This window comes from Halorussus lipolyticus (genome assembly GCF_029338375.1).
GTDB lineage: Archaea > Halobacteriota > Halobacteria > Halobacteriales > Haladaptataceae > Halorussus > Halorussus lipolyticus.
The window spans coordinates 53,633-109,692 of sequence record NZ_CP119804.1 but is presented as its reverse complement, the minus strand read 5'-3'; the positions used below and the strand labels follow the sequence as shown (position 1 = coordinate 109,692).

54 protein-coding genes (2 of these 54 running past the window's edge) are annotated in these 56,060 nt (G+C 64.5%); 29 read left to right on the top strand and 25 right to left on the bottom strand.

What is annotated here, in order from left to right; translation table 11 throughout:
* From P2T57_RS00580 to P2T57_RS00560, 5 genes are all read right to left on the bottom strand, one after another.
* Nucleotides 1-827 carry the 5' portion of an acetamidase/formamidase family protein gene (locus P2T57_RS00580; RefSeq protein ID WP_276300531.1) on the bottom strand. 136 nt of this gene lie to the left of the window's left edge, so 827 of the gene's 963 nt are visible here — the first part of the coding sequence; it begins with the start codon at nt 825-827; the stop codon falls past the left edge of the window.
* 48 nt (nt 828-875) lie between these two features.
* Nucleotides 876-1,628, bottom strand: coding sequence for a DUF8127 domain-containing protein (locus P2T57_RS00575; protein WP_276300530.1), 753 nt, complete (start codon nt 1,626-1,628; stop codon nt 876-878).
* Between the two features lie 181 nt (nt 1,629-1,809).
* Entirely contained in the window at nt 1,810-3,048 is a 1,239-nt protein-coding gene (locus P2T57_RS00570) for a mandelate racemase/muconate lactonizing enzyme family protein (RefSeq protein ID WP_276300529.1), read from the bottom strand.
* 47 nt (nt 3,049-3,095) lie between these two features.
* A complete protein-coding gene (locus P2T57_RS00565) occupies nt 3,096-3,251 on the bottom strand; it encodes a hypothetical protein (RefSeq protein WP_276300528.1) in 156 nt (51 codons plus the stop codon).
* Nucleotides 3,252-3,455: 204 nt separating this feature from the next.
* Nucleotides 3,456-4,376: a dihydrodipicolinate synthase family protein gene (locus P2T57_RS00560; RefSeq protein WP_276302133.1), complete on the bottom strand. Its 921-nt coding sequence runs from the start codon at nt 4,374-4,376 to the stop codon at nt 3,456-3,458.
* 100 nt (nt 4,377-4,476) lie between these two features.
* Between P2T57_RS00560 and P2T57_RS00555 the strand changes: the two genes are divergently transcribed.
* Both P2T57_RS00555 and P2T57_RS00550 read left to right on the top strand, forming a co-directional pair.
* Nucleotides 4,477-4,749: a MoaD/ThiS family protein gene (locus P2T57_RS00555; protein WP_276300527.1), complete on the top strand. Its 273-nt coding sequence runs from the start codon at nt 4,477-4,479 to the stop codon at nt 4,747-4,749.
* A gap of 153 nt (nt 4,750-4,902) precedes the next feature.
* Entirely contained in the window at nt 4,903-5,529 is a 627-nt protein-coding gene (locus P2T57_RS00550; RefSeq protein WP_276300526.1) for a DUF8127 domain-containing protein, read from the top strand.
* A 173-nt stretch (nt 5,530-5,702) separates the two neighbouring features.
* Here P2T57_RS00550 and P2T57_RS00545 read toward each other — a convergent pair whose 3' ends face one another.
* On the bottom strand, nt 5,703-6,950 hold the full coding sequence (locus P2T57_RS00545; protein ID WP_276300525.1) for an HAD family hydrolase: 1,248 nt from the start codon (nt 6,948-6,950) through the stop codon (nt 5,703-5,705).
* Between the two features lie 107 nt (nt 6,951-7,057).
* Here P2T57_RS00545 and P2T57_RS00540 point away from each other — a divergent pair, with 107 nt between their 5' ends.
* Together P2T57_RS00540 and P2T57_RS00535 are read left to right on the top strand one after the other, a co-directional pair.
* A complete protein-coding gene (locus P2T57_RS00540) occupies nt 7,058-7,717 on the top strand; it encodes an HAD family hydrolase (protein WP_276300524.1) in 660 nt (219 codons plus the stop codon).
* Nucleotides 7,718-7,895: 178 nt separating this feature from the next.
* Complete coding sequence (locus P2T57_RS00535; protein ID WP_276300523.1) at nt 7,896-8,867, top strand: AIR synthase family protein; 972 nt, start codon at nt 7,896-7,898, stop codon at nt 8,865-8,867.
* 243 nt (nt 8,868-9,110) lie between these two features.
* Here the strand turns inward: P2T57_RS00535 and P2T57_RS00530 are convergent, their stop codons facing one another.
* Complete coding sequence (locus tag P2T57_RS00530; protein ID WP_276300522.1) at nt 9,111-9,416, bottom strand: hypothetical protein; 306 nt, start codon at nt 9,414-9,416, stop codon at nt 9,111-9,113.
* A gap of 60 nt (nt 9,417-9,476) precedes the next feature.
* Here P2T57_RS00530 and P2T57_RS00525 point away from each other — a divergent pair, with 60 nt between their 5' ends.
* The 5 genes from P2T57_RS00525 (at nt 9,477) to P2T57_RS00505 (ending at nt 13,618) form a co-directional block, all read left to right on the top strand.
* On the top strand, nt 9,477-10,547 hold the full coding sequence (locus P2T57_RS00525; RefSeq protein WP_276300521.1) for a glucose 1-dehydrogenase: 1,071 nt from the start codon (nt 9,477-9,479) through the stop codon (nt 10,545-10,547).
* Nucleotides 10,544-11,188 carry a transcriptional regulator GfcR gene (gene gfcR / locus P2T57_RS00520; protein WP_276300520.1) on the top strand — a complete coding sequence of 215 codons (645 nt, stop codon included), beginning with the start codon at nt 10,544-10,546 and terminating at the stop codon, nt 11,186-11,188. The genes P2T57_RS00525 and gfcR overlap by 4 nt, the downstream gene beginning before the upstream one ends.
* A gap of 37 nt (nt 11,189-11,225) precedes the next feature.
* A complete protein-coding gene (locus tag P2T57_RS00515; protein WP_276300519.1) occupies nt 11,226-11,567 on the top strand; it encodes a glutaredoxin family protein in 342 nt (113 codons plus the stop codon).
* Between the two features lie 112 nt (nt 11,568-11,679).
* Nucleotides 11,680-12,267 (top strand): DUF7110 family protein, encoded by a 588-nt coding sequence (locus P2T57_RS00510; RefSeq protein ID WP_276300518.1) that lies wholly within the window; start codon nt 11,680-11,682, stop codon nt 12,265-12,267.
* A 379-nt stretch (nt 12,268-12,646) separates the two neighbouring features.
* A complete protein-coding gene (locus P2T57_RS00505) occupies nt 12,647-13,618 on the top strand; it encodes a phosphoadenosine phosphosulfate reductase family protein (RefSeq protein ID WP_276300517.1) in 972 nt (323 codons plus the stop codon).
* Nucleotides 13,619-13,839: 221 nt separating this feature from the next.
* On the opposite strand, the gene P2T57_RS00500 is transcribed toward P2T57_RS00505, so the two are convergent.
* From P2T57_RS00500 to P2T57_RS00480, 5 genes are all read right to left on the bottom strand, one after another.
* Nucleotides 13,840-14,067, bottom strand: a complete 228-nt coding sequence (locus P2T57_RS00500; RefSeq protein ID WP_276300516.1) for a hypothetical protein — start codon at nt 14,065-14,067, stop codon at nt 13,840-13,842.
* Nucleotides 14,068-14,112: 45 nt separating this feature from the next.
* Nucleotides 14,113-14,304: a DUF7333 family protein gene (locus P2T57_RS00495; RefSeq protein ID WP_276300515.1), complete on the bottom strand. Its 192-nt coding sequence runs from the start codon at nt 14,302-14,304 to the stop codon at nt 14,113-14,115.
* Between the two features lie 152 nt (nt 14,305-14,456).
* Nucleotides 14,457-15,200, bottom strand: coding sequence for a hypothetical protein (locus P2T57_RS00490; RefSeq protein WP_276300514.1), 744 nt, complete (start codon nt 15,198-15,200; stop codon nt 14,457-14,459).
* A gap of 77 nt (nt 15,201-15,277) precedes the next feature.
* Nucleotides 15,278-15,784 carry an SHOCT domain-containing protein gene (locus tag P2T57_RS00485; protein ID WP_276300513.1) on the bottom strand — a complete coding sequence of 169 codons (507 nt, stop codon included), beginning with the start codon at nt 15,782-15,784 and terminating at the stop codon, nt 15,278-15,280.
* A gap of 71 nt (nt 15,785-15,855) precedes the next feature.
* Complete coding sequence (locus P2T57_RS00480; RefSeq protein ID WP_420028505.1) at nt 15,856-16,689, bottom strand: aldo/keto reductase; 834 nt, start codon at nt 16,687-16,689, stop codon at nt 15,856-15,858.
* Between the two features lie 148 nt (nt 16,690-16,837).
* Here P2T57_RS00480 and P2T57_RS00475 point away from each other — a divergent pair, with 148 nt between their 5' ends.
* The 3 genes from P2T57_RS00475 (at nt 16,838) to P2T57_RS00465 (ending at nt 19,324) form a co-directional block, all read left to right on the top strand.
* Nucleotides 16,838-17,539: a helix-turn-helix domain-containing protein gene (locus tag P2T57_RS00475; protein WP_276302131.1), complete on the top strand. Its 702-nt coding sequence runs from the start codon at nt 16,838-16,840 to the stop codon at nt 17,537-17,539.
* Nucleotides 17,540-17,942: 403 nt separating this feature from the next.
* Nucleotides 17,943-19,115, top strand: coding sequence for an MFS transporter (locus tag P2T57_RS00470; protein WP_276300512.1), 1,173 nt, complete (start codon nt 17,943-17,945; stop codon nt 19,113-19,115).
* Nucleotides 19,116-19,165: 50 nt separating this feature from the next.
* Nucleotides 19,166-19,324, top strand: coding sequence for a hypothetical protein (locus tag P2T57_RS00465; protein WP_276300511.1), 159 nt, complete (start codon nt 19,166-19,168; stop codon nt 19,322-19,324).
* Here the strand turns inward: P2T57_RS00465 and P2T57_RS00460 are convergent, their stop codons facing one another.
* The gene (locus P2T57_RS00460; protein WP_276300510.1) at nt 19,325-20,200 is read right to left on the bottom strand and encodes an SDR family NAD(P)-dependent oxidoreductase; all 876 of its coding nucleotides are present in this window, start codon (nt 20,198-20,200) and stop codon (nt 19,325-19,327) included. It abuts the gene before it with no gap.
* A 270-nt stretch (nt 20,201-20,470) separates the two neighbouring features.
* Between P2T57_RS00460 and P2T57_RS00455 the strand changes: the two genes are divergently transcribed.
* From P2T57_RS00455 to P2T57_RS00425, 7 genes are all read left to right on the top strand, one after another.
* On the top strand, nt 20,471-21,760 hold the full coding sequence (locus P2T57_RS00455) for an ABC transporter substrate-binding protein (protein ID WP_420028548.1): 1,290 nt from the start codon (nt 20,471-20,473) through the stop codon (nt 21,758-21,760).
* 3 nt (nt 21,761-21,763) lie between these two features.
* Nucleotides 21,764-22,591, top strand: coding sequence for an ABC transporter ATP-binding protein (locus P2T57_RS00450; protein ID WP_276300508.1), 828 nt, complete (start codon nt 21,764-21,766; stop codon nt 22,589-22,591).
* Nucleotides 22,592-22,835: 244 nt separating this feature from the next.
* The gene (locus P2T57_RS00445) at nt 22,836-23,534 is read left to right on the top strand and encodes an ABC transporter ATP-binding protein (protein WP_276300507.1); all 699 of its coding nucleotides are present in this window, start codon (nt 22,836-22,838) and stop codon (nt 23,532-23,534) included.
* Entirely contained in the window at nt 23,534-24,565 is a 1,032-nt protein-coding gene (locus P2T57_RS00440) for a branched-chain amino acid ABC transporter permease (RefSeq protein ID WP_420028547.1), read from the top strand. Before P2T57_RS00445 ends, P2T57_RS00440 begins: the two co-directional genes overlap by 1 nt.
* 172 nt (nt 24,566-24,737) lie before the next feature.
* Nucleotides 24,738-25,865: a branched-chain amino acid ABC transporter permease gene (locus P2T57_RS00435; RefSeq protein ID WP_276302129.1), complete on the top strand. Its 1,128-nt coding sequence runs from the start codon at nt 24,738-24,740 to the stop codon at nt 25,863-25,865.
* Nucleotides 25,862-26,890: a 3-oxoacyl-ACP synthase gene (locus P2T57_RS00430; RefSeq protein WP_276300506.1), complete on the top strand. Its 1,029-nt coding sequence runs from the start codon at nt 25,862-25,864 to the stop codon at nt 26,888-26,890. The genes P2T57_RS00435 and P2T57_RS00430 overlap by 4 nt, the downstream gene beginning before the upstream one ends.
* Before the next feature lie 580 nt (nt 26,891-27,470).
* Complete coding sequence (locus P2T57_RS00425) at nt 27,471-28,727, top strand: MFS transporter (protein ID WP_276300505.1); 1,257 nt, start codon at nt 27,471-27,473, stop codon at nt 28,725-28,727.
* A 21-nt stretch (nt 28,728-28,748) separates the two neighbouring features.
* Here P2T57_RS00425 and P2T57_RS00420 read toward each other — a convergent pair whose 3' ends face one another.
* On the bottom strand, nt 28,749-29,126 hold the full coding sequence (locus tag P2T57_RS00420) for a hypothetical protein (RefSeq protein WP_276300504.1): 378 nt from the start codon (nt 29,124-29,126) through the stop codon (nt 28,749-28,751).
* Between the two features lie 181 nt (nt 29,127-29,307).
* Here P2T57_RS00420 and P2T57_RS00415 point away from each other — a divergent pair, with 181 nt between their 5' ends.
* The 3 genes from P2T57_RS00415 (at nt 29,308) to gltB (ending at nt 39,306) form a co-directional block, all read left to right on the top strand.
* On the top strand, nt 29,308-33,609 hold the full coding sequence (locus P2T57_RS00415) for a beta strand repeat-containing protein (RefSeq protein WP_276300503.1): 4,302 nt from the start codon (nt 29,308-29,310) through the stop codon (nt 33,607-33,609).
* Nucleotide 33,610: 1 nt separating this feature from the next.
* On the top strand, nt 33,611-34,432 hold the full coding sequence (locus P2T57_RS00410; RefSeq protein WP_276300502.1) for a carboxypeptidase-like regulatory domain-containing protein: 822 nt from the start codon (nt 33,611-33,613) through the stop codon (nt 34,430-34,432).
* A 248-nt stretch (nt 34,433-34,680) separates the two neighbouring features.
* Nucleotides 34,681-39,306: a glutamate synthase large subunit gene (gltB, locus tag P2T57_RS00405; RefSeq protein WP_276300501.1), complete on the top strand. Its 4,626-nt coding sequence runs from the start codon at nt 34,681-34,683 to the stop codon at nt 39,304-39,306.
* A gap of 87 nt (nt 39,307-39,393) precedes the next feature.
* Here gltB and P2T57_RS00400 read toward each other — a convergent pair whose 3' ends face one another.
* Nucleotides 39,394-40,221 (bottom strand): twin-arginine translocation signal domain-containing protein, encoded by an 828-nt coding sequence (locus tag P2T57_RS00400; RefSeq protein WP_276300500.1) that lies wholly within the window; start codon nt 40,219-40,221, stop codon nt 39,394-39,396.
* A 121-nt stretch (nt 40,222-40,342) separates the two neighbouring features.
* On the opposite strand from P2T57_RS00400, the gene P2T57_RS00395 reads away from it, so the two are divergent.
* The gene (locus P2T57_RS00395) at nt 40,343-40,591 is read left to right on the top strand and encodes a hypothetical protein (protein ID WP_276300499.1); all 249 of its coding nucleotides are present in this window, start codon (nt 40,343-40,345) and stop codon (nt 40,589-40,591) included.
* Between the two features lie 426 nt (nt 40,592-41,017).
* Here the strand turns inward: P2T57_RS00395 and P2T57_RS00390 are convergent, their stop codons facing one another.
* From P2T57_RS00390 to P2T57_RS00375, 4 genes are all read right to left on the bottom strand, one after another.
* Nucleotides 41,018-42,016, bottom strand: coding sequence for a metal ABC transporter permease (locus tag P2T57_RS00390; RefSeq protein ID WP_276300498.1), 999 nt, complete (start codon nt 42,014-42,016; stop codon nt 41,018-41,020).
* Nucleotides 42,013-42,789, bottom strand: coding sequence for a metal ABC transporter ATP-binding protein (locus tag P2T57_RS00385; protein ID WP_276300497.1), 777 nt, complete (start codon nt 42,787-42,789; stop codon nt 42,013-42,015). Before P2T57_RS00385 ends, P2T57_RS00390 begins: the two co-directional genes overlap by 4 nt.
* Nucleotides 42,786-43,859 (bottom strand): metal ABC transporter substrate-binding protein, encoded by a 1,074-nt coding sequence (locus P2T57_RS00380; protein WP_276300496.1) that lies wholly within the window; start codon nt 43,857-43,859, stop codon nt 42,786-42,788. The genes P2T57_RS00385 and P2T57_RS00380 overlap by 4 nt, the downstream gene beginning before the upstream one ends.
* Nucleotides 43,860-44,164: 305 nt before the next feature.
* Nucleotides 44,165-44,929 carry a GNAT family N-acetyltransferase gene (locus tag P2T57_RS00375; RefSeq protein ID WP_276300495.1) on the bottom strand — a complete coding sequence of 255 codons (765 nt, stop codon included), beginning with the start codon at nt 44,927-44,929 and terminating at the stop codon, nt 44,165-44,167.
* Nucleotides 44,930-45,135: 206 nt separating this feature from the next.
* Between P2T57_RS00375 and P2T57_RS00370 the strand changes: the two genes are divergently transcribed.
* The 3 genes from P2T57_RS00370 to P2T57_RS00360 all read left to right on the top strand — a co-directional run bounded on the left by P2T57_RS00370 (nt 45,136) and on the right by P2T57_RS00360 (nt 48,456).
* Nucleotides 45,136-46,125 carry an NAD-dependent epimerase/dehydratase family protein gene (locus tag P2T57_RS00370; protein ID WP_276300494.1) on the top strand — a complete coding sequence of 330 codons (990 nt, stop codon included), beginning with the start codon at nt 45,136-45,138 and terminating at the stop codon, nt 46,123-46,125.
* 224 nt (nt 46,126-46,349) lie between these two features.
* Nucleotides 46,350-47,021 (top strand): hypothetical protein, encoded by a 672-nt coding sequence (locus P2T57_RS00365; RefSeq protein WP_276300493.1) that lies wholly within the window; start codon nt 46,350-46,352, stop codon nt 47,019-47,021.
* A gap of 385 nt (nt 47,022-47,406) precedes the next feature.
* Entirely contained in the window at nt 47,407-48,456 is a 1,050-nt protein-coding gene (locus tag P2T57_RS00360) for an NAD(P)-dependent glycerol-1-phosphate dehydrogenase (RefSeq protein ID WP_276300492.1), read from the top strand.
* Between the two features lie 16 nt (nt 48,457-48,472).
* Here P2T57_RS00360 and P2T57_RS00355 read toward each other — a convergent pair whose 3' ends face one another.
* The 5 genes from P2T57_RS00355 to P2T57_RS00335 all read right to left on the bottom strand — a co-directional run bounded on the left by P2T57_RS00355 (nt 48,473) and on the right by P2T57_RS00335 (nt 51,570).
* Entirely contained in the window at nt 48,473-48,937 is a 465-nt protein-coding gene (locus tag P2T57_RS00355) for a DoxX family protein (protein ID WP_337250808.1), read from the bottom strand.
* A 61-nt stretch (nt 48,938-48,998) separates the two neighbouring features.
* Complete coding sequence (locus tag P2T57_RS00350) at nt 48,999-49,421, bottom strand: PIN domain-containing protein (RefSeq protein ID WP_276300491.1); 423 nt, start codon at nt 49,419-49,421, stop codon at nt 48,999-49,001.
* Nucleotides 49,418-49,675: an AbrB/MazE/SpoVT family DNA-binding domain-containing protein gene (locus P2T57_RS00345; RefSeq protein ID WP_276300490.1), complete on the bottom strand. Its 258-nt coding sequence runs from the start codon at nt 49,673-49,675 to the stop codon at nt 49,418-49,420. Before P2T57_RS00345 ends, P2T57_RS00350 begins: the two co-directional genes overlap by 4 nt.
* Nucleotides 49,676-49,765: 90 nt before the next feature.
* Nucleotides 49,766-50,599 (bottom strand): ABC transporter permease subunit, encoded by an 834-nt coding sequence (locus tag P2T57_RS00340; protein ID WP_276300489.1) that lies wholly within the window; start codon nt 50,597-50,599, stop codon nt 49,766-49,768.
* Nucleotides 50,596-51,570 (bottom strand): ABC transporter ATP-binding protein, encoded by a 975-nt coding sequence (locus P2T57_RS00335; protein WP_276300488.1) that lies wholly within the window; start codon nt 51,568-51,570, stop codon nt 50,596-50,598. The genes P2T57_RS00340 and P2T57_RS00335 overlap by 4 nt, the downstream gene beginning before the upstream one ends.
* 525 nt (nt 51,571-52,095) lie before the next feature.
* Between P2T57_RS00335 and P2T57_RS00330 the strand changes: the two genes are divergently transcribed.
* A complete protein-coding gene (locus P2T57_RS00330) occupies nt 52,096-52,680 on the top strand; it encodes a DUF7344 domain-containing protein (RefSeq protein ID WP_276300487.1) in 585 nt (194 codons plus the stop codon).
* Between the two features lie 57 nt (nt 52,681-52,737).
* On the opposite strand, the gene P2T57_RS00325 is transcribed toward P2T57_RS00330, so the two are convergent.
* Nucleotides 52,738-54,558: a S9 family peptidase gene (locus tag P2T57_RS00325; protein WP_276300486.1), complete on the bottom strand. Its 1,821-nt coding sequence runs from the start codon at nt 54,556-54,558 to the stop codon at nt 52,738-52,740.
* Nucleotides 54,559-55,045: 487 nt separating this feature from the next.
* Between P2T57_RS00325 and P2T57_RS00320 the strand changes: the two genes are divergently transcribed.
* Together P2T57_RS00320 and P2T57_RS00315 are read left to right on the top strand one after the other, a co-directional pair.
* The gene (locus P2T57_RS00320; protein WP_276300485.1) at nt 55,046-55,609 is read left to right on the top strand and encodes a DUF7344 domain-containing protein; all 564 of its coding nucleotides are present in this window, start codon (nt 55,046-55,048) and stop codon (nt 55,607-55,609) included.
* A 100-nt stretch (nt 55,610-55,709) separates the two neighbouring features.
* On the top strand, nt 55,710-56,060 hold the 5' end (the start) of the coding sequence (locus tag P2T57_RS00315) for a glycosyltransferase (RefSeq protein WP_276300484.1). 786 nt of this gene lie beyond the right edge of the window; 351 of the gene's 1,137 nt are visible here — the first part of the coding sequence; it begins with the start codon at nt 55,710-55,712; its stop codon lies beyond the right edge, outside the window.

The following is a 56,060-nucleotide window of genomic DNA, read 5'->3' as shown; positions in this document are numbered from 1 at the left end:
AGGTGGGCTATCATGTGCCTGACCGCCTTCTTCGTCGCCTCCATCAGGTCGTCGCTGATGCCCGTCGTGCCGTACATCGGTTCGTCGTGGCCGGTCGGGGTGAACGGCCCGCGGGTCTCGAACTGGGGTTGGTCGATGTCCATCTCCGAGCGCACGTCGAAGCGGGCCGTCACGAACATCGGCGCTTCGACGCCCGTCACACAGACCTCGCCGTCGCCCTGCGCCGCGTGACAGTCCCCGACGCTGAACAGGGCGTCTTCGACCTCGACGGGGAGATAGACCGTCGAACCCGCGGTCATGTGCTTGACGTCCATGTTCCCGCCCACCGACCGCGGCGGGAGCGTGTCGTGTTCGCCCTCTGCCTCCGGCGCGACTCCGATGACGCCGGGGAAGGGGTCCAGTGGGACCTCGATGCCGTCCACGAAGTGGCCTACCTCGCCCTCCAAGTCCCAGACGTGGAGACCGGGGTCCTCGAAATCGTCGGGAAGCAGGCCCAACTCCATCTCGCTGGGCCAGAACGCGGTGTAGCCCCACCCTTTGTGCTGGAGGTCCAGCAGTTCGACTTCCAGCACGTCGCCGGGTCGGGCACCCTCCACGGCGACCGGCCCCGTCAGGGGATGCACTGGGTCGAAACTGATGTCGGGGACCTCCTCGGCGGTGGTCTGGACGTCCACCTGCCGGTCCACCGCGTCCCGGCACTCGAAGCGCACCACGTCACCCGGTTCGACCGTGAGGGCGGGGTCGAGGCTGTTGTCCCACACGCTGTGGATGTTCTCGTCCTCGTCGCTCAGGCGGTGGTCGATGGCGTAGTCGCGTCGTCGCGGCATGTGCTACCGTTCCACGACGAGGAGCGCGATAAAATCGGGGGTCGGAACTCACGACTCGCCGACGTACCGGACTTCGAACCGACTCCGGAGGTAGCCGACCAGCGCGAGGCCGAGGAAGGGAAAACTGTAGCGCACGATGCCGTCGAGGAGACCCGCCAAATTCGACGGGTCGGTCTTCCCGGCCTCGTACACCCGGTAGTAGGTGCCGTCGGCCAGTCGGACCGGCGTCTCGGGAACCTCGATTTCGCGGTGAGAGGTCGCGGTCCCGCGCTCTGCGGCCCGGCGAACCGGGGAGGGGACGCGCTCGGCGGAGACGGACACAGAGCGCAGAACCTCGTCGGCGGGTTCGGGGTCGAGCGCCAATTCGACGCGGTAAAGTCCCTCGTCGTTCTGGACGGACTCGTTGACGTCGCGGGCGATTTCGTAGACCGACCCGTTGACGGCCGCGTACCGGTACCGCTCGAACGACGGGAGCGGAGCGTAGTCGGGATTACTCGACCAGATACCGGTCGAAATCGTGTGTCCCTCCGCGAGGTAGTATTCGAAGAAACAGCCGCGGGACCGCATGAACGGTTCCGTGCAGACGATTTCGGTGCTGATGGGAATATCGGTCCGCAGTTTCGATTCGTTAGCGTACTCGATGGTGCCGTTTTCGGCAGTGACCAGCGCTCGCTCGTAGCGGTCGGCAGGGTCGCCGAGGTGGAGCATCGGTGCCCAAATCGGCGCGACGAGGAGGACCAGCGCGAGGACCGCGAGGAGAGCGTCGCGGCGGGCGGGAGTGAGAAGCGGAATGGGCGACATACCTGTCTCCCCAGAGCCGTGGACCAAAACTGTGGCGTTATCTACAAGTCGGAACGGCCGTCGGCGGGGTACCGAAGAAACAATTTCGTTGCTTTAGTAAATAGAAACAATGCTTAGGTGGGCGTATCTGTTCTCGGGGTGAGACGGACCGAAAGCCAGCGGCTTTCGGTCCACAGGCCGCTTACGCCTCGTCAAACAACTCTTCGCCTTCGACCATGTTCTCCTCCACCACGTCCATGTCGATGGTCACGCCGAGACCCGGTTTCTCCGGGATTTCGATGTAGCCGTCCTTGATAACGTCCTCCTCCACGAGGTCCTCCCACCAGCCGAGTTGATAGCTGTGGTACTCGACCGCGAGCGAGTTCGGGATGGCCGCGCCGACGTGCGCCGAGGCCATCGTCGCCACCGGTGACGAGACGTTGTGCATCGCCACCGGGAGGTAGTACATGTCGGCGTGGTCGGCGATTTTCCGGGTCTCGCGCATCCCGCCGGTCTTGGGCATGTCGGGGGCGATGATGTCCACGGCCTGCTCCTCGATGAGTCGGCGCTGGCCGTGCTTGCGGTAGACGTTTTCGCCCGCCGCGATGGGCGTGGTCGTGGAGTGGGTGACGTTCTTCTGCACGTCGTGGTTCTCCGGGGGAACGGGGTCTTCGAGCCACCAGATGTCGTACTCCTCGAGCGCGCTGGCGAGGCGCTTGGCGCTCCCCGCCGAGAACGTCCAGTGGCAGTCGAAGGCCACGTCGGCCCGGTCGCCGACGCGCTCGGTGACCGCCTCCACGATGTCCACCTTGTGGCCGATTTCGGGGTTCCGGAGGTGGCGGTTCGCGCGGTCCTTCTCGTGGCCGGAGGGCACGTCGAGGTCGAATTTGAGCGCGTCGTAGCCCAGTTCCTCGACCACGCGCTCGGCCTCGTCGGCGTTGGATTCGGGGTCGGCCTCCTCGCCGGCGTGGCAGTCGCAGTAGACGCGAACCTTGTCGCGGTACTTCCCGCCCAGCAGTTGGTAGGCGGGCACGTCGAGAATCTTGCCCGCGAGGTCGTGGAGCGCCACCTCGATGCCGGAGATGGCCGTGACGGTGACGCCCTCGATGGACCCCTCGCCCGACATCTTCTGGATGAGATGCTCGTAGAGGCGGTCGATGTCGAGGGGATTCTCGCCCACGACGAAGGGTTTCATGCGCTCGATGAGTTCGGGCACGCCGGCCCCCCAGTAGGCCTCGCCGGTCCCCACGACTCCGGCGTCGGTGTAGATTCGGACGAGGGTCCACGGGAAGTTGCCGTCTATCATCGTGGTCTGCACGTCGGTAATCGCTACGTCCCGGCCCTCACCGCGCACGCCGTCGCAGTCCATCGTCTCCGCCGAGAGGTCCCGCATGGTGTACTCGGCGTTCGGGTCGTGGAGCGACTCGTAGTTACGAACCATGCCAACTACTTACTCTCCCCGGAGTAAAAATTTGAAGGTCTCGGGGTTCACGCTACTACGGGTGCGAAAAGCAGGTACACGCCGACCGTAATCAGTGCTACGGCCAGCAGGGTGCTTTCGAGGGCCAGCGCGCCCGTCGCGCCGACCAGTAGGTACTGTCCACCGAGGACTGTGCGCTTGTTGAGGGGGAGGGCGATATTCATGGCTGTGTCGGTGCGAACACTCCCATTCCCAGCGCGGGGTTCGAGTCGCCACGTCGGAGCGTCACCACGCCAGAACCGCCACGCTACCGCGGGGACCGTCGCAATTTTCGATACTACTTTTTCAGAATTAAAAGTTCCGACCGTTCACAGAGAACAGAACGGAACAGAACGGAGCGAACGTTTCGGAGCGGGCCAACCGCCGGGTCAGAGCAGGCCGAGACCCGACAGGTCGTCGGCCAGCGCCTCGCGGTCCGACTCGTCCATCTTGCGGAGCGGACTCCGAAGCGGGCCGGGATTGAAGCCGACTTCGCGCAGGTCGAGGGCGGTCTTGACGCCCGCCATGTAGGGACCGCGCTTGAGGGCGTCGCGCACGTCGTAGACCTCGCTCTGGAGTCGCCGGGCGCGCTCCTCGTCGTCCTCGTCGTAGGCCTCGTAGAGGTCAACTACGAGTTCGGGGAAGGCGTTGGCGACTGCGCTGACCATGCCCGCACACCCGACTTCCAGTCCGGGGAACAGCAGGGAGTCGGACCCCGCGAGGAAAGTCATCTCGGGGTGGGCGTCGATTGCCTGTCCGAGCCACGGCACGTCCTTGCTCGAATCTTTGAGACCGACCAGATTCTCGATTTCGGCGAGGGCGTCGAGGGTCTCCAAGGACAGCGAGTTACCGGTCTTGCTCGGGATGTGGTAGACGTACACCGGGAGGTCGATTGCCTCGGCGACCTGCCGGTAGTGGCGGACCGCGGCGTCGTGGTCCAGCGGGTAGTAGTAGGGCGTCACTACGACCACGCCGTCCGCGCCGACCTCCTCGGCGTGTTCGGCGTGCGAGACCGTCTCGCGGGTACTCGCTGACCCGACGCCAGCGATGACGGGCGCGTCGTCGCCGATTTCGTCCACGACGGCCTCGGCCACGCCCTCGCGCTCGTCGGGCGTCAACAGGGGGAACTCGCCGTTGGTTCCGAGTGGGAAAACGCCGTGCGCTCCGCGGTCCACGACGAAGCGGGCGTGGGCCGCGGTCGCCTCGTAATCGACCGATTCGTCCGCCTCGAACGCTGTCACGGTCGGCGGGACGACGCCGTGGACGCCGAGTGGGTCCTCCTCGCCGGGACTGGGTGCGTTGTCCACCATGTCCGAATCGTGGACGGCGACGTTCTTAAGGGGTGGCATCTCGGCATTTCTTTTTCGAGTGTGAGTAAACTTTTAGTCGATGGCGCGCAGATGGGTTTGTATGAACGTGACAGTCAAACTCACCGGAACCCTCGTCGCCCGAACCGGCACCCACGAGGCCCGCGTTGCAGTGCCAGACGACGCGACGGTCGCCGACGTTGTGGACGAACTCGCCGAGAAGTACGGCCCGCAGGTCCGCGCGGGCGTCCTCGACGGCCAGCGCCTGCGCTCGGACACCGTGGTCGTCCGCGAGTCCTTCGATTCGACCGAGACGCTCTCGACTCGGAGTTCGCTGGAGAACGGCGATACGGTTCGGTTCCGGTTGAACGTCTGAACTTTCCGCCAGAGTCTACTCGTTGGGGTTCGTTCGGCGGCGTATGGTCCCTCGCGCCGCACACTCGCCCCCGAAGTACGCTCGTCGCACTTTGCGCGCTGGTCGCGTGCGCTTTCTTCGCGCGCGAAACAACTATAATTACGGTCGCTACCGATGAACTTCGACACAGAGTTGGCACTCTGGGCGGTTCTGCTGGTCGCGCTGGCGGCGAATCCAGTCTGGTTCTTCCCGCACGCCAACGAACCCGCGACCCCGTATCGAGCGGTCGAGATGACCGACGAGAACCGATTCCGGTACGCCGAATCCCATCCCGAAACCCTCGAATGTTACACCGGTCTGGGGCGGGCCTGCGCGCTCGAAACCGCGGTCCTCCAGAACGGAACCGTGCTGAACTCGACGAGGGTCGAAACCGGGGACGCCATCGACTACCGGTACGTCGTCTTTTCGTCCGGGTTCTACGAGCCAGCGATGGAGCGGTCGGGCGAGCGCGTCCGACTGACCCTCGAACCCCGGTCGGTCGAGGCGGTCGTCCGGGACCTCTCGTACCCATACGCCGAGGCTACGGACCAAGCCCGGACGGTTGTCCGAAACGGAAACGTGACCCTTCGCGGGGACGTTCCGGACCGCGACCGCATCGTCCGCCGAGACGGGACCTACTACTACCTGCGTGAGATCGGGGGATACCGCCCGCCGCTGGGCGGGTGGGTCCCGCGCTATCGATGGGTCATGTGGCTCGGGACGGTGCCGCTCTCGGTGGCGGCGATGTGGCGGTGGACCTGACGCGAGTTGCAGATACCTTTGATTTCGCTCTCGGCGCGCGCCGTCGCGGCGATGCGGTATTGTGGGGTGTCCCGCGAGTCGGCAGTAGCTACCTCCTCGACACCGACTCGAAGTTCTGGAACCTCGAACCAGCAACCCAAATCACGGGGCCTCACAAACCCAAGTTCTGCCCGCTACCCCAGATTCGCCAGTCGATTCAGCGCGAAAATCGTCCGCAGAACCTCGCCCGCCTTCCCGCGGTCGAACACCAGTTCGTCGGTCCGAATCACGTGGTCCAGCACGTCGCGCGAGGAGTGTTCCGGCGCGGCGGCGATACCAGCGTCGTTCTCGGCGACCCACTCCATCACCCGGAGGTCGCTCTTGCTGTCGCCCATGACGACAGCGAAGGGGTCGCCGATGCCCAGCACGTCGAAAGCGGCCTCGACGCCCACCACCTTGTTGAGTTCGAGGCTCCCGATTTCGGCGGCGTCGGCCTCGTAGTAGGCCACGTCGATGCGCTCGAAGGTGTCGGCGATGTCGTCGGGCACGTCGTCGGGGTCGCAGTCGGGCGTCTCGCCCTCGCTTTCGAGGACCCCCCGAATCTCGGGGTCTTGGTCGGCGTAGAAGGCCCGCGCCCAATCGCTAGCTTGCGACTCGTCGCCGCCGACCTCCTCGGCGACGACTCGCCCGAGCAGGTCGAGTTCGTAGACGAGACCTCGGTCGATGACCTCGCGGGCCTGCTGGCTTCCGGTCTCGAAGTTGGGCTTGAGCGTGACGTTGAACTCGTTGCCTTGCAGGTGGCACCCGCGGCGGAGTCGCTCGGGGGCCTCCGAGAGGACCCGCGAGCGCACCGCGTCGAAGATAGCCCGCACGTCCGAATCCAGATTCTCGTAGAGGAGTCGCTTGGTGTCCGCGCCGTGGCCGGGGGTGAACACGCCGGTTCCGGCCTCGTAGACGATGGAGAGGTCCCCTGAGTGGACGAGTTCGTTGCCGAGGCCCTGAATCAGGAACCCCTTGACGTTCTCTAAGGTCTGGCCGGTGCAGACCACGATTGGCATGCCCGCCTCGTGGAACTCGGTCAGGAGGTGGAGGGTCTCGCGCGGGATTTCGTTGTCGGTGCCGCCCGCCGAGCGCAGAGTCTCGTCCACGTCGAGGACGAGGACGTTTACTCCTCGGTCGTACTTGGTGTGCAAGTCGAGCGCGGTGAACGCTTGGTCCCGCGAGGCCCGCGCGGCGAGTTCGCAGAACGTCTCGCCCGTCTCGGGGAAGGCGTCCCGAATCTCGGCCTTCCGGTCGTCCAGTTCGTCACCGGCCTCCTGCCAGTGTTCGAGGGCGACCCGCGAGTCCACCGGCGGGAACAGGTCCACGAAGTTCTGCAAGGCCCGAAGCGTCCCGGCGTCGAACTCGTCGTAGAGTCGATAGAGTTGGTCGTACCGCTCCATGCCGGAACTGGGTCGCAATCGGGGATAAAGGTCGGGGACGGTGGCGAAATGCCGGACGTCCGGGAGTATCGCCGAACGCTTATAAGCCTCCCCCGTCAGCATATAGTATGACCTACGATACCGTCATCTTCGACAACGACGGTGTCCTCGTCGGTCGAACTCACTTCGACGTTCTGCGGGACGCCACGGAAGCGACGTTCGCGGACTTCGGTGTGACCGACTGCGACCCCGACCACATCGAGGACATGACGATTGGTGCGACGCCCTCCTCTGTCGATACCGTCTGTGACGCCTACGGACTCGACCCGGAGACGTTCTGGCGCGCGCGGGACACCCGACTCTCCCGCGCCCAGCAGGTCGAGGCCCGCGCGGGGCGCAAGACCCCCTATGGCGACATCGACACGTTGGAGAACCTCGACGCGACGATGGGCATCGTGAGCTCTAACCAGCAGGCGACGGTGGACTTCCTGCTTGACCACTTCGACATGCGGGACCACTTCGGTACCGCCTATGGTCGGGAACCCACCATCGAGAGTCTGGACCTGCGAAAGCCCGACCCCCACTACCTCGAACGCGCGCTGGCCGACCTCGACGCCGACTCCGCGTTGTTCGTCGGCGACAACGAGTCGGACATCAAGGCCGCCGAGAACGCGGGCATCGACTCGGCGTTCATCCGGCGTCCCCACCGCAGAGACTGGGACCTGAACGTCTGGCCGACGTGGGACATCGAGTCGCTCGACGACCTGCACCGGGTCTGTAGCGCCTGAGCAGAGCAACAATAACACATATTCCAGCAATATTTTTAATTCTTAGAGACATCTAGACAATTCTATCACGAGACCGTCGAAGCTACTCTCCGCTGGCCGTCGTCGGACGGTCGCAGAACGGGACGAACCTGCCCGGCGGTCCGCCGCATCTTAGGTCCCCGACCACCGAGAAGAAGCTATGATAGGAAAGTTGGACCCCGACGACCTCGCGCGCGTCCTCTCCCGGACCGGCGCGCACGACGACGCGGTGGAGATGGGACCCGCCTACGGCGAGGACGCCGCGGCGATGCGACTCGAAGACGGGAGCGTGCTGGTGGCCAACTCCGACCCGCTCTCGCTGGCGAAAGAGCGCCTCGGGACGCTGGCGGTCCACGTCGCCTGCAACGACGTGGCGGCCTGCGGGGCCGACCCCCGATGGCTCACCAACGTCATGTTCCTGCCCGACGACGACCCCGAGACGCTGGACGCGCTGACCGGCCAGATGGACGAGGAGGCCCGCGCCCTCGGCGTGGCCATCGTCGGCGGCCACTCGGAGTACACCCCGGCGCTGGAGCGCCCGATGGTCTCGATGACCGCGATGGGACTGGCCGACGAGTACGTCCCGACCGGCGGCGCAGAGGTCGGCGACCGGGTTCTGCTGACCAAGGGCGCTGGCATCGAGGGGACCGCGGTGCTGGCCTCGGACTTCCGCGACGAACTCGACGCGGACCCCGCCCTGCTGGACCGCGCCGAGGAGTTCTTCGCCGACATCAGCGTCGTGCCCGAGGCCCGGATTCTTCGAGAGTCGGCCACCGCAATGCACGACCCGACCGAAGGGGGCTTGCTGAACGGGATGCTGGAGATGGCGACGGCCTCGGGCGTGGTGCTGGACATCGACCGCGAGGAGGTCCCGGTCCGCGAGGAGACCGCCGAACTCTGCTCGGCGATGGGCATGGACCCGCTCCGGATTTTCGGCTCTGGGGCCTTGCTGGCGACCGTTCCGGACGACGAGACCGACGACAGCATCGCCGCGCTCGACGCCGAGGGAATCGACACAAGCGAAATCGGCGTGGTTCGGGAGGTCGGCGATGGAGGGGAGTCGGGCGTGGAAATCGACGGCGACGTGGTTCGGGAGGCGATTCGGGACGACCTCTACGACCTCTGGGAGTAGCGATATTTCAGAGTTTGGTTTGTAGGCGAACGATTTCGGTGGACCGCAGGAGGAGTAGAGTTGTTGTTTTAGAAAGCCCCCGACCGGTCGCGGTCGCTGACCGACATATCCGCAGGTCTCTCCGCACCGGAAGACAACCCGCGTCTTCCGAGCCATCACCTCACTCCGTTCGGTGAGACACCGCCCGACCTGCGGATAGAGGTCGGTCAGACGACTAAAGTGAACGCGACTGGGCGGCCCCTTTCATCCACCCAGACGGTGGTTCGTCAGGCCGAGCGCCTTCCTGTGGAAGGTTGCACGAAGCGAATCCCGGTGGAAAGATTCACCAAGCGCATCCTCGCGGAATGATTCACCAAGCGCATCCTCGCGGAATGATTCACCGAGCACGTCCGCGGTGGGTTTTGCGGGCTGGCGCGCGCAGAACTGCGCGCGCCAGCCCTGCCGGTATCGGTCGAAGTCGTCGGTATCAGGGTCGAGGAGCGCCGAGCGCCAGAATGTGCGCGGTGGGCTGGAAGTTGACAGGCGTTTGGGTTCGACCGGCCCACCCACTTTCAGATGTTTACTCGGTATAGAATAAATCTTTTGTCCCCTCCCACCCAATCACCCGCTATGGAAGCAATCGTCATCCGGCGAGGCGAGACCTCGCCCACGGTCGCCGAGCGCCCGCGCCCCGACCCCGGACCCGGCGAGGTGCTGGTCCGGACCCTCCGGGTCGGGGTGGACGGGACCGACCGCGAGGTCATCGAGGGAAGCCACGGCGGGTTCCCCGAAGGCGAGGACGAGTTAGTCCTCGGCCACGAGGCCGTCGGCGTGGTCGAATCCGCCGAGGGCACCGTCTTCGAGGAGGGCGACGTGGTGGTGCCGACCGTCCGACGACCCCCCGCCGAGGGACCCAACGAGTACTTCGAGCGCGGCGAACCCGACATGGCTCCTCCCGACGAGTGCGTCGAGCGCGGCATCGACGGCGCACACGGCTTCATGGCCGAGTACTTCACGAGTCCCGCCGAGTACCTCGTGCCCGTGCCTGACGAGTTGGCCGAGTGGGGCTTTCTGGTGGAACCCGTCAGCATCTCCGAGAAGGCCATCGAACACGCCTCGGCCTCCCGGTCCGCGTTCGACTGGAACGCCGAGACCGGTCTCGTGCTGGGTAACGGGAGTCTGGGCCTCCTCACGCTCGCCATGCTGGAGTCGGCGGGCTACGACCGCACCTACTGTCTGGGCCGCAGGGACCGACCCGACCCGACCATCGACATCATCGAGGAGTTGGACGGCACCTACATCGACTCGCGCCAGACTCCCGTGTCGGAGATTCCCGAGGCCCACGAACCGATGGATTTCGTCTACGAGGCCACCGGGTACGCCCGCCACGCCTTCGAGACCATCGACGCCCTCGCGCCCAACGGCGTCGGGGCCTTGCTGGGCGTGCCCGAACCGTGGGAGTTCGAAATCGACGGCGGGCGACTCCACAAGGAGTTCGTGATGAACAACAAGGCGCTGGTCGGGAGTGTCAACTCCAACGTCTCGCACTTCGAGTCGGCAGTCGAGACGCTCGCCGACCTCCCCGAATGGCTGTTCGACGACCTCGTGACCGGTGTTCATGGTCTCGACGACTACGAGGCGGCATTCGCTGACGGCGACGAAACGACAATAAAGACCGCAGTCCAATTTAGCCAGATATGAAGAACGTAGACGACCTCATCGAGAGCGCGGCACATCTCGCGGAACAGGGCCTGTCGAAGGGCGAAATCGCAGACGAACTCAACGTCTCCAGAGAAACCGCCAGTTGGCTGGTCGAACGAAGCGGGTCGGGCACGGGAACGACGACCACGACCAGCCCCGAGCCTTCGGGCGGTCCCCACGACATCCACGTCGATTGGTCGGCCCTCGGCCGGGACAGCAACCGACTCTACCACGCCGGGTCTGCGATGGCCGACCTCCTGATGAAGCAGGGCGAGGAGGTGGACCTCACCATCGGCATCGAGAAAGCGGGCGCGCCGCTTGCCACCGCCGTCGCGCGAGAACTCGACACCGACCTCGGGACCTACGCGCCGAGCAAGCACCAGTGGGAGGAGGGCGACATCGAGGACCTCGGGGGCACCTTCTCGCGCAACTTCGCTCAGATTCGGGACCGCGAGTGCTACGTCGTGGACGACACCATCACCAGCGGGACGACCATGACCGAGACAATCGAGGCCATCCGCGAGGAGGGTGGTGAACCAGTCGCCTGCGTCGTCCTCGTGGACAAGCAGGGCGTCGAGGAAATCAAGGGCATCCCGGTCCACTCGCTCATCAACGTCGTGCGCGTCGGCAACGACGAGTAACACAACTTCTTTGCGCGCCGGGTGCGTATCGGGCGGTATGACCTTTCAGCCGGAAAGCGACTTGACGGAGGACGAGGCTCGGGAACGGGTCGATTCCGCCATCGAGGACAACGAAGTCGTCCTGTTCATGAAGGGCAACGAGTTGATGCCCCAGTGCGGCTACTCCCAGAAGGCGCTCGAACTCGTCCAATCGCACCGCGACGACTACGAGACGGTGGACGTGCTAGACGCCCTCGCGGAGTACCGGACCGCGCTGGAGGACCACAGCGGGTGGGAGACCATCCCCCAGACGTTCGTGAACGGCGAATTCGTCGGCGGGAGCGACGTGCTGGCCGAACTCGAGGAGCGAGGCGAACTCGCCGACGAGTTGTCGGCGTGAACCGTTATTTCGGCGACGAAAATGAGGACCAAAAGAGTAGACCATATATGTTCGGACCGCCTACACACCCGTGTACCGTGTCGTCAGCCGGGAACCTGCATGTAAATTACAAATGACGGGGCAAGTATATCGACTTCACTCGACGCTCGAACTGCCGCTCGAAAACGTTTACGACCACTTCGAGGAGGACCCGGACCTCCCGCCGGAAATCGCTAGTGTCGATATTACCCGGCGCAAGAACACGCTCATCATCAGCGCCGTCGCCGCTGACGACAGCATGAGTAAGTACACGCCGACCGCACAGTTGAAGGCCAGCATCTCCGAGACTCGCGTCTACACCGAGGAAGAACAGAAGATGCGCGAAGGGCCGCGGTGGGGCGACGACGCCGAAGAACTGGACGAAGAGGAGGACGACGAACCCCTCGGCGAACTCATCGAAGTCGCCGCGTTCAAGGGCGACCGAGAGACCGTCCTGCAGAACACGGCGCTCCAGTACCCGATGTTCCTCGTCCTCTGTGACATCGCGCGACTAGCCGAGAAGGGGACGCTCACCGCCATCACCGAACAGGACGGCGAACTGCAGGCCACCCGCATCGTGGACGGCGAGGACCGCCCGGCGTCTATCGAAGTCGTGGAAGGACCGGACTCCTCGAACTCCGGGTCCAGCGGCGTCGATTGGCGGGACAACGAGTTCATCTGAAACGACCTTTTTTCTTCGTCGGGTGTCCTCGGGCGCTCGCTTCGCTCGCGCCCTGCGGGCACCGCTCCTCGAAAAAATGTCGATCAAAAAAGACCTGCTCGCTTAGTCGCTTCGCGGCGCTCCGCGCCGCGCCATCGCTCCTTCGCTCGCAGTACAGAAACGGTGTGGCGAGAGACTGGTGCGCGAGCCTCCGGCTCGCTGTCGGGGCCGGAGGTCGGGCCGAGCGCAGAGCATCGTGGGTCGTTTTACCGTGCTACGCTACCACACAAAAGACGGCCTGAAATCGCGGTAGCGGGGGCCTTCGAGGAGGTGGGGCCGTCCTGTGAGAGTGGAGAGCCGAAAAACACTTTAGGATGGTAATTAGATGTAATTACGAACGATGCCCGAAGACTTCCCCGAGTACGTAGACGTGGACTACACCGACGGCGAAGGCGAAGACCCCGAGGACTACCCCTCGATGGAACACCGAATCGAGAAGGCCATCGAAGTGACTCGGCAGGGCCTCGAGCAGTACGAGAACCCGGCCGTGATGTGGACCGGCGGCAAGGACTCGACCCTGACGCTGTACTTCATCAAAGAGGTCGCCGAGAAGTACGACCTCGAAACCCCGACCGCGGTCTTCATCGACCACTTCCAGCACTTCGACGAGATTCACGACTTCGTCGCCAAGTGGGAGGACGAGTGGGACCTCGACGTCGTCTACGCCAGCAACGACGACGTGGGCGACTACGCCGAGGAGAACGACCTCACGCCCGGTGACGACATCCCCATCGACGCGCTGAACGACCACAACCAGCACCACGTGCGCGAGATTCTGGAGTACGAGGAGGACACCTTCCCCTTCCTGCTGGACACCTACGTGGGCAACCACCTGCTGAAGACGGTGGCGCTCAACGAGACCATCGAAGAACTCGACATCGACGGCATCATCTCCGGCGTCCGCTGGGACGAGCAGGAGGCCCGCGCCGACGAGACGTTCTTCTCCCCGCGCCACGACCCCGACATCTACCCGCCCCACGACCGCGTGCAGCCGATTCTCCAGTTCGACGAGCGCGCCGTCTGGGACACCTTCTGGCACTACGTCGTGCCGGACACGGTTGAGGACTACCCCGACGAGGGCTACGTCCCCGAGGCCGACGACGACCTGCCGAACGGCCTGACGCAGGACGACATTCCGGTCAGTCCCAAGTACTTCGCCGGATTCCGGTCGCTCGGTAGCGAGGTCAGCACCGAGAAGTCCGACGAGGAGCCAGCGTGGCTTCAGGACCTCGAAGATACGACCGAGCGCGCAGGCCGCGCCCAAGACAAGGAAGACCTGATGGAGCGCCTGCGCGACCTCGGCTACATGTGAAACTTTTGCTGTGCTCGGAAGCGCCGTAGGCGCTTCCTCGCTGGCAAAACTTTCATGAAAAACACCGGAAGGCAAACCGCGCCTTCCGAGCAGTCGGTCGCTACGCTCCCGACGACACGGCGTCACCCCCTCAGCCTCACGCCGAGGCGTGAGGCTTCGAGGGATTCCTCGGTCCGCTCGCTCACTACGTTCGCTCGCGGTAGAATTACTTGCTTTCTTTTTCAGACGAGTGCCGACGCGAACAGGAATCCGCCGATAGCGAACCCGACGAGAGCGCAAAAGAGGACGACCGTTACCTTCCACGTGGCGGGTTCGACCTCGCTCCAGTGGCGCGCGCTCCCGATGGCGTCGAGTTGCTCGTCCAACTTGGCGACGACGTGGGCGTAGCGGGCACCGACGACTCCGCCGACCAGTAGCACGACTCCGACGAGCGCGCGCGCCTGCTCCATGTTGGTGTTCCGACACCCCGGCGACAAATACTTTCTGCCGTCGGCCTATCGTGCCGCGCGGTACTCACCGTGCTTGACGCCGACGAAGGCCGCTATCGCGCCGAACACCAGCATGGCGGGCGTCACCATCATCAGCACCGTACTCGTGGCCATGAACCCCATCGCGAGGAGGGCCACCGTTCCGAGCGCGACGATTCCCAGCAGTACTCCGGCGGTCACGGGCAGATTGAACTCCATGTGCGACTCTCAGGACGAACGGAGCAAAAGCGTTGTTCTCCGGAGATGGGCGAAGCGGAGTCTGTCGAAGGCCGATTCGGCAGGGAGAAACCTATACAATTGGAAAAGCAAACTGGAAATTGTTGTAATGGTCCTCTTGTCGGGTGCGGGGGTCAGGCCGATTTCGGCCGCACCACGTCGGCCAGCGTCACCAGCAGACCCAGAACCCACCCGACCGGCACCGAGAGACCGAACCACATCGCCACGTAGTTTGCCCCTTCGAGGGTGAACTGCTCGCGCAGGAAGGTGTTGAGGCCCCAGAGGTCGAGGGGGTTGTCCAGCAACCAGACCGCGAGGGTGTAGCTCTTGGGGAAGATGACCTCCGAGAGCGTCGGCGAGTAGAGCGCCGCGACCACCGGCGGCAGGAACAGGGCCGTCATGGCGAAGGGATAGGCCAACAGGACCGTGGTTCCGCGTCCTCCTCGCGTTCCGGTGAGGTACGCCAGCACTGCCGCAACCGTGGCGACTCCTCCTGCGGCACCGACCGCCAGAAAGCCGTCGGTCGAGAACCGAATTCGAGCGAGCGCGGTCAGTCCACCCCACACCAGCAACGACAGCAGGACCACGCCGACCACGCCGAGTCGGGTCGCGGTCCCGTCGATTTTCCGGGTGTAGTACCGGGCCGCGAACCCGAACAGCGCGAGGGGGTAGAGGAGACCCACGACCGGCGTGCCGACCGCGCTCCACGCTCTGTACGCTACTTTTCCGGTCGTGGACGAGGGTTCCCACTTGCCGAGGACGCCGCTCTGGGACCCGCGCTGGCGGGGGAAAAACAGCGCCATCCAACTCTCGTGCAGTCGCCGCAGGTCGTACTGGACCGCCCCGACCAGACCGGTACTGCTTGTTCCGCCGTGCATCTGCGTTTTAATACGTTACGGCGAATATGAACTTTCGGGGTTGGATTCAGAACTATTAGCCGATAGAAATTTTGTTCCTATCGGCTCACGGAGGTCTCGGTGCGTGTTCGGTCGCCCTTCGCGGCCTCCTCGGCCGTCGCTTCGGCAGGGTCCATCACGTCGCCGAGTCGTCGCTCGAACTCCTCGCGGGTGAGGCCTCCCGCGGCGTACCTGCGTTTGAGGACCTCCTCGGGAGTCTCGCGGCCGGTTCCGGATTTCGTCGCGCTCTCCGGGTCCGCCGCACCCTCAGGGTACTCCTCGGGTGACTCGACGTTGCCGATGAGCGAGAGGTACACCGGCCAGAGCGTGACCAACCCGAGGAGGAACACCGGGATGCCCAGAACGACCCCGAACAGAGAGAGGACGAAACCGGCGACGTTCAGGGTGCTTCCCAGTCCCGCAATCCCGCCGAAAAACAGGAAGGGCGAGACCGTAATCGCTGGCGCACCGAGGAGCAGTCGCCCGACCGTTCCATCTGGCGTGTAGTGTTCCACGAGTCGATGGAGCGACCTGACCGTGGAGGGAGTGTCGCGGGAACCAGTCATCGTCCCCGAAATCGGAGACGTGTTAGTAAACTGTTTTGTTCGGGGCGAACCGGTCGGCGACGGTCAGCCCGTCAGTTCCACGGCGCGAAGTCGGGGTCCACCTGTCGCTCGCGCGTCTCGATGCTCTCGATTTTCTCCACGTCCTCGGCGTCGAGTTCGAGGCCACGCGCGCCCCAGTTATCCCGGATGTGGGCCTCGCTGGAGGCCTTCGGAATCGCGGCCACGCCGTCGCGCTGGAGGAGCCACGCCAGACTGACCTGCGCCTCGGAGGCGTCGTGCTTCTCGGCGACCTGCTGAATCTCGGGCACGTCGAAGACCTTGCCGCGGGCCAGCGGCGAGTAGGCCACGAGGTTCACGTCGTTCTCCCGCCCGTACTCGACCAGTTCGTCTTGGGGGAGAAGCGGATGCATCTCGACCTGATTGGCGAAGACGGGCGCGTCGAGGACCTCCTGTGCTTCGTCCAGATGCCGGGGTTCGAAGTTCGAGACGCCGACGTTCTCGACGAGGCCGTCGTCGTAGAGTTGGTCGAACGCCGGGAGGGTGTCCTCGGGATTGTACTCGTTCGCCGGCCAGTGGACGTACAGCAGGTCCACGTAGTCCACGCCGAGTTTGTCCAGACTCTCCTTGGCGGTGTGGATTACGTCGTCGTAGGAGAGGTTGCTGGTCCAGATTTTGGTGGCGAGGAAGACCTCCTCGCGGTCCACGTCGGCTTGTGCGATGCCCTCGCCGACGTGTGCTTCGTTGTCGTAAGCCTGTGCGGTGTCGATGTGTCGATACCCCATCTCGAGCGCCTGTCGGACGCTGTCGGCGCAGGTGCCGGCATCGGTGTTCTCCCACGTGCCGAGACCGAGACGTGGCATGCCGTCGAGTTGAGACTGGTCGCTGGAGTCCTCGCGTTGAGCCATAGCAGTGGGACGTAGGGCCACCGCGAGGAAAATGGTTGCGGCGTCGGAAACTCTCGGGATTGGTGTCGTTGTTGGCAGGCGTTGCCGGAGTCGAAGAAAACTCTTTTATCCTACCTACTGTATGAGGTTCAATAGCAAGGGCAGGCCCATGATAGACATCACGATGGACATGGAGCAGTACGACTGCCCGTTTATCGACACCACGGACGACCACGGCATCGGCTTCTCGGCTATCCAGTGGGACTTCGACCGGGTGAACGACCAACTGGAGACCCGGATGATGGTCGAGGGCGACGACCGGGAGGTCCTCTCGAACGGGCTTTCGGCCCTCCGAGATCACGATAACATGCGCGACTACAAACTCCTCACGCGCCGGGGCAACGTCGCCCACATCCGGACGGTCATCGGCGAAACCGACGCCATGGAGACGATTCGAGACAACGACGGCTACATCACCGGTCCCTTCTACATCGAGAGCGGAAGCGAAGTTTGGCACGTCGGGTTCGACGGCATCGGCGACGCCGACACCACGCTGGCGGAACTGGAGCGAGACAACGAGTACGACGTGTTGGAACGGGACAACACCGAGATGCCCGAGATGCAGGACTTCGTGCAGAACGCCGGGGCCGCGATGACCCTCATCGAGGGATGCCGGGACCTCTCGGACGTGGAGCGCGAGACGCTGGAGACCGCAGTCTCTGACGGCTACTTCGAGAACCCCCGAGGAGCAACCCTCGGCCACCTCGCCGACGAGTTCGACGTATCCAAGCCTGCGGTCTCGAAGAATCTGCGGCGCGGGCAACAGAAGATGATTCAGCGCGTCGTGGAGGCGCTCGAGGAATTGGAATAGGTAGTCTTCCCCGAAATCGAATTTGAGAGTCCCTGTCTGTTCTGTTTCGTTGGGTTTCAGGGTAACAGCAGAACCGACGTGACGAACGTCTCTTGAAGCCCCGCCCGCGGCGGTTGATTCGCCGGGCGCTCGCCGGTAGTTTGGTCCGCCGAGCGCGCTCTCGGAGGTAACTCTACAATTTCTAAAGAGCGAATTATATATTTTAGAGCAACGAAATTATTTCTAGGGTCTCTTTCCGTGGTCCGTTCCACCGAGCGCGCCCGAACCGGCAGGCCGGGACTGACGGTCCCGGTCTGCCGGAGACGCAAGCTTAACCGGACTCGCCTGCCAAGCGAGCGCAGAATGGGTTTTCGAGTGCGACGAACCGCTGTCGGGCGATTCCCGGCGACGAGGAGGTAGCCCAGTGGAACGCGGCTGGAAACCGGTAGTGACCATCGCTGGCTGGCAGACGGCGGCGAGCCTCTGCTACTACAGCATCTTCGCCGCGACGGCGTTCGTCCGCGAGGACTTCGGCCTCTCTCGCACGCTCGTCGGCGTCTTCCTGACTTCAGCACTGGTCGGCTACACCCTGAACCTCTTTCCGAGCGGTGCCGCGGTGGACGGGTTCGGCGAGCGCACCGCGATGGTCGCCAGTCTGCTGGCGCTTGCGGTCGGCACCGTCGCGGTTTCGCTCGCGCCCGGCTTTCTGCCCCTGCTGGGCGCGGCGGTCTTGCTCGGCGCGGCCTACGCCACCGCGATGCCCGCCTCGAACAAGGGAATCGTGGCCTCGGCTCCTCGGGGCCGGGAGAATCTGGCGATGGGCGTCAAGCAGGTCGGCGTGACCGCCGGGAGCGGGACAGCATCGCTGGTCGTGACCGGCGTTGCCGCGGTGCTGACGTGGCGGGTCGGCTTCTGGGCCATCGCGCTCCTCGCCGGAGGCTACGCGGTCGCTTTCCGATTCGCCTACTCGGGCACCGGCGGGTCCGGCCGGTTGGAGTTCCCCGACCTCTCGGGACTGGCCGACGACCGGGCCTACCTCCTGCTGGTCGTCGCCGGAGCGTTCGTCGGCGCGACCATCTTCTCGATGCTCGGCTACGTCATCCTCTACGTCGAGGACGTGGTGGGAGCGAGTGCCGCTGTCGGGGGCGTCCTCCTCGCGCTGACCCAAATCGCGGGGAGCGCGGGCCGAGTCGGCGCAGGGTCGCTGGCCGACCGCTTCGGCGGCGCAGGAGGAGCGGCGACGATTTCGCTCGCTCAGTTCGGCGCGGGGGTCGCGCTGTTCGGGTCGCTCGCCGCGGGAGTAACCGCCCTCCCGATTGCGGCCGTCGTCTTCGCCGGCCTCGGTCTGACGGTCCTCGGTTCGACCGGGGTCTACTACTCCTGTCTGGGGGACCTCGTGGCCAGCGACGAGTTGGGCGCGGCGACCGCTGGCGGCCAGACCGCCATCAACGTCGGCGGCCTGTTGGCCCCGCCGGCGTTCGGCTATCTCGCCGACACCGCGGGTTACCGGGCCGGATGGGCCGCGCTGGCGCTCTGCTCGGCCGCCGGGATGGCGTTGCTGTGGGGCGTTCGCCGGGAGATTTCGACCGGTCCCTGACGGTTGGCTCGGCAACACGTTTTTGAGGCCCGGCTTAGACCATCCGAACCATGCCACGAGTCGAGCGAACCGACGGCCCGAGCATCTCCTGCGACGCCTTCGAGGAGGGCCAAGAAGGACTGGTACTCAAGGACAACCACGGCCGAAACGTCGGGTGGATTCCCTTCGAGAAGGTCGAACACGTCCTGCCCGAGACCGGCGGGAAGTGACTACTCGTAGGTCAGCGTCATCCCGTCGTCGAAGCGCAAATCCCCGCCGTTGAGGTGGCTGGCGTGCTTCGAGAAGCCGAAGACGAACAGGTTGGCCACCTCGGCGGGCGTCATCATCTCTTTCGTGCGCGACTGGCCCAACATCACGTCCTCCACGACTTCTTGGACCGAGATGCCGCGTTGTTCGGCGGTATCGGGAATCTGGTCGGTCACGAGCGGCGTCTTCACGTACCCCGTGCTGACCGAGAAGGCGCGAATGTCGGCGTCGTCGCCCTCTTTTCCGCCCTCGCCCCCAGTTCCGCCCTCCGCGGCGATGGACTGGGTGAGACCCCGAATCCCAAACTTCGCCACGTTGTAGGCCACCTTGTCGCTGGTGACGTAGTGGCCGTGGACCGAGGCCATGTTGCCGACGCATCCGAAACCGGTCTCGCGCATCCGGGGCAGACATTCCTTGGCGAGTTCGACCGGCGCGCGAACCATGACCTCCTGCATCCGGTCGTAGGCCTCCATCGGGAACTCCTCGATGGCGTCGATGTGTTGCATCCCGGCGACGTTGGCGAGGAGGGCGATGTTTCCGTACTCGGCCGCGGAATCCACGATTTCGGGCACGTCCTCGCGGAGGTCCCCAGCGACTGTTTCGAGGGTCCCCTCGACGCCGAGGTCCTCGGCGCGAGTTCGGGTTTCGGCGAGGCCCTCCTCGTCAACGTCGGTGCCGACCACGGTGAGACCGTTCTCGGCGAGGACGAGCGCAGTCGCCCGGCCGATGCCAGAGGCCGCGCCGGTCACGAGCGCGACGTTCTCCGAGGAGAACCGGTCGTCGTCCACGACGAGCATATCGTCTGTCGAGAGTTCCGGGGGTTCGACTTCGTTCGTCATACCCGGCCGGACTCGCGCCGTCGGGGAAAAACCGGGGGTTAACGTGTGAATGTTCGGGGGCTGTCGGCCCGCTGTTCACATGTTAACCCCGCAGTATTTGCCGGGGGGAAGTAACTACTGTAATCTGTTATGGCAGATGACAGCGTTTCACGACGGCGATGGCTCACCGCGCTCGGTGCAACCGGAGCGGCGGGCCTCGCCGGATGTACAGGTGGCGACGGTGGACAGGAGACGACAACCGAAGGCGGCGACACGACGACCGAGGGCGGGATGAACGAGACCACGACGAACACGACCACGCAGTCGAACGCGTCGGGCAAGGTCAAAATCGGCGTGCTTCAGCCTACGTCCGGCAGTATCAAGTATTACGGCCAGCAGAGCCTCTGGGGGTTCTACTCCGGTCTGGCGTACAAGGGCGATACCGACCCCATCGAGAGCGGGAGTACCGGTACCTACACCGCGACGGTCGGCGACGTGGACTACGAGCTAATCGTCCGGGACACCGGATTTCAGGCGAGTAAGGCCCAGTCGCTAGCGACCAGCCTCGTGCAGGACGAGGAGGTAGACATGCTCTTTGGCTGTGCCTCGTCCGGCGCGGCCAACCGCGTTATCAAGACGGTCGTCAAGCAGGCCCAAGTCCCCTACATGGCGGGTCCCGCGGCCTCGGCAGACATCACGACGAGTTCCGAGACCTGCGGTAATCTGGTGTTCCGCGCGAGCGAAAACACCGCGATGGACGCCCGGTCGGGCGGGAAGTACGTCGCCAACGAGACCGACGTGAGCAAGGTCTTCCTGTTCGGCGCGGACTACTCGTTCGGCAAAGCGGTCGTCAACAACTACGAGAAGGTCCTGAAAGACGAGGGCGTCGAAATCGTCGGCAAGAAGTTCGTGCCCCAAGGCCACTCCGAGTGGAAGGGCCTCCTCGACAACGCCACGAAAGCCGGTGCAGAAGGCATCGTCGGCGGGTTCACCGTCAACACCCTGCCGAAACTGTTCACCGCGTACCTCAACGGCGACTACTCCTATCGCGTGTTCGGCGGGTTCGCTACGCGAATCACCAACGCCGTCGTGGGCCAGACCCTCCAGAAGGCGCTCGGCAAGCCCCTGACCAAGGAGAAGATTCAGAACGCCAACATGGGGCCGTTCACCACGCGCTACCACTGGAACCAGTACGACAACGAAATCAACAACCAGTTCGTGGACAGTTACACCAGCACCTACGGCACGGTGCCCGACCTGTTCACCTCCGGAACGTTCACCGCGGCCTCCGCCATCGTGCAGGCCGTCAACGAGAGCGGTTCGACCGAGGGCGCGGACATCGCCGAGGCCCTGCGCGGGATGACCGTCACCGACACCCCGAAGGGCGAGAACGGCTACACCTTCCAAGAGTACAACAATCAGGCCCGGTCGGCGATGACCGTGGCGAACCCGGTCCCGACCACCGACGAGTGGGCCGACAACTGGAAGGCGGCCATCATGCCCGGCGAACCCATGGCCACCATCGACGCCGAGGAGGCGACGATTCCCAAAGACAGCGACCAGATGGATTGTTCGCTGTAGGCCATGTTGCGAACTTCGGGGTTGACGAAGGAGTTCGGCGGCCTGACAGCCGTCGATACGGTCGATTTCGCGCTGGAGGAGAACGAACTCTGTTCGCTCATCGGCCCGAACGGCGCGGGGAAGACGACGTTCTTCAACCTGCTGACTGGGGTGCTGACCCCGACTGCGGGGAGCGTTGAGGTCCGAGACGACGGCGGGTGGCGCGACATCACCAGCGCCACGCCCTACGAGACGGCCGCCCTCGGCCTGCACCGGTCGTACCAGATTACGAACGTCTTCCCGACCAGCACGGTGCTTGAGAACGTCCGGGTGGCCGCACAGGCCGCCAGCGGCGACGCCATGAAGTTCTGGCGCAACGCTAGGGCCTTCGACGAACACATCGAGGAGGCCCACCGAATCCTCGAACGGGTCGGCCTCGCCGAGGACGCCCACACCACCGCAGAGAGTCTGAGCCACGGCGCGAAGCGCCAGCTAGAGGTCGCGGTGGCGCTGGCGGGCGACCCCGACGTGCTATTGATGGACGAGCCAAACGCCGGGGTGTCCTCCGAGAGCGTGGACCAGATTATCGACCTCATCGAGGACGTGGCGACGGACCACGCGGTCCTGCTGGTCGAACACAACATGGACATCGTGATGAACGTCTCGGACCGTGTGGTCGTCCTGAATCAGGGCGAGGTCATCGCCGAGGGCGAACCGCAGGCGGTCCGCAACGACCCCACGGTTCAACAGGCCTACCTCGGCGGCTACGAGGCCGGAAGCCTCGACGGCGAGAACGGCGGAGAGTCGCCCGCAGGTGACTCCGCGTCGGACCCGGAGGAGGGAACGGCGTGAGCGTTCGGCGGGTCGCTGTGGGGCGCTCGGTGCCGCGAGCGGACGGGGGCCGTCGTCCCGGCGGTCGTTGCGGCCGTTCCAGCAGTCGGCGACCCGCCAGCCACGAAAATCACGACGCGAACGAGGCGACTCCGACTTTTTCCGGCGATACCGCAGAAAGCATCCGTCCGATGGTATAGACAAGCGAAATACTCACTAAGAGAAAGAAAAACAATTCTAAAACGTACTTAAATAATGGTAAAACATGACACTTCTAGAAGTTGAGGACGCCCACACCTACTACGGCGAGAGCCACATCCTCGAAGGCGTCTCGCTCGAAGTCGAGGAGGGCGAGGTCGTCGCGCTGGTCGGCCGGAACGGCGTGGGCAAGACCACGACCCTGCGGACCATCCTCCAGTTGACCGCGCCCCGCGAGGGGTCGGTCCGCTATCGCGGCGAGGACCTGACCGGCCGCGACACCCACGAGGTCGCCGACATGGGCGTCGGATGGATACCCGAGGAGCGACGCATCTTCACCCAGTTATCGGTCGAGGAGAACGTTCGGGTCGCGGTGCCGAAAGACCGCGACACCCGCGAGGCGCTCGAACAGGCGTTCGACACCTTCCCGGACCTCCGGGAGTTCGCCGACCGGGACGCCGGAACCCTCTCGGGCGGCCAACAGCAGATGCTCGCGCTGGCCCGCGGTCTGGTCGGCGAGAACGACCTCCTGCTGGTGGACGAACCGAGCGAAGGCCTCGCGCCGCTCATCGTGGAGCGAGTCGCACAAGCCCTCTCGGACGCCGCCGAGGACACCACGCTCCTGCTGGTCGAACAGAACCTGCCGCTGGCGCTGGACCTCGCTGACAGGTTCTACGTCATCGACAACGGGCAGGTCGTGGACGAGGGGAACGCCGACGAGACCTCTGCGGACGACGAGCGACTCAGGAGGTATCTCAGCGCATGATGGAGTTCGCATCGACGCTCGCGAATCTCGTCGTGATGGCCGGGTTCGTGGACGCCCTCGGCCAGTTCCTCCGCCCGGAGAATCTGGCGTCGGTCGTCGTGGACGGACTGGCGAAGGCCGCCATCTACGTCATGATTGCGGGCGGTCTGACCCTCATCTTCGGCCTGATGGGCGTGCTGAACTTCGCTCACGGGTCGATGACGATGATAGGCGCGTATCTGGGCGGCCTGCTGATGGTGTTCGCCGTCGGCGGGACCTCCAGCGGCGCGACCCGCCTGCTGGTGTTCTTCCTCGCGCTGGCCGCGACGTTCGCGCTGTTGGCGGGACTGGGCGGCGTGGTCGAGGTCGGTCTCATCCGCCGACTCTACGACCGCCCGCCGGTCTACCAGATTCTGCTCACCTTCGGGTTGACGCTCATCTTGGACGAACTGGTCCGCATCGCGGTCCTGTTCTACGGGATGCAACCCACCAGCGACTGGCAGGCCGCACTCGGGACCAAGCCGTGGTTCCTCTCCGAGTCGGTGGACCTCGGTCTCATCTCGGTCAGCGGCCTCTCGCTGTTCGAAATCGTCATCGGCACCGCGACCGTCGCCGGCCTCTGGGCCTTCCTCACTCGGACGCGCTACGGCCTCATCATCCGGGCGGGAAGCGAGGACGCCGAGATGACCGAGGCGCTGGGCATCGACGTGCGCCGGGTGTTCACCGTGGTCTTCGCCCTCGGCGCTGGCGTGGCCGGCATCGCCGGGACGCTCCTGATGTGGGACCCCGCGTGGGGTGCCAGTGTCCCGCTGGCCGCCGACACGCTCCTCCCGGCGTTCGTGGTCGTCATCATCGGCGGTCTGGGCACCTTTCGGGGCACCGTCGTCGCGGCGGTCATCGTCGGGATGGCCGACGCCGTGACCACGTGGTGGTTCGTCAACGAAATCGACTTCGCAAGCCTGCCCGAGATGACCATCTTCCTCATCCTCGTGATGATGCTCATCTTGCGCCCGCAGGGCCTGTTCGGCGTCGAGGAGGTGGGTGGCCATTAGCACCGAAACCGCCGACGCCGCGACTCCCGAGTCCGAGACCGAGGAGGAGTCGCCGGCGTCGTGGCCGGTTCGCTACCTGCGCGAGCAGACCGCTCACGTCGCGGTCATCGCGTTCTTCGCCGTCTACCCACTCCTCCACTCGGCGCTAGTCAACTCGCCGGTCGGCGCGGAGATGGTGACGATTCTGCCCGACGTGGAGACGATGGTTACCGTGCTGTACTTCGGGCTATTCGCCATGTCCTTCGACTTCATCAGCGGGTACACCGGCTATCTCTCCTTCGGCCACGCGGCCTTCTACGGCACGGGGGCGTACTTCGTCATCCTCGTCGCCAACGGGAAGATTCCCCTGCTGGGGACCGGCACGCCGTTCATCTACCTGCTGATACTGGGCGGGTTGGTCGCCGCGGTCCTCGCGGTCCTCATCGGCGCGGTGTCCTTCCGCCTGTCGGGAGTCTACTTCGCCATGATTACGCTGGGATTCTCGCAGGTGCTGTACGTCTTCGTCCGGGACTGGGACTTCGTGGCCAGCAACCCGCGGGACGGTCCCGCGGTGCTGGGCCGGACCGAACCCTTCAGCGTCGGCGTGCCCGGCGTGGACTCGCTGGACTTGGCCATCGGCCAGTTAGCGGGCGATAGCGTCGAGGGCCTGCTCGGGGTCCTCTCGTTCGGGACCACCGAGGTCTCCTACTACATGATTGGTCTCGTGGTGCTGGTCTGTTACTTCGCCATGCAGAGAATCATCCACTCGCCGTTCGGCAGGGTGCTGGTCGCCATCCGCGAGAACGAGGAGCGCGCCGAAGCGGTCGGCTACAACACCTTCTGGTACAAACTCGGGGCGTTCGCCGTCTCGGCGTTCTTCGCCGCGGTCGCCGGCGGCCTGTTCGCGGGCTTCCAGCGGTCGGTCTCGCCCGAGAGCAGTTTCTACTTCCTCGTGACCGGTGACGCCCTGCTGGCCTCGATTATCGGCGGGTTCGGCACCCTCGCGGGACCGCTCTACGGGTGGCTGTTCGACGAGACTGTCACGGAGTTCCTTTCGAAGGCTGGGGAAGGCGGCGGCCTCCTCCCGTACCTCCGGGACAACCTCGGTCAGGCAACGATGACGACCGAACTCTACAACGGACTGACGGTCGGACAGGCCATCGACACCTTCCTGAACGGCCACGCCGAACTCTACGTCGGCGTCATCTTCGTGCTGTTCGTCCTGTTCATCCCGAACGGACTCCTCGGGACGGTCCGGGACCGCCTCGGCGGCCCGGTCGGCAAGCAGGTCGCACGGCGTCTGCGAGGTGACGAGAAATGACAGACCCGAGCGAATCCACGGTCGGACTGACTGGCTACGGAACGTACGTCCCGGACGAAATCGTCACGGGCGAGGAAATCGCGGCCCAGAGTGACATCCCCGAGGACGTCGTGGTCGAGAAGATGGGCGTCCGCGAGAAGCGAGTCTGTCCATCGGATTCGGACCACACCACCGACATGTGCGTGAAAGCCGCCGAGGAGGCCCTCGCTGACGCGGAAATCGAAGCCGGCGAGGTCGATATGGTCCTCTACCACGGGTCGGAGTTCAAGGACTTCGTGGTGTGGAGCGCGTCAGCGAACGTCGCCGAGCGCCTCGGTGCGGAAGGTGCCTTCGCGGTCGAAAGCTACGCGCTCTGTGCCGGGGCACCGCTGGCCATCCGGCAGGCAAAATCGCAACTGCTGGCCGACGCGCCCGAGACCGCACTGCTGGTCTCGGCGAGTCGAGAGGAGGACTTGGTGGACTACGAAAACGAGGACTCGTCGTTCATGTTCAACTTCGGGAGCGGGGCCTGTGCGATGGTGCTGGAAACCGACCCCGACGAGGACAGATTGCGGGCCACGATTCGGGAGAGCGCCGCCCTGACGGACGGCAGTTTCTCGGAGGACGTGGTGATGCCCGCAGGCGGGTCCCGGAATCCGGCGAGTCGGGCCACCGTCGAGCAGGGTCTCCACACCCTCGACGTGCCCGACCCCGAGGGAATGAAAGAGCGACTCGCGGACGTAAGCCTCCCGAACTTCGAGGAGGTCGCCGACGACGCGCTCTCGCGGTCTGGCTACGACCGCGACGACCTCGATTTCGTGGCGCTGACCCACATGAAGCGGTCGTTCCACGACCTGCTGACCGACCGCTTGGGTGCGGAAGACTACTACCTCGACGAGTACGGCCACGTCCAGAGCGTGGACCAGATTCTCGCGCTGGACGAGGGCGTCGAGCGCGGACTGGTCGAGTCGGGCGACGTGCTGTGCTTCCTCGCGGCCGGAACCGGCTACACGTGGGCCGCGACGGTGCTGGACTGGCAGGGCTGAGTCACGGAGTTGCGTTTTTCGTTTTCTTCGGCCGTCGGTAACATCGTCGTTTATCGAGTGCATAGGAGTCTCAGAACGAGAGTGGAGAACGGCCAAAGTGAGAGACGACCAGAGTTGGAAACGACCAGAGTAGGAGACGACCAGAGTTGGAAACGACCAGAGTAGGAGACGACCAGAGTTGGAAACGACCAGAGTAGGAGACGACGAGAAGCTAGCTTCAGGCTTGAACAACGCCGTCTACCGCACCGCTACCGCGGACCTCACACCTCCCCAACCTCCTGCGGTCCTCACTTCGTTGCGGTCCTCGTCCCTCGCGCGGTTGGCACGACCACTTCGGGTCGTGCCAGCGCGCGCCGACAGCATAAGGAGCAATTTTTGTAATTGGGAAGAACCGGTATAGGTATTTCTAGAAAATATATAGTTGTCTTTCTCTCTAACACAGTCCTCCGAGTGCGAACTTCGATGGGCCGAGTCGCGGTCGCCGAATCCGGCAAAATGGGCCGCCGAACGCGGTGAAATCGGTTGGTGTTCCGGAACGAGTTCCGAAACGACTTTTCCGGCCCGAGGAGCTTTTTTCGGTGTGAACGAGGAGAAACTCCAGTTCTACGCGCTCTATCTGACGCGGTTCGCCTCCGGGTTCGGGTTCGTGACGCTGTTGACCCTCCTCCCGAAGTACATCACCCTGTTCGGGGCCACCGGGTTGGTCGTCGGCCTGTTCACGACGGCGTTCACCGCCGCGCAGACCCTCGCCACGATTCCGCTGGCGTGGGCGGGCGACCGAGGAGACAAGCGACTCGTCCTCGTGGGCGTCCTCGGGGTGAGCATCCTGAGCTATATCGCGTTCGCGCTGGTCTCGAATCCCTCTGCGGAGTCGTGGCAGTTCATCCTCGTCCGCGGCCTGCAAGGCATCGCCGTCACCGGGTCGGGCCTGATGTCGCTGGCGCTGGTCGGCGAACTCTCCCCGCCCGACCGGCGGGCCAACCACATCGGGAAAGCGAACTCGTGGCGACTCGCGGCGGGCATCCTCGGCAGTCTCGCCGCGGGCGGTCTCTACGAGTGGGGCGGGTTCGAGGCCGTCTACACCGTCCTCGTCGTCCTCCTCGTCCCCGCGATGGTCGGCGTCTGGTTCCTGCTGGACGAGGACGAGTCCCGCGTGAAAGGCAACCCCTTCGCCGGACTGGCGTTCAACCGCCGGCTCTGGACCCTGACGAGTTTCCGCGCCCAGTACGCCGTCGCGGTCACGCTGGTCCGGACGTGGGTGCCCATCTACGCCGGCGTCACTGCCGCGCAGGGCGGGTTGGGCTACACCACCCCGCTGGTCATCGGTCTCGTCGTCACCGCCGAGAAGGTCACGAACATGCTCTTGCAACCCCACACCGGCAGACTCTCGGACCGCGCCGGGCGCTCGCTGTTCGTCTTCGTCGGCGGGGGTCTCTACGGGTTGGTCGCCATCGCGGTCCCGTTCACGCCCGCCATCGGAACCGCGCTAAACCTGCCCGCGACCTTCCCCCTCCTCGGGACCCTCTCGGCCGCCTTTCTCCCCCTGCTCGTCTGCAACGGCCTGCTGGGAGTCGCCGACAGCATCCGGGAACCCGCCAGCATGGCGCTGTTCGCCGACGAGGGCACCGACGACGGGAGCGTGGCCTCCAGTTTCGGCATCCGGGAGTTGGTCTGGCGGCCGGGGAGCGTCCTCGCGCCGATGCTCGGCGGTGCCCTGATGGCGACGCAAATCGACTGGGTGTTCTTCGTCGGCGGGGCCGCCGCCCTCAGCGCAGTCCTGACCTTCTTCGGCGTCCTCTCGCACAACTACGGCGCGCAGGCGCTGACCGAGTGGTAGCCCCTACTCGCAGTCGAGGGCCTACTCCGTCTCGACATCGACCAGTTCGATAATCGCCTCGTCGTCGTCCAGATGCTCCGAGAGTTCGTCCTCGAACCAGTCTGCGACGTCGGCGGTATCCTGCGGACTCTGACAGCAGTAGTACCCCCACCCGGTCGGGAACAGGAGGACCGCGCTGAACTCTACTTCCGGTGGGTAGTATGCGACGGCGCGACCGTCGTCCCACGTCAGCACGTCGAACTCGTAGGACCCGCGTCCGTGGTCGAGCGAGTGAATCTTCATCCCGAGGGCCTGCGCGTGGATTCGGCCGACGCCCGTCTGGAACTTCTCGACCACGTTGTACTCGTCGAGAAACTCGGTCACGACCGCCGGTTCGTCGCCCAAGTTCGTATCCCTCATGCTTTTGGTACTTATCCCTGCTCTCATAGGATTTTCCCACGGCGAGGGCGGCGAGTGACGTATAGTCGATTTATAATCGTCTCACTGCTAATATATTTGGAGGAATACAGTAAGTACGCTGTCCTGTCCCGATTTTCGAAAACCGATAGGTCTATCAATAGTAACTTTAAAGGTAGAAAAAATGGTTCGGTCACGCGAATGGCTCTCGGCTTTGGTCTCGGTCGTTGTAGTGGTCGCGGCCGTCACGGCCGGGGTAAGCGTGTTGACCGACACCGCACGAAGCCAAGCCGAGAGCGTGGGCATCAGCAAGTCGGAAATCAAGGCGGGGAACTCGTTCACCGTCAGTTACGTGGACGACACCGCCGACGACGGAAGTACGATGCACGTCGTGCTGGACGCCGACGCTGACGGCCAATACAGTTCGGGCGACCGAGCGACCTCGGTTGCATCGGAGGACGACAATCTGGCGCACTCGACTACCTTCTCGGATACCACGGGCCTCGACGGAGAGTACGCGGTCTACGTCTACGAAGGGGCGAGTTCGCTCACCACGGGCACCGACCTGACGGCCGGCGGGTCCGCGACGATACGCATCGACGGGTCGCCGCCGTGGGTCACCGACTTCAACCTGACCAACCCGTCGGGCCAGCAACTCGAACTCACGATGGTCACCGACGAGCAACTCCAGACCCACGAGGCCGACCTGACCGGGCCGGAGTCCACGACACTGACCGACTTCACCGAACAGAACGACAGCGGGACCTACACCTACACCGCGACCTACACCGCCAGCACCGACGGCGACTACACCGCAGACCTCCGAACCGCGACCGACGACTTCGACAACGAGGTCACGAACAATCAGACTCTCTCGGACGTAGTGACGGTTGACACCACTTCTCCGACCATCGAGGAGGCCGAGATAGAGGCCGGCGGACCGACCGTGAAAGTCACGTTCAGCGAGAAAGTCTCGAACTCCTCGGGAGGAGACCTCTCGGCCAGCGACTTCGTGTACGCCGACGCGAACGGTGCGGGTGCGTCGAGTATCAGTAGCGTCACCCACTGGCCGAACACCGACACGGCGTATCTCGAACTCGACGCGGCGGCCGTCCCGACCGACATCGGAAACGACACGATTCGGCCCGCGTCCGACGCGATTTTCGACGCCTACGACAATCCGGCCGACACCGCGACGACCGTGCTGGCGGACACCCAGCAACCCGCCGCGCCCCAGTCGGCGACGAGTCGCCCGGTCAACGCGAGCAACGTCGAAGCATACGACCTCACGGTCCGACTGGCTGACGACCACGAGGCCGGTCTCCTCGACGTGACCGTCTCGGACGGGAGCGCGACGGTCGAGGCGAACACGACAGTCGCCAACGAGACCGACGGCGATACGGACCCCCACGCGGTGACGTTCGCCGACCTGAACCTCTCGACGCTCGCCGACGGGCAACTGTCGGTCTCGGCGACCCTGACCGACTACGGCGACAACGCCGCGACGGCGACCGTGGCGACGCTGACGAAGGACACGACGACGCCGGGTGTCGCGGACGCGACCATCACGAACGCGCCAATCGGGACCTACGACGTGGGGACTCAGCAGACCGTGACCGTCATGTTCGACGACGAGATGGCGACCGACGACGCGCCGAACGTCACGCTGACGGGGCTGAATCGGACCTACGACGTGTCCGGGAGTTACGCCAACGCGACTGCGTGGACCGGGACGGTGATGATTAAGGACGACAACGACGACACCGAGGCCGCCATCCGGGTCGCCGAGGCGACCGACGCCGAGGGCAACGCGCTGGCCCCCGACGCGACCAACACCTTCCGGGTCAACACCACCGGCCCGGCCAAGCCAGAGGCGACGAAGGCAGGCGACATCACAGCGAGTAACGCCAGCGACTACTCGGTGACGGTCGAACTCGTCTCGGGGTCGGACGCCGACGAGGTCCGGGTTCGACTCGGCGACGGGACGAACTCCGTGGTACAGTCCGCCAGCGTCGCCCCCGACCAGACCACGGTGACGGTCTCCGGCATCGACGCCTCGTCGCTCTCGGAGGGGTCCGTGACCGTCGAGTCGATGACGCTGGACGCCGGCTATCCCAACATCGAGGGGTTCGTAGAGGAGATACCGGTCGAGAAGGACACGGTTGCGCCGGGCGTCGCGGGCGTCACGATTGCGGGCGGCGGGGTCAACGACTCGACCGCCGGGACCGGCCAGCAGGTGACGGTCAGGTTCGACGAACCGGTCGATACCTCGCGCTCGCCGACCGCAATCGTCTCGGGCCTGAATCGGTCGTACACCCTCTCGGGCGGGAGTTTCGTCAACTCGACGGCGTGGACCGGGACGCTCACCGTGGCCGACGACGACGAGACCACCGACGCCACGCTCAGCGTGAGCGACGCCTACGACCCGGTCGGGAACCCGATTGCGTCGAACGCCTACCAGTTCCCGGTGGACACCGACACGCCCGAGGTGGCTAACCTGCGCGTCGCCAACCCGACCGGCCGGGAGGTTTCGGTCGCGTTCGACAGCGACCAGCGCCTCTCGGCGGTCTCGGTCGCGCTCTCGACGCCCGCCGGGTCGGTGACGCTCGACCGGTCGTCGTTCACCGAGACCGGGACCGGTCCCTACACCTACACAGCGACCTACGAGGGAAGCGCCGACGGGACCTACGAGGCCACGCTCGGTCTCGCTGAGGACGGGATGGGTAACGACGGCGCGTCGGGCGCGACGAACGCGACCACCGCGGACGTGACCGGTCCCGAGTTCGCGGGCGAGTCGCCCGCCGGGACCACCGTGGCCGACGACCGGGCGAACGTCACGGTCAACGTCTCCGACGCGACCCACGCCGTGAACGCGAGCAGTCTGAGACTCACCGTGACGGATTCGGCGGGCACGAAACTCGACGCGGTGGGTACTGCCACAGCAGGGGTCAGTTTCTCCGGCGGCGAACTGGTGCTGGACTCCGACGAGGCCGGCGTCTCGTTCGCCGACGGCGAGGTGACGGTCACGGTGGCGGCCAACGACACCGTGGGCAACCGGGCCAACGCGACGTTCTCCTTCCGGGTCGATACCACCCCGCCGACGTTCGACAGCGGGTCGCCGACCGGGACGGTGGCCGACTCGCAAGTCCCGGTCAACGTCTCGATTGGGGACGCGACCGGCGTGGCGTCCTCGTCGGTCGGCGTGACGGTGACGGATTCTGCGGGCACGACGTTGGATTCGGTCGGGACCGCTACACCGGGCGTCAGTTTCTCCGGCGGCGAGTTGGCGGTAGACCCCGCGACAGCAGGAATCTCGCTCGCCGACGGCGACGTGACTGTCGAGGTAGTCGCCAACGACACGCTGGACAACCGGGCCAACGCGACGTTCTCCTTCGTCGTGGACACGCCGCCGACCGTCAGCGGGTTCGACGCCGGGACCGCGGGCGACAACGTGTCGGTCCGGTTCGACTCCACCGACCGACTCTCCTCGGTTCGAGCGACCGTGACCGGGCCGAACGGGACCCGGAATCTGACGACCGACGAGTTCGCCGAATCGCCCAACGGCTCTGGCGGCTACGAGTACAACGCGACGGTCACGCCGAGCAGAGACGGCGAGTACGACGTGCGCCTCGAAACCGCAACCGACCCGCAGGGCGACGGGGCGACCGGCCAGACCGCGACGGCGGTGGTGGACCGGGCCGACCCCGAACCGGCGAGCGCGTGGATTCGGGACGCTAACGCCACCGCGACCACGCTGACCGTCGAGTTCAGCGAGTCGGTGGACGCGAGCGGACTCGCGGCCGGCGACGTGAGCGTCGATAATGCGACCGTCACCGGCGTCTCGGGCACCGAGAGCGCCACGACCGAGATAAACGTGACCGTCTCGGGGCACGTCTCGACCGACGACGCGCCGACCGTCTCGTTCGCGCCCGGAAGCTACACCGAGGAGTTCGGCGATTCGGGCGGGACCGCCATCCCGGCCGAGATTCACACCGTCCGGTTGTCGCTGGTCCCCGGCGAGAACTTCGTGTCGGTCCCCGCGGTCGAGGGCAACGTCTCGCTGTCGGACCTCACCCTCGCGGGCGTCGAGACGGTCTGGACCTACGACGACAACGAGTGGCAGAGCTACGACCCCGACGCGCCGACCAACGACTTCTCGGCGCTGGTCGGGGGCAAGGGGTACGTCTTCGTGGCCGACCGCTCGACAACCATCGACGTGACCGTCGATAACGTGGCCGGCGGTCAGACGCGCACCGAGCAACTCGAAGCGGGGTGGAATCTGGTCGGCCACTGGGAGGAGGGCGAGCGGTCCGCGGGCGATGCCCTCGGGACGGTCGAAGCCGACGACGTGACGGCGTTCGCCCAAGGGACCGACGGGGCGCTCGACTACCGACTGGTGGACCTCCAGAACGACACCTTCCGGCCGGGCGAAGGGTACTGGCTCCTCGTCTCGGACGACGCGACCTACAACACGACTTCCTACTGATATGCTCGAATCAGACTCAGACCCAACTGACCGACGACGGACGCGCCGAGTCGGCGCGGTAATCGCACTCGCGGTCGCGGCGGTACTGGTCGCGGCGGCCGGTCCCGGTGCGAGCGTTCCGGACCCGCCACATCGCCTCTACGGGACCGTCACCGACGGCGACGGGGACGCGCTGGCCGGTGCGACCGTCGAAGTCGTCTACGACGGCCGGACCGTGGCGACGGCGACGACCAACGAGTCGGGATTCTACGACGTGTCGGTCTCGGACCCCGACACTGACGCGACCGACGAGACGCTCTCGCTCGCGGTGAACGGCGGTTCGACCGGGACGACCGTGACGTGGGAGTCGGGGGCCTCCGAGCGGCGCGACCTCACGGGGTCGGCCGGCGGCGGGTCGGGGACGACCACGACGACGACCACCGCGACCACGACCCAGCGAACGACGACCGAGGACGACTCGGACGGCGGGTCCGGCGGTGGCGGTAACGGCGGCGGTGCTGGCGGTGATGACGGCAGTGACGGTGGTGGATTCGGCGACACCAGCGACCGGTCGGACGAGTCGTCGTCCGACGACCCGACGACCGCGACGACGACCGAGCGAGCGGTCGAGGACGACGACACCAAGCGTACCCGGAGCGACGCTCCCACCGTCGGCGACGAGGCCCCGACCGAAACCACCCCGGTCACGACCGAGCAGGCGACCGATTCGACCGGGGCCGGAGACGAATCGTCGGACCTCCCCGGCGGACCGATTGGGACCGCGGTGGGCGGCCTCGCGCTGTTCCTCGCGGGCGGGGTGACCTTCCGGTACTTCTCGGCGTAGCGACGGCCGGAACGCCGGATTCGACTCTCGACAACCTATACAATTGCAAAAGAATTGTAGAGATGTCTCCGATGGGTGTGACGTGTCCGAATCGCCGACCCGTCCGCGACGCCCCCGGAACTCCTCGCTGACAGCTGACCGTCACCCGGTCGAACCCGTCCAAACAATATTAATCTCCTTATTTGGTATTAAAACGTCCTTAGCCATTCAGGGGTAGCCTCTTGTAGGGGTTCGAGGATTGTTATCTCATGACCGAGTACCCACTTTCCGACTCCGGAGACCAATCCCGAGCAGGTGGTCGAACCCGCGCGGGGGCCGCTTCGCGGTCCGACGCGGACCTCCTCGCCGACCCCGACGACTACCGCGCGAACTGCGGCGTCGGCGTCGTGATGGACCTCGCCGACGGCGGCGGCCACGGGGTCCTCGCCGACGGCCTCGAACTACTGGAAAATCTCGAACACCGGGGCACCACCGGCGCAGAGGAGAACACCGGCGACGGGGCCGGGGTCCTCCTCCAGAAGCCTCACGACTTCTTCGCCGACGAAGTAGGGGCCGGCCTTGACGACGATTTTCCGAGTCCCGACGAGTACGCCGTCGGCACTGTCTTTCTCCCGAAAGCCGAGGCGTCGAGCGCCCGACTCCGGGAACTCGCCGAGGACGTGCTGGCCGACGAGGGACTGGACCTGTTCGCGTGGCGCAGAGTGCCGACCGACAACGCGGACCTCGGGGCGACCGCGCTCGACTCCGAACCCGCAATCTGGCAGTGTTTCGTCCGACCCGACGGGGGCGAAACGCCCGACCCCGAGACCTTCGACACTCGCCTCTACGTCGCCCGGCGGGTCCTCGAACGCTCGGTGGGTGGGGTAGACGCCGCGGGCGCGAGTCGCTTCTACGTCTGCTCGCTCGACCGCCAGACCGTCGTCTACAAGGGTCTGCTCAAGGGCGAGCAACTGCCGGGCTACTTCCCGGACCTCCGGGACGACCGCCTCGAAACCGCCTTCGCCATGGTCCACGCCCGGTTCTCGACCAACACCCTCGGCGCGTGGCACCTCGCCCATCCCTACCGGAGAGTCGTCCACAACGGCGAGTTCAACACCATCCGGGGCAACATCAACTGGATGCGCGCCAGAGAGGAGTCCCTCGAAACCGACCGGTTCGACCCCGAGAAGGTCGCCCCGGTCGTCGCGGACCCCGAGGGGAGCGACACCGCCGCGGTGGACAACGCCCTCGAACTCCTGCTGGAGGGCGGCAGACAACTCCCTCACGCCCTCCGGATGATGGTCCCCGAGGCGTGGCGCGGCGACGACCAGATGGCCGACGCCCGCAAGGAGTTCTACGACTTCCACGCCTCCTTGTTGGAACCGTGGGACGGCCCCGCGCTGGTCGCGGCCACCGACGGCGAGCGCGTCGGCGCGGTGCTGGACCGCAACGGTCTCCGGCCCTGCCGGTACGACGTGACGACCGACGACCGCCTCGTGATGGCGAGCGAGGCCGGCGCGCTCGACACCGACGAGAGCGAGATTCGGGAGCGCGGCAGACTCGAACCCGGCCAACTCTTTCTGGCTGACCCCGACGAGGGCCGGGTGATTCCCGACGCCGAGGTCTTCGACGACCTGACCGACGACGAGTACGGCGAGTGGGTCGAGGACGAGCAGGTCGAACTCGACGTGGGCGACGCCGACCCCCGCGCCGGAGCGACCGCCGACGCCCGACTCGACGCCTCGCTCCGGGAGCGCCAGACCGCCTTCGGTTACACCAGAGACGAGTTGGACGAACTCCTCGAACCGATGGCCGAGTCCGGCAAGGACCCCGTGGGGTCGATGGGCGACGACACGCCGCTGTCGGTCCTCTCGGAGTTCGACCGCCCGCTGTTCTCGTACTTCAAGCAGTTGTTCGCGCAGGTCTCAAACCCACCCATCGACTACCTCCGCGAGGACTGCGTGACCAGTCTCGAAAGCCGGTTGGGCAGACAGCGCAACTTGCTGGGCGAATCCCCGGCCCACGCCCGCCAACTCGTGTTGGACTCGCCGGTCCTGACCGACGCCGAGATGGCCCGCGTCCGCGAGCAGGACGAGATTCCGACCGCGACCGTAGACATCACCTACCCCGACGACGACTCGACCGACCTCGAAACTGCGGTCGAGCGCGTCCGCCGGGAGGCCACTGAAGCGGTCGCAGAGGGCGCGGAGATGGTGGTCCTCTCGGACCGCGAGATGGGCGACGACCGACTGGCGATTCCGAGTCTGCTGGCGACCGGGGCGGTCCACCACCTCCTCGTCCGAGAGGGCCTGCGAACCCACGCCGGTCTGGTCGTGGAGTCGGGCGACCCCCGGACGGTCCACCACCTCGCCTGTCTCGTGGGCTACGGGGCCGGCGCGGTCAACCCGACGCTGGCCTTCGAGTCCATCGCCGACATCGTGGCCGGACCGGAGGGCGCGGACGAGGCCGACGCAATCGAGGCCTACGTTCACGCGCTGGAAGACGGCCTTCAGAAGACGATGGCCAAGATGGGCATCTCGACTGTCGAGAGCTACCGGGGTGCCCAGATTTTCGAGGCGGTCGGTCTCGACTCGGACTTCGTGGCCGAGTACTTTACGGGCACCGCGGCCAAGACCGGCGGTGTCGGCATCGAGGAGATAGCGGCCGACCTGCGCGAGCGCCACCGGAAAGCCTTCTCAGAGGACCCCGAAATCGAGCGCCAAGGCGAGTTCGAGCATCGCTCCGACGGCCGCCGCCACCAGTGGAACCCCGAGACGGTCGGCACGCTCCAGCGGGCGGTTCGACAGGGCGATTCGGACACCTACGACGAGTTCGCCGAGGCTGTCAACGACCAGAACGGGAACCTCCAGACGCTTCGGGGCTTGCTGGAATTCGATTCGGCGGGCAGAGAGTCGATTCCGGTCGAGGAGGTCGAGTCGGTCGAATCCATCGCCGAGCGGTTCTCGACGGCGGCGATGAGTCTGGGGTCGCTGTCGCCCGAGGCCCACGAGAACAACGCGATTGCGATGAATCGCCTCGGCGCGAAATCGAACACGGGCGAGGGCGGCGAACCCCCCGAACGCTTCGGCACCGAACGCGAGTGCAACGTCAAGCAGGTCGCTTCGGGGCGGTTCGGCGTCACGAGCGCCTACCTCGCCAGCGCCGACGAGATTCAAATCAAGATGGCCCAAGGTTCGAAACCGGGAGAAGGCGGCCACCTGCCGGGGAGCAAGGTCAACGAGATGATTGCTCACGTCCGGTACGCCACGCCGGGCGTCGGTCTCATCTCGCCGCCGCCACAGCACGACATCTACTCCATCGAGGACCTCAAACAGTTGGTCTTCGACCTGAAGTCGGCGAACCCCGACGCCGACGTGAACGTCAAACTGGTCTCGGAGGACGGCATCGGGACCATCGCCGCGGGCGTGGCGAAGGCCAACGCCGACGTGGTTCACGTCTCGGGCCACTCCGGCGGGACCGGGGCGAGTCCTCGGACCTCCATCAAGCACGCCGGTCTGCCGTGGGAGTTGGGCCTCGCGGAAGCCAACCAGATGCTCCGGGAGACCGGCCTGCGCTCCCGGATTCGGGTGAGTGTGGACGGCGGCCTGAAGACCGGGAGAGACGTGGCTGTCGCGGCGCTTCTGGGTGCCGAGGAGTACGTCTTCGGGACTGCGAGTCTGGTCTCCTCGGGGTGTGTGATGGCCCGCCAGTGCCACCAGAACACCTGCCCCGTGGGCGTCGCCACTCAGCGCGAGGACCTGCGCAAGCGGTTCCCCGGCGAACCCGAACACGTCGTCAACTACATGACGTTCATCGCGCAGGAACTTCGGGAAATCATGGCCGAACTGGGCTTCGAGACGGTCGAGGAGATGGTCGGCCGAGTCGAGTGTCTCGACCAACGCGAGACCGACCACCCGAAAGCCAGCGGGTTGGACCTGTCGGGCATCATCGCCGACCCCGCCGACCACGACCCCGCGAGTCCTCAGCGCACCAAGACTCGGGAACAGACCCACGAGATTGGGGACCACTTGGACCGGAACCTCCTCGAACTCGCCGAGAGCGCAGTCGAGAACGCCGAACCGGTCGAACTCGACGCCGAAATCGCCAATCAGGACCGGGCGGTCGGCGCGATGCTCTCGGGGAAAATCTCGGAGATTCACGGCGAGGAGGGCCTGCCGGACGGGACGCTCTCCTGTGACTTCCGGGGCACGGCGGGCCAGAGCTTCGGTGCCTTCCTCCAGTCGGGCGTGGACTTCCACCTCGAAGGGGCGGCCAACGACTACCTCGGCAAGGGCCTGTCCGGGGGCCGCATGGCGGTCGAAACTCCTCAATCGGCGGCCTACGACCCCACCGAGAACGTCGTCGTGGGCAACGTCGCCCTCTACGGTGCAACCGGCGGCGAGGTCTACGTCAACGGCATGGCTGGCGAGCGGTTCGCGGTGCGGAACTCCGGCGTCAAAGCCGTGGTGGAGGGCGTCGGCGACCACGGGTGCGAGTACATGACCGGCGGCGTCGTGGCGGTGCTGGGCGACACCGGCAAGAACTTCGCCGCGGGGATGTCCGGCGGCGTGGCCTACGTCTGGGACCAGTCGAGCGACTTCGCCGGGCGCGTCAACAGGGGGATGGTCAGCCTCGAAACCTCGCTCTCGGAGCGCGACGAGTCGGTCCTCCGCCGCCTCGTGGAGAACCACGCGGCCTACACCGACAGCGAGCGCGCAGAGGAACTGCTGGCGAACTGGGACGCCGTGTTGGACCAGTTCGTGAAGGTGATGCCCGAAGCCTACGAGCGTGCGGTTACTGAAGAAGGTCGGGAGGACGTTCGGAACTCGCCGCCGCCGAAGGCGCGGGTTCGTGACGAAGAAACCGGGCGAATAGTACAGAGCGGCGCAGACTAAGCCACATTAAATAGTTATAGTTACATAATGTGGTTGTAGTAATTACGCTATCATCAAAGAATTTATTTTAATCTTTTATGAATTAATTCAGCACTCTTTGTCCCGTGTGTCCTTATGTTGGCCACCTTCGTCCATGTAGCCTTCGAAGGTTTCCGTTTCTCGAACCCATTTTTCAGTTCCGCTAGTGAGGTTCAGGGTTGGACCTGTAGTACTAAACCCTACGCTATCCAGTTTGATGTCACCCCAGATGTGGTGGAGGTCAACGTAAATTTTCCGTTCCCACTCGTCGTAGTCGGAGTAGTTCGGAATCAGATACATCCCCCAATAATCGGATGCAGTCCCGTCAGAACCCTCATTATTCAGGTAGGCCTCGTCATCCCACTCAACTGCGATTCCTGTTGCACCTTCTGAGTCCTGATCCCCAATGTCGGAAACGTAGTTTCCGTAGTAAACGTAGGGGGACTGGTTTTTGGAATAATGATCTGAATCGTAGCCGATGGTGGCGTAGTCCAAGGGTGCTTGTCCGCCATCATCGCTATCTGACTGGTCAATCTCCCAAGAGAAGTCAACTACTGCGTAATCCTCGTACGCAAGATCGTCGAAGGTCACAAAGAGAGTGCACTGATAACAGTCAAATCTCTGAGCAGAGACTCCGGACCGGCCGGTAAAGGTCTTGTCATGGGTCTTGAGGTTGTGACCTCTCTTTGCAAGATATCGTCGCCATTGGTAGACATCCCAGTCGTTTTGGTCTCGAAGTTTTAGCGACTGCTCGTACACTTCGTGCGAATCCGGCTTGGTCGCACTAGTGATAGCTGGCGTTGATGCAGCAGTAACCGCCGCAACACCGGCAGTCTTGAGGAACTTGCGTCGATTCTTCGCGCTTAGCTTTTCTTCCTGCTGGCTATTTCCTTTCATAGCAGCAAATGCTTATCTCCCTGTCACCAAATTATAGCTTTCTATTTATTTGTTATATAATATTTCTTCCTGGTATTTGAGTCACAGGATTTAAGTAAAGAAAAGTCGTGCCCGATTATACATGGGATCCATCCTACCATATATTCCAGTACCGGGAAGCGCAGAGTTATTACTAATCCCCCTTTTCTTTGTATTTCTTTGGGTGAGTATAGGTATTCATTTATATCGAAGGGCGAAAAATGAGGGGCGAAGTCACCCGATAAAATGGGGATTACTCGGGCTAGTTTCAGGCATTCTTGGTTTAGTATTATATAATTCGTATGAATCATCGGAATCTAGTCAGGAAGAAACAAAAAGAAGCGATTTTTGAGACCATCTCACGAACTTGAGGGAATTATTGCTGAGGCGTATTCTCACTGGTGTAAAGTCTCTATAATAATATTAATAGAAATTAATATTATAAATAGAAATACGCAATTCTATTTAAATGTAATTGAATCATAAAATATGGGGCTGCAAATACGACACGTCCCACCGAACCGGCCTCTTCGTGTTCCCGTACTGGTCACTCTAACCGCTCCATCGAGTCCATCGCGGTGTCGAAACCCTCACAGTTCAACCAGAACCATCTTAGGGGTTCACCGCCTCCTCGGGCTAGCGTTCGTGGGGCAGGTAGTTGAGTCGCACAGAGTGGGACAGACTGAGCGTTAAAGCAACAAATCCATTTTTTAGAAGATTCTCTACTAACGCTTGAACACTAATTAGGTATCTTAAGCCGCTAGCGAGAATCGTCGTCTCAATCTGACCGGGACGTATTCTTCTCGGCCTCGATGCTCCCGATTTCCGGGGTCCGGTCGTCAGCGAGCGAGGTCTGTAGCTTCCCGGCGAGGACCGCGACGACGTAGATAGCGACCGCGACGAGGACGATTACTCCTCCGGCCGTGGCCTCGCCGTAGTAAGCCACACCGATGCCGAGGAGAACCGCCAACTCTGCCAACACCATCGAGACGAGGAGCGACTCGGTGAAACTCCGGGAGACCTGCGCCGCTCCGGCGACGGGGACGACCAGCATCGCCGCCACGAGGATGACGCCCATAATCTGCATCGCGCCGACGACGACCAGCGCGGTCAGCATCACCATGATGCGGTTGTACCAGTCCACGGAGAGACCCGAGACCTCGGCGGCGGTCTCGTCGAAGGTCACGTAGAGCAACTGGTTGCGCGTCACCCCGACGGTCACGACGATGACCGCGAACAGCACGAGGAGTATCGCGGCGCTCTCGTTCGAGACCGTCGAGAGGTTGCCGAACAGATACTGGTTGACGCCGACCGCCAACCCGCCGGCGTTGATGCTGATGAGCGTCGTCCCGAGCGCGAACCCGGTCGAGAGGACGATGGCCATCGACACGTCGTTGTAGGCGTCGGTGGCCTCCGAAATGAGTTCGATGAGGAGCGCCGCGAGCATCGCCACGACGACGGCCGTCAGATACGGCGAGACGCCGACGTTCAGCACGGCGTTGATGAACAGTCCGACCGCGACACCGGCGAACGCGGTGTGGGCGAGGGCGTCGCCGATGAGCGCGAGTTGCCGGTGGACGAGGAAGGTGCCGATGAGCGGTGCCATCACGCCGATACAGAGACCGACGAGAATCGCCCGGTGCATGAACTGGTACTGGAGCATCTCCAGTCCGGTCTCCCCGGCGAGCCAGAACATGAGTGCCGACCAGAGTTCGAGCAGGAGGTATATCGGTTCCAGCGGACTCGTCTGCATCGGTGCGAGGAGCGTGCCCGTCATCTGGCCTCACCCACGAAGTTGGCGGCGGTCCCGAACGCTCGACTCAGCGCGTCGCTCTCCACGAACTCGTCGGTCGGGCCGTCGAAGTACACCTCGCGGTTGAGACAGACGACGCGCTCGGCGTGTTCGGTCACGGCGCTCAGGTCGTGTTCGATGAGGAGTATCGTGATGCCCTCCTCGTTCAGCGTTTCGAGGAGGTCGTAGAACGCTTCGACGGATTCGGCGTCCACGCCGACCGTTGGCTCGTCCAGCACGAGGAGGTCGGCCTCGCTGGCCAGTGCCCGAGCGATGAACGCTCGCTGGCGCTGGCCGCCCGAGAGTTGCGTGACGCGACGGTCGGCGAACGCGGTCATGCCGACCGTTTCGAGCGCCCGGTCCACGATGGCCCAGTCGTCGGCCGAGAGCCACCCGAATCCGACGTGGGGGAATCGACCCATCTTCACCACCTCGCGGACGGTGATGGGCATCTCCTTGGCGGCGCTGGCGTGCTGTGCGACGTAGCCGATTCGAGAGCCGTCGTCGAACTTGTGGGATGGCTCGCCAAACAGTCGGGCGACGCCCTCGTCTGGGCGGAGCAGGCCGAGCATGAGTTTCATCAGCGTCGATTTCCCCGACCCGTTCGGCCCGACGACCGCGACGTACTCGCCGGGGTCGATTCGCATCGAGATGTCCTCGACCACCGGGGTCGCGGTGTAGCCGAAGTCCACGTCCGAGAGGGAGATGACCGCCTCGTCGCGCTCCGTTCCCGTCTCCCGGCCGGTCGCGGTACTCATTCGAAGTTCCTCCACTCTTGATTCCACCCGTCGGGTCCGGCCTCGTCGGGCGACTTGTTGCCGAGGACGACCTCGAAGGTGGGCATGTTGACGTTGTAGGCTATCTCCTCGTAGCCCCAGTTGTTCTCGACCCAGTTCTCACGGACGCCGGCGTAGGGCGTCACCGGGTAGTAGGCCTCGACCTGCGTCTCGCGGACCAGTTGCTTCGCCGGCTTCCGCGACTCGAAGACGCCGTTACCGATGTAGTTGATGTCGTTCTCCTCGATGACCTTCTTGGCTTTCACGATGTCCGAGGGTTTCACGTCGCCGCTGGCCGCGAGGTTCACCACGAGGGGTCGCATCTCGACGCCGTACCGGACCCCGATGTACTGGAAGGCGTTGTGGGCGGCGAGTTGCACCACGTCGCGGGACGCCGCGTCGAAGATGGCCTGATAGTCCTCGTCGATTCGCTGGAGAACATCAGATTTGTAGGTCTCGGCGTTCTCCCGGAGCGTCTCCTCGTGGTCGGGCGCGATTTCGGCGAGGCCGTCGGCGATGTTATCGACCGACTGCTTGGCGCGCTGGGGGTCGAGCCAGAAGTGGGGGTCCTTGCCTCGGTCCTTACCGACGCCCTCCTCGTCGGGGTCGAGCGTGGCCGCGAGGTCGGCCAACTCGATTCCCTCGCGGCTGTTGATGAGGTGCGTGTCGATGTCGTCGTCCTTCAGCGTCTGTATCGCTCGGTCGGCCCACGGCTGGAAATCCGGCCCGACGTGGATGAACGCGTCCGCTTCGATGATGTCCTTGGTGATGCTTGCGTTCGGTTCCCACCCGTGGCCGTGGAGTCCGGTCGGAATCAGGTTCCGGACCTCGACCGGCGTCTCCTCGGCTATCTTCCGGCCGAAGTCGTAGAAACTGAAGAACGACGCCACGGCGACTGGTCCGTCGCCGGAACCGCTCGTTTCGCCGCCCTGTCCGCCGCTAACGCTTCCGAGACAGCCGGCCAATCCGGTAGCGAGGAGTCCGGACCCGGCGGTAATCGCTCGTCTGCGAGAGAGTCGATGCTCGTCTCGTCGTCGCGTCGAGGTATCCATTGTCACTCGTAAAAATACCACCGAATGCAATAATGTTGTTGGTCGAAGTCTATTTTTAGATGCGTCTAATTCAGGCGTCGGTTCGCGTCTCGGACGCCGATTGGAGACTTCTCGCTGGCGTAACAACTCCGGTCCGCAACTCCAGTATCAAGGAGGGCCACCCGCGACTCGTGGAGTACCACACCGACCTCTCGGCCCGACAGGACTTTCAGAGGTCTGCTTCTCGGCGGTTTCGCGTCGCTTCCCCCGCGAATCAGCAACTAAAAAGCGTGTTTAAGAAACGAGTACGTTTCTTTCGGCCGTCTTCACAGATACGAAGCGTCCCACCGAACCGGCTTCTTCGTGTTCCCACACTCGTTGCACTCTAACCGCTCCATCGAGTCCATCGCGGTGTCGAAGCTCTCGCAGTTCGAACAGAAGTAGCCGTAGAGATTTTCGCCGTCCTCGTCGCTGTAGGCCGCGAAGAACGGGGCCTTCGACCCCCGGTCGCTCTCTAGCCAGTTGACGTAGAGGGTCTGGCCGTCGTACTCGCGGACCTCGAACTTCTCCTTGCCCTCTTGGACGTAGACAACTTCGGTGTACGTTCCGTCGCCGATTTCGGTCTCGCGCTCGATGGACCTCTCGAAGCCGTTCTCCTCGTAGAAGCGCGTCCCGTTCTCGTTGCCCGCCAGCACTTCGGCGGCGACGTGTTCGACGCCGCGCTCCGAGAGGACCGCTTGGGTGTGCTTCAGGAGGGTGGAGCCGACGCCTTGGTCGCGGTTGTCGGGGTCCACGTGTAACCAGAGGATGGTCCCGGTGCCGCCCTCCTCGGACACGAGGTTCTGGGAGAACCCGACCACGGTGTCGCCCGCCACGGCGACGAGGTAGAGCATCCCGTCCTCGTCGAGTTCGGCGTCCATGGCCTCGTCGGCGTACCAGTTCTCGACCGCGGTTTCGATGACCTCCTCGTCGAGAACGTCGGCGTAGGACGCGCGGAGCGACGCCAGCGCGACGTTTCGGATGCCGTCAACGTCCCCCGTTTCGGCTTCCCGAATTTCGATTCCGTCTGACTCGGCCTCTCTCTGTCCCATGCTACTCATATTCGTGGTTTTCATTGATAAACGTTGTACCCGATTCGCGCAAATCAGGCAAAAATAGGACGATAAAGTGGCTTTTCCCCCAACACCGAAGCAATCGTTTCGGTTTCGGGCCAGAATTTGTGTTTCGTCAGATTCGGGGTGGGCGGGGCGATTTCCGACTCCAGTAGGTCTTTCAAACGCCGCGACCAAGCGCGGGCATGGACACCGCACTCGTCATCGGCGGCACGCGGTTCATCGGCCGCCACCTCGTCTCGGACCTGCTGGACCACGACTACGACGTGACGATTTTCAACCGCGGAAATCACGAAAATCCCTTCGAGGAGAACGACGCCGTCACCCATTACGAGGGCGACCGGACCAACGAAACCGCGCTCGAACGGGCCAAGCAGGAGGTCGAACCCGACGCCGTCTTCGACTGCGTGGCCTACAAGCCCCGCGAGGTCCGGGCCGCGACCGAGATTTTCTCGGACGCCGAGGCCTACGTCTACATCTCGTCGGGCGACGCCTACGGAAACGAGGAGATACCCAAGCGCGAGGACGAGACCGAACTCCGACCCTGCACGATGGAGCAGGCCACCGACGACTCGGGCGAGACCTACGGCAACCGGAAAGCCGAGGGCGACCGAGCAATCGAGGCCGCGGCGGACCGCGGCGTCAACGCCTACAGCGTCCGGCCCTGCATCGTCTACGGTCCCCACGACTACACCGAGCGACTGGATTACTGGATTCACCGAGTCGCCAACTACGACCGGGTGGTCGTGCCCGGCGACGGCGACAACGTGTGGCACCGCGCCTACGTCGAGGACGTGGCGAGCGCGCTCCGGACCGTCGCCGAGGAGGGCACGCCCGGCGAGTCCTACAACGTGGGGGACCGCCGCATCGTGACGATAGACGAGATGCTGGAACTCATCGCGGACGCGCTGGATACCGACATCGACATCGTTCACGCCGGGGAGCGCGAACTCTCTGCGGCGGACCTCTCGCCCGACGACTTCATCCTCTACCGGGACTACCCCCACGTGCTGGATACGGACAAACTGGCGAACCTCGGGTGGGACTCGACCCCGCTCGCGGAGGCCATGGAGAAGACGGTCGCAGAGTCCCTCGATAGCGACCGCGACGGGAGCGAGTACGACCCCGGCAGAGACGCCGAGGAGCGCGTGCTTGGCGTACTCGACACGCTCTAAGTTTCCGGACCCCGTGACCTTCCGCGGGAGTGTAGCCGAAGAATCACCTAACCCGACTTCCGAGTGCTGAAGCCGCCGAGCGCGTCGTTAATCCGGATTTGAGACCGTTCGCAGGTCCGCGCTACCGCTTTCAGGAGGTTGATAACAAACATCCCTGCACTCCATTGTCGAGGCATGTCACTGCATCGTCGTCGCCGACCGTCTCTCTCCGTACGCTCCCGACGATGATACGCGAGGCCATTCGAGCGACCGTCAGAGGAGTCGGCGTGGTCCTCCTGACGACCGTCGAGGTCACGGCGCTCTCCGTCTGGTTCGGGTTGGTGGGCGATTCCGCCACGCTCTCGGTGACTGCGCTCGTCGGCGTGGTCGGTCTCTCGGCCGGGATGCTCGTGGAGGCGTTGCTGGCCCACGTCACGGTCAACGGGTGGAGTCGGCCGATTCCCGCGCGAGCAGTCGCCGGTCTCGCGCTCGCCGAGACTCTGCTCTGGGTCGGGTGGCTCACAGCGGTCCAGTTCGCCGACGGCCTCGTCGGCGTCGTCGGGGCCAGTCTCGCGCTGGCCGTCGCGCTCGTCCCGCGACTCACCGCTGGGGACAACACCGTCCGCGGCCGGGACGCCCTCTCGTCGCTGGTCCAGCGCACGACTATCGGCCTCGCGGTGTTGCAGGCCGGGGGCGCGACGGCGTGGGTCCTCGTGGTTTCGGGCGCAGTGTACTTCCCCGAGTGGTTCGTCGCGCCCCCGATTGCGGGCTTCTCGGCGAACGCAATCGTCGGCGCTGGCCTGCTGGCGGGCGCGGCGTTCGCCCGCCACGTGCTGGCGGTCCGCCACGCCCTCCGACAGGACCAGCAACCGGCGAAGTCGGGGTGGCGCTCCTCGCGCGGGACGCTTCGGGAGTAGATATGAAGACATTTATTGTTGTCTTTAGACAATATTTATAATTTGTTTGTCCCTCTATTTATTTCTCCAACGGACCTCGCGTCGAGGAGAACCGCGGGGTAGCCAGCTTCAGGCTTAAGCAAAGCCGTCTACTGCACCGCAACCGCATAGCACCGCAACCGCATAGCACCGCAACCGCACAGCACCGCGTCCCGAACCTCCCCGCCGCGTTCGCGCAGTTCTGCGCGAACGCGGCGCATCCCGTGGATTGTGCCACTTATCGCGCTTCGTAGACTGCCGTCCTCGGCGGACTTGTGGATTGTCCCAATCCGCGAAACCCGCTGACAGCGAACGCCTGCGGGCAGAGAGGTAAACTGTTTTCCCGACCCGCCATAGAGTAGCCCGTATGTTCGACAAATCGACGTGGATTCGCCTGCCGCGCAACGTGGTAGTCGGCCACGGCGTCCTCGACAGCACCGTCGAGGCCGTCTCCGAACTCCACTTGCAGGGGCGGCCGCTGGTCGTGACCAGTCCCACGCCCCGCGAAGTCGCCGCAGAGCGCGTCGCGGCGGACTTCGAGGACGCGGGCGACGACCCGGCAATCGTGGAAATCGAGTCGGCGACGTTCGAGTCGGTCCAGCGAGTCATCGAGGTGGCCGAGGAGGTAGACGCCGGCTACCTCGTCGGCGTCGGCGGCGGGAAGGCCATCGACATCGCCAAGATGGCGAGCGACGACCTCGGGACCGGGTTCGTCTCGGTCCCCACGGCGGCGAGTCACGACGGCATCGTCTCGGGCAGAGGGTCGGTCCCGGAGGGCGACACCCGCCACAGCGTCGCCGCCGCGCCACCCCTCGCAGTCGTGGCGGACACCGAGATTCTGGCCGACGCGCCGTGGGAACTCACCACCGCGGGGTGCGCCGACATCATCAGCAACTACACCGCGGTCAAGGACTGGCGACTCGCCAATCGACTCCAGAACGTCGAGTACTCGCACTACTCCGCGGCGCTGGCCGAGATGACCGCCGAGATGCTGGTGGACAACGCCGATTCCATCAAGCAGGGCCTCGAAGAATCGGCGTGGGTGGTCGTGAAGGCGCTGGTCTCGTCGGGCGTGGCGATGTCAATCGCGGGGTCGTCGCGTCCGGCCTCGGGCGCGGAACACCTCTTTTCCCACCAACTCGACCGGATGGTCCCCGACGCCGCGCTCCACGGCCATCAGGTCGGCGTCGGCACCATCATCGCCGAGTACCTCCACGGCGGCAACTGGCAGGGCGTCCGGCAGGCGCTCGAAACCATCGGCGCGCCCGCCACCGCCGACGAGTTGGGCATCGACCCCGAGATGGTCGTGGCCGCACTCACCTCTGCCCACGAGATTCGGGACCGCTACACGATTCTGGGCAACGGGATGAGCGAGGCGGCCGCCATCGAGGCCGTCGAGAAAACGGGCGTCATCTGAGAAAAGGCGAGCGAGTTCACTCGTCCTGTCCGACCCGGAGGAATGCGAGCGCGCCGCCCAACAGCGCGGCGTTCTTCAGGAAGTGAATCATCTCCTGTTCTTTCTGCTGGTCGTCGTCGATGGACCAGAAGTCGTGCATGGCGGGCGTGACGGTCACGAGGAAGGTGGCCACCGCACCGGCCGCGAGGCGCGGAAGCTTCCACGCCGCGATGCCGAGGCCGCCGAACAGCAGGCTTCCGCTGATGAAGGGCACCGTGGTCTCCGGTTCCGGCGCGCCCTTGCTCTCGGCGTAGCCGACCATCTCGTCCAGACTCCGGAAGTTGTCCAGCGCCGTGAACGCCAGCACCCCGCCGAACAGGGCGCGGGCCAGTTTGAACGACGTGGAGTGGGTCTTGGGCGGTGACTCGCCGGTTACTTCTTCTTTGGCTTCCTGTGCAGTTTCCGCGACGCTGTCGGTCGAATCGCTTCCGAGTAGTGACACGGAAGAAGGTAGCCGATTGAGCGACTTACGTCTGTTCGCCGGACGCGGAATTGCCGGTAGTTCAGTCCCAAACAGTCGGCACGTTACTGTCCGCAATGGTCCCGTCCTTGGTCAGCACGGCGTCAGTGTTTCGACTCTCGTGACTGGCGACTATCATCGCGTCGTGAATCGAAAACGATGCCATCTGCCCGGCGACGCCGCGCACTTCGTCGTATCCCGTTTCGACTAGTTCGATTGGCGAACCTCGCTCTATCGTCGCAAGAACGCCCTCGATGTCCTCTTGCTCGGAGATGTCTCGCACGTCGATTCCCCGTACCTCGTCGCGTTTCTGCAAAATGTAGGACGTTTCGACAAGGACGATGGCTGGGACTTCCAGTCGTGCGTTTCCAGCCTCCGCCTCCTCGACCACCGCGAGCGCCTGCTCCGGAAGGATGTCCAGAAGGTAGTGGATGAGTGCGACCGAATCGACGGTGTAGGTTTTCATTCGACCGTCCACTCCTCATCGCGCTTAGCTCGAATCTCGTCGCCGAGTTCTTCGGCAACTGCTCGTCGCTCGTCTTCGCTCATGTCGCCCGCAAGCAGTCCTCTTGCTTCGGTCTTCTCGGTCTTTTTAACGACGATTCCATCGTCGGTCTCCTCCCAGACGACTGCATCTCCCGGTTCAAGGCCGTACTTCTCTCGCAACTCCTGTGGAATCGTTGTTTGTCCCTTTCGAGTAATCCGAGTCGTCTCGCTCATATTGAGTACTACTCCCTGTAGTACTAAAAGTCTTCACCAGTGTTTATCCACATCTCGAACCGAGGAGAAAAGGGAATTACGAGAACTGCGCTACCCGAGGTCGGCGCGCTCGAACTGCCAGAAGCCGACCAGCAGGGGAAGAACGATCCACGCCGCGAGAATCACCAGCATGAACTCGGCTTCGAGGTAGAACGGCGTCGAGGGGTCCGCTGGTGGGATGTCACGGTAGCCATCGGGGAAGGCGAGTTGGAGCGACTGGAGGAAGGCCGTCGCGGGACTCAGACTCTGGACGAACGACTCGGTGTTCTGGGACAGCGCGAGACCCAGCGTGTCCTCGAAGACGAACCGGAGCGCGCCGACCACCGAGAACGCCGACCCCTGAATCCAGAGGACGTTGAACACGAAGAAGTAGCCGATAGCGCCGCCCATGGCCCGCGACCGGGAGGCCGTCAGCGCCGAGATGCCGACCGCAATCGAGACGTAGGCCAGCGCGAACAGCAGGGTGAGACCGACGACGCGGGCGAACGTCGAGAAATCGACCTCGGGGTACCACGCCGTCGAGAGGACCGCGGCGACCCCGAACGCCAGCAGGATGGCACCGGTGACGAGACTCGCCCGCGAGACGTACTTGCCCAGCACCACGTCCCGGCGCTGGTTGGGAATCGAGAGGAGGAACTTGATACTGCCCGACTCGCGCTCGCCGGCGATGGAGAGGTAGGCCGCCACCAGCGCGACTAGCGGGATGAACAGTACCGCGAGGCCCGACATGTTCCAGAGTTGTCGGAGGACCGCGGGGTCCTCGCCGGTACTCCCGGTGTAGAAGAACAGCACGGCGAACAGGGTGTAGATGCCGCCGACGAACCACAGCAGTTTCGCCCGGCGCACGTCCTTGAAGTCCTTGCTGACCACGGCCCGGAAACTCATGCCGCCACCTCCGGGGACTCGCCGTCTCGCTCGCCGGTTTCGTCGGGGTCGGCCCCGCCTTCGGCGTCGGTGTACCGGTTGAACAGGTCTTCGAGGGAGGCCTCCTCGGAGTGGATGTCTCGGACTGCGGTCGCGTCGTCGATTCGCCGAAGCACGTCCATCTTCGCGCCGGGGGCCGAGCAGACCGCGGTGACGGCGTTGTCGTCGGCAGTCGCGCTCTCGACGCCAGACAGGGTTTCGAGGTCGGCGAGGTCGAAGCCTTCGGGCACCCGGTCCACCTTCGCGGTGATTCGACTGGTCCCGCCCGAGGACTCCCGGAGGCCCGCGATGGTGTCCTCGGCGACGAGTCTGCCCTCGCTCATGATGCCCACTCGGTCACAGACCGCTTCGACCTGCGGCAGGATGTGGGACGAGAAGAAGACGGTGGTGCCCCGGTTGGCCTCCTCCCGGAGGAGTTCCCGCATCTCCTGAATCCCGTTGGGGTCCAAGCCCGACGAGGGTTCGTCTAAAATCAGGAGGTCGGGGTCGCCGACCAGCGCCATCCCGAGCGCGAGGCGCTGGCTCATCCCTTTCGAGTAGCCCCCTGCGGGGCGCTCGCGGTCGTCGGGGTCGAGACCCACGCGGTCGAGAATCGCGTCGGGGTCGGCGTCCGCGGTCTTGGTCCGGGCGACCCACTCGACGTGTTCTCTGCCGGTCAGTCTGTCGTAGAGGGTCGCGCCCTCCGGGAGGACGCCGACGCGTTCCCGGATGGCTTGGGTCTCGCGCTGGGCGTCGTAGCCAAGCACCGTCGCCGACCCCGCCGTCGGCCGAATGAAGTCCAACAGGAGGTTGATGGTGGTGGATTTGCCCGCACCGTTCGGGCCGAGGAAGCCGAATATCTCGCCCTCCTCGACGGTGAGTTCGAGCGAATCGACGGCGAGAACGTCGTCGCCGAACCGCTTCGTGAGGTCGGTAGTGTCGATTGCCGCCATATCGGTCCCCTCGGCGCATCGCCACTTAGGGTTTCTTGAACCCCGAACCTGTTTGACGACGTTAGAAGTCGAATAGCCGACAGGAATTCAGGACCGGCCTCGGTGGTCGCGTCGGCGTGGCCCGTGGTCAGGACCGCCTCGCTGGTGGCCTCAACCGTTGCCGTCGGTCGAGTTCGATTTCGCGAGTAGGTGTATTTTGGGTGTCGTCCGGGACCCGGTTGGCCGAGACGACTCGTTTCACGACGACGACCGATTTGTCATTATTCACCCACTCCGATACGTTCTCCAAAGAGTTGCAGAAGTTAGCCCATACCCGACCAGAGGAGACGGTAAGGACTGATTGTTCCGCGGTAGGCCACGCCTGAGGCCGACGCGCTCCTTGATTACGAAAGCCGATTTCCGGCTGGCGATGGTTTCACCGGCGTCGGACCTGTAACTCGGCAGAAGATAAATAGTAACTGAAAATTATAAATAAGGTATCGTTGACTGACCGGCCCGAACCGATAGGGGAGAGTTACCCAGAACATGTCTACCGGAACGCTCGACCGCCCCGAGACCGCACCCGACCCACCCGAGGAGTTCACGCAGGAAGTCGTCTTCGAGATGCTGAGCAACCGACGACGCAGGTACGTCGTCTACTACCTCCTCGACGCCGACGGCGAGGCCGAACTCCGCGACCTCTCGCGGACGATTGCGGCGTGGGAGAACGACAAGCGACCCGACGAGGTGACCTCGACCGAGCGAAAGCGAGTGTACAACGCGCTCCAGCAGGCCCACCTGCCGAAGATGGACGACGCCGGACTCGTCGAGTTCGACTCCTCGCGGAGTACCGTGACGGCGACCGACGGCCTCTCGGACCTCCGGGTCTACCTCGAAGTCGTCCCCGGCGACGAGATTTCGTGGAGCCAGTACTACCTGCTGTTGGGACTCCTGTTCGTCTCCGTCACGCTCTCAGCGACCGTCGGCGTCTCGCCGTTCGCCGACGTGCCGGGCGTGACGCTCTCGGCGGCGATGGCGCTCGTCCTCGCCGTCTCGGGGGTCGCCCACGTCTACCACGGTCGCCAGTCCAGACTCGGTGCCGACGAGCGACCGCCGAGCGTGGGAGAGTAGCCCCCGTCCGCCGCCCATCACCGCTACTGCCCGTCGGCCAGCACCGCGCCCGCCGACTCAGACGTGTTCGTCCAAGAAGTCGGCGACGGTGGTGTAGGCCTCGATGCGGTTTTCGAGTTTCGTGAAGCCGTGGCCCTCGTCGTCGAAGACGAGTTTTTCGACCGGAACGCCCTGCTCGGCCGCTGTCTCGGCGATTTGCTCGGCCTCGCCGACCGGGACGCGGGGGTCGTTCGCGCCGTGGAGGACCAGCAGGGGCGCTTCGATGTTCTCGATGTTGTTGGTCGGACTGATGGATTCGAGGAACTCGCGGTCGTCGTCCAACGACCCGTACTCGGCCTCGCGGTGTTCGCGCCGCCAGTCGCCCGTGTTTTCGAGGAAGGTGACGAAGTTGGCGATGCCCACGATGTCCACGCCCGCCGCCCAGAGGTCGGGGTACTCGGTCAGACTGGCCAGCACCATGAACCCGCCGTAGGACCCGCCGAAGGCGACGACCTTCTCGGGGTCGATTTCGGGGCGGTCGTGGAGCCACTTCACGCCGGCCTCGATGTCGGCCACCGAGTCCATCCGCTTCTCCACGTCGTCCAGATGGGTGTAGGCCTTGCCGTAGCCAGACGACCCCCGGACGTTGGGTTCGAAGTAGGCGTAGCCCCGATTGAGGAAGTACTGCTTGATGGGGTGGAAAGTCGGGCGTCGCTGGCTTTCGGGACCACCGTGGATGTCCACGATGACGGGCATCCCGCCGTCCTCGGTCGCCGCCGCGCCTTCGGTCTGGGGCACCGAGAGGAAGGCCGGAATCTCCCGACCGTCGAAGGTCTCGTACCGGACCAGTTCGGGTTCCACGAACGAGGACTTGGGGAGGCCTGCTGTCGCGGCGTCGGTCCACCGCTCGGACTCGCCAGTTTCGACATCCACGACGTAGACGTTGGTGTTCTGGGTGCTTCCGGTCACGGCGAGCGCGAAGCGGTCGGCGTCGGTATCGAAGGTCGCCCCGCTCGTCACGGCCCGAGGCAGGTCGGGGTCAGCGAACTCGTCGTAGTCGGTGGGACCGGTGAGTTCGCCAACCGTGAGTTCGGTATAGCCGTCGGCGTTCACGCCGAAGACGAACCGGCCGGTGTCGTCGTCCACGGTCAGGTTCTCGACGTTCCAGTCGCCCCCCTCGGCCACGGTTTCGAGGTCGCCGGTCTCTACGTCGAGGCGGGCGACGTAGGTCGTGTCGGCGTCCTTGTCGGTGGTGAGATAGAGCGCATCGCCGTCGGGTGCCCAGTTGGGATTCTGGTAGCGAACGTCGCCCTCGTGGGGCGTCAGGTGGTTCAACTCCCCGGACTCCACCTCGATGACGTACACGTCGTAGTCGAAGCTAGAGTGCATCTCCACGACCGCGAGGCGTTCGTCGTCGGGACTCCATCCGGCCGGGATGAACCACCCGTCGCCCTCGCAGACGAGTTCCGCGTCGTCGCCCTCCTCGTCGCGGTGCTGGACGTACACGTCGAACACCGACTGGTCGCGCCGGTTGGCGGTGAACGCGAACCGGTCACCGTCGTGGCTCCATCCGCCCCAGTTGTGGATGGCCTCGGGGTGGTCGGTCAGCGGTGTCAGCGTCTCGCCGTCGCCGTCGAGGCGGAACAGTTGGGTGTGTTCGTCGCCGCCTTGGTCCATCCCGAAGACGAGTTCGTCGCGCTCGGGCGACCAGTCGGCGAACGAAACGCGCTCCTCCTCGAAGGTTAGCTGTTGGGGCCACGTCTGGGGACTGTCGAGACGCCACACCTGCGGGACACCCGTGGTGTCCATCAGAAACGACAGGCGGTCGCCGTCGGGACCGAACGACGGCGTGTTCGCGTTCCGCACGTTGAGATACCGCTCGAAATCGTACTTCGGCATGGGGATGGATTACAAGGCGACGGGGAAAGCGTTTTGGACTCCGGAACTCCGCGCGCTCGCCCCGACTCGTCGTCCTCGCACCATCCGCCGGTGAGAGCGTCTGTCCCACCCAGTTCCCGTGGCTCCTCGTTTACCCCCGTCGAATCATGGGGTGGTTCGAGTGCCCGTAGGTAGAGACTATCTCTCATGCTCGCTTGAAACCGGCAATGAAAGCGGCGTAACGGCAGGTTCCAATTTGGCATCGGTCGGCCGGTCGCTCTCGGCGGTCGTACCGACCGCTCGGCGGACCGGTCTCGGCCGAAGTCCGGGCGACCAACCGGACGACAGTTTCGCCCCCGAATTCGAATCGAAACTCGCTACCGGAACGGAGATGTTTCTTCAGCGCACGCGGGGGCAAGTTTCGGTTAAAATCTTGAACAGTCGTTACGGCGCGCTAAACGTTCAAATCGGTTTATCCGTCGATTTGTCGTCTGTCTCTGCGATACGAATGACTTCCGAAACCACACGTCCGTCCCGCGAGGAGGTCTTCCACGCCGTAAAGAATCTCCGTCGGCGGTACGTCCTCTACTACCTCCAGCGATATGGTGGTCCCGTCACGCTCGGTGAACTCGCCAAGCAGGTTGCGGCGTGGGAGAACGACACGACCGTCCCGGAGGTCTCGTCGAGTCAGCGCAAATCGGTGTACAGCGCCCTCCACCAGACCCATCTCCCGAAGTTGGAGTCAGCGGGAGTGCTGAACTACGACCCCGACGAGGGGACTATCGAAGTGACCGAACGGGCGACTCGCCTCGACCTCCAACTCGCCAGCGACCCACAGACCTCGCTCCCGTGGCACCGGTTGTACCTCGGCCTCTCGGCGCTGAGTCTGGGCGCGCTGGCCTCGGTCTGGACCGGGCTATACCCCTTCACGCTCCTGTCGGGCGTCCAGTACACCCTGCTGGTCATCGCCGCCTTCGGCGTGATTGCGATGGCCCACACCTACGACCTTCGGCAGTGGCGACAGCGCGCGGACAACGCCGCGCCCGACTTCATCCTTCGGGTCGAGGACTAAAAGCCATTTTCCGGCGTCGTTTCGGGTAGCTTCTACCACCGACTCGGCGGTGCAACCGAGAAGGGTTGGGTTTTTAGTGGGCCGCTTCGTGGCGATTCGTATGCGCGTCGCGTTCGTCTCGGAGACGGTGGCCCAACACCGCGAAACCGGGGCGACGCGGCGAATCCGGCGCACCGCCGAGGCGCTCGCTGGCCGGGGCCACGACGTGGTCGTCTGCTGTGGACAGTGGTGGGACGGCGACCACGAGACGTTCGAGCAGGACGGCGTGACCTACCGGGCAGTCACCAGCGACCCGCCCGGCGAGGGTCGATTCGCCGTCTCGCTCCCGTCTGCGCTCCGGGCCGTGGACCCGGACGTGATTCAGGCCACCGTCGCCGACCCGACACACGTCCTCTCCGCGAAACTGGCTAGCCTCGTCCTCCGCGCGCCCCTCGTCGTCGATTGGTACACC

Bases quoted from the DNA above. Each gene is read 5' to 3' on its own strand.
- P2T57_RS00575 (WP_276300530.1), bottom strand. From the start codon at position 1,628: ATGTCGCCCATTCCGCTTCTCACTCCCGCCCGCCGCGACGCTCTCCTC.
- P2T57_RS00570 (WP_276300529.1), bottom strand. From the start codon at position 3,048: ATGGTTCGTAACTACGAGTCGCTCCACGACCCGAACGCCGAGTACACC.
- P2T57_RS00565 (WP_276300528.1), bottom strand. From the start codon at position 3,251: ATGAATATCGCCCTCCCCCTCAACAAGCGCACAGTCCTCGGTGGACAG.
- P2T57_RS00560 (WP_276302133.1), bottom strand. From the start codon at position 4,376: ATGGTGGACAACGCACCCAGTCCCGGCGAGGAGGACCCACTCGGCGTC.
- P2T57_RS00555 (WP_276300527.1), top strand. From the start codon at position 4,477: ATGAACGTGACAGTCAAACTCACCGGAACCCTCGTCGCCCGAACCGGC.
- P2T57_RS00550 (WP_276300526.1), top strand. From the start codon at position 4,903: ATGAACTTCGACACAGAGTTGGCACTCTGGGCGGTTCTGCTGGTCGCG.
- P2T57_RS00545 (WP_276300525.1), bottom strand. From the start codon at position 6,950: ATGGAGCGGTACGACCAACTCTATCGACTCTACGACGAGTTCGACGCC.
- P2T57_RS00540 (WP_276300524.1), top strand. From the start codon at position 7,058: ATGACCTACGATACCGTCATCTTCGACAACGACGGTGTCCTCGTCGGT.
- P2T57_RS00535 (WP_276300523.1), top strand. From the start codon at position 7,896: ATGATAGGAAAGTTGGACCCCGACGACCTCGCGCGCGTCCTCTCCCGG.
- P2T57_RS00525 (WP_276300521.1), top strand. From the start codon at position 9,477: ATGGAAGCAATCGTCATCCGGCGAGGCGAGACCTCGCCCACGGTCGCC.
- gfcR (WP_276300520.1), top strand. From the start codon at position 10,544: ATGAAGAACGTAGACGACCTCATCGAGAGCGCGGCACATCTCGCGGAA.
- P2T57_RS00515 (WP_276300519.1), top strand. From the start codon at position 11,226: ATGACCTTTCAGCCGGAAAGCGACTTGACGGAGGACGAGGCTCGGGAA.
- P2T57_RS00510 (WP_276300518.1), top strand. From the start codon at position 11,680: ATGACGGGGCAAGTATATCGACTTCACTCGACGCTCGAACTGCCGCTC.
- P2T57_RS00505 (WP_276300517.1), top strand. From the start codon at position 12,647: ATGCCCGAAGACTTCCCCGAGTACGTAGACGTGGACTACACCGACGGC.
- P2T57_RS00500 (WP_276300516.1), bottom strand. From the start codon at position 14,067: ATGGAGCAGGCGCGCGCGCTCGTCGGAGTCGTGCTACTGGTCGGCGGA.
- P2T57_RS00495 (WP_276300515.1), bottom strand. From the start codon at position 14,304: ATGGAGTTCAATCTGCCCGTGACCGCCGGAGTACTGCTGGGAATCGTC.
- P2T57_RS00490 (WP_276300514.1), bottom strand. From the start codon at position 15,200: ATGCACGGCGGAACAAGCAGTACCGGTCTGGTCGGGGCGGTCCAGTAC.
- P2T57_RS00485 (WP_276300513.1), bottom strand. From the start codon at position 15,784: ATGACTGGTTCCCGCGACACTCCCTCCACGGTCAGGTCGCTCCATCGA.
- P2T57_RS00480 (WP_420028505.1), bottom strand. From the start codon at position 16,689: ATGGCTCAACGCGAGGACTCCAGCGACCAGTCTCAACTCGACGGCATG.
- P2T57_RS00475 (WP_276302131.1), top strand. From the start codon at position 16,838: ATGATAGACATCACGATGGACATGGAGCAGTACGACTGCCCGTTTATC.
- P2T57_RS00465 (WP_276300511.1), top strand. From the start codon at position 19,166: ATGCCACGAGTCGAGCGAACCGACGGCCCGAGCATCTCCTGCGACGCC.
- P2T57_RS00460 (WP_276300510.1), bottom strand. From the start codon at position 20,200: ATGACGAACGAAGTCGAACCCCCGGAACTCTCGACAGACGATATGCTC.
- P2T57_RS00455 (WP_420028548.1), top strand. From the start codon at position 20,471: ATGAACGAGACCACGACGAACACGACCACGCAGTCGAACGCGTCGGGC.
- P2T57_RS00450 (WP_276300508.1), top strand. From the start codon at position 21,764: ATGTTGCGAACTTCGGGGTTGACGAAGGAGTTCGGCGGCCTGACAGCC.
- P2T57_RS00445 (WP_276300507.1), top strand. From the start codon at position 22,836: ATGACACTTCTAGAAGTTGAGGACGCCCACACCTACTACGGCGAGAGC.
- P2T57_RS00440 (WP_420028547.1), top strand. From the start codon at position 23,534: ATGGAGTTCGCATCGACGCTCGCGAATCTCGTCGTGATGGCCGGGTTC.
- P2T57_RS00435 (WP_276302129.1), top strand. From the start codon at position 24,738: ATGGTGACGATTCTGCCCGACGTGGAGACGATGGTTACCGTGCTGTAC.
- P2T57_RS00430 (WP_276300506.1), top strand. From the start codon at position 25,862: ATGACAGACCCGAGCGAATCCACGGTCGGACTGACTGGCTACGGAACG.
- P2T57_RS00420 (WP_276300504.1), bottom strand. From the start codon at position 29,126: ATGAGGGATACGAACTTGGGCGACGAACCGGCGGTCGTGACCGAGTTT.
- P2T57_RS00415 (WP_276300503.1), top strand. From the start codon at position 29,308: ATGGTTCGGTCACGCGAATGGCTCTCGGCTTTGGTCTCGGTCGTTGTA.
- P2T57_RS00410 (WP_276300502.1), top strand. From the start codon at position 33,611: ATGCTCGAATCAGACTCAGACCCAACTGACCGACGACGGACGCGCCGA.
- gltB (WP_276300501.1), top strand. From the start codon at position 34,681: ATGACCGAGTACCCACTTTCCGACTCCGGAGACCAATCCCGAGCAGGT.
- P2T57_RS00400 (WP_276300500.1), bottom strand. From the start codon at position 40,221: ATGAAAGGAAATAGCCAGCAGGAAGAAAAGCTAAGCGCGAAGAATCGA.
- P2T57_RS00395 (WP_276300499.1), top strand. From the start codon at position 40,343: ATGGGATCCATCCTACCATATATTCCAGTACCGGGAAGCGCAGAGTTA.
- P2T57_RS00390 (WP_276300498.1), bottom strand. From the start codon at position 42,016: ATGACGGGCACGCTCCTCGCACCGATGCAGACGAGTCCGCTGGAACCG.
- P2T57_RS00385 (WP_276300497.1), bottom strand. From the start codon at position 42,789: ATGAGTACCGCGACCGGCCGGGAGACGGGAACGGAGCGCGACGAGGCG.
- P2T57_RS00380 (WP_276300496.1), bottom strand. From the start codon at position 43,859: ATGGATACCTCGACGCGACGACGAGACGAGCATCGACTCTCTCGCAGA.
- P2T57_RS00375 (WP_276300495.1), bottom strand. From the start codon at position 44,929: ATGGGACAGAGAGAGGCCGAGTCAGACGGAATCGAAATTCGGGAAGCC.
- P2T57_RS00370 (WP_276300494.1), top strand. From the start codon at position 45,136: ATGGACACCGCACTCGTCATCGGCGGCACGCGGTTCATCGGCCGCCAC.
- P2T57_RS00365 (WP_276300493.1), top strand. From the start codon at position 46,350: ATGATACGCGAGGCCATTCGAGCGACCGTCAGAGGAGTCGGCGTGGTC.
- P2T57_RS00360 (WP_276300492.1), top strand. From the start codon at position 47,407: ATGTTCGACAAATCGACGTGGATTCGCCTGCCGCGCAACGTGGTAGTC.
- P2T57_RS00350 (WP_276300491.1), bottom strand. From the start codon at position 49,421: ATGAAAACCTACACCGTCGATTCGGTCGCACTCATCCACTACCTTCTG.
- P2T57_RS00345 (WP_276300490.1), bottom strand. From the start codon at position 49,675: ATGAGCGAGACGACTCGGATTACTCGAAAGGGACAAACAACGATTCCA.
- P2T57_RS00340 (WP_276300489.1), bottom strand. From the start codon at position 50,599: ATGAGTTTCCGGGCCGTGGTCAGCAAGGACTTCAAGGACGTGCGCCGG.
- P2T57_RS00335 (WP_276300488.1), bottom strand. From the start codon at position 51,570: ATGGCGGCAATCGACACTACCGACCTCACGAAGCGGTTCGGCGACGAC.
- P2T57_RS00330 (WP_276300487.1), top strand. From the start codon at position 52,096: ATGTCTACCGGAACGCTCGACCGCCCCGAGACCGCACCCGACCCACCC.
- P2T57_RS00325 (WP_276300486.1), bottom strand. From the start codon at position 54,558: ATGCCGAAGTACGATTTCGAGCGGTATCTCAACGTGCGGAACGCGAAC.
- P2T57_RS00320 (WP_276300485.1), top strand. From the start codon at position 55,046: ATGACTTCCGAAACCACACGTCCGTCCCGCGAGGAGGTCTTCCACGCC.